We start from the raw sequence: 56,633 nt of genomic DNA on the forward strand, positions 1-56,633 counted from the left end.
AAACTCTCTGCCGCCACAGCGAGTGCGGCGCTGCTGCTGAGCTTTCTGCTCTTGAGTCCCGGGCTCTCTGTGGCGCTTGATTTTTCAAGTGACGACTTTTCAAGTGACGCCTTCTCCAGCGACGCGACAACGAAGCCTCTCGCGGCTGTGCGGCAGCCCGCGACGAAATCGTCGTCATCCATGGCGCGGCGCGCACATGTTGCCGCTGCGGTCCCGACGGCGGCTGGCGTGCATCGCCAAGCGCGGCCGTCTTCCTATGAAGATTCGCTCAGGCAGGCTCACACTCGAAGCTACGTACAGGAGACTCCTGCTTACCGCTTGACCGCCGGAACTTCTAGCTCGCAGGTTGGCTCACCCAACTGGGATTCTCCTGCACTGAGTGAGCCTTCGCCCGGCAACCGGCCTGCCACGCGGCCTACGGTCTCTGACTCGGTGACCAGGATTGTGCTTACGACCGTGGGCGGAATTGCGATCCATGAGCGTGAAGAGCGCAGCGAGCATGGTGGACACGGGCACGCGCGATAAGCAGAGGCGCTGAGTTCATCCTCACATTTACAATCCCTGAATGCGACTAGCCAACAAGGTGGCCATCGTTACCGGCGGCGGAAGCGGAATTGGCCGGGCCATTGCCGGGGCTTTTGTACGCGAAGGCGCGAAAGTGGTGATCGCCGGGCGCAACCAAGCCAAACTGGATCACGCCGCGAAAGAAATTGGGGCGGGATGTCTGGCAGTCGCAGCCGATGTGAGCAACCTGCAAGATCTGCAACGGCTGGTGCAAACCACGCTTGACCGTTTCCAGCACATTGACATTCTGGTGAATAACGCCGGAGTGCTGTTTGCCGGGACCGCGGAGTCGGTCACGGAAGACCAGTGGGAGCAGACGTTCAACGTGAACGTCCGCGGCGTGTGGCGGCTCTCGCGCGCGGTACTGCCGCATATGCGCGCAGCCGGCGGCGGAGCCATCATCAACATCGGCTCAGTGCTGAGCCTGCTGGGAGCGCGCAACCGCGTGGCGTACGCAGCGTCAAAAGGCGCGCTGCTGCAGATGACGCGCGCCATGGCCGTGGACCACGCCGCGGAAAAGATCCGCGTGAACTGCATTTGCCCGGCAACGGTGGAGACTGAAATGGTCGCTGCCGCCATGGACGCGGCTGCGCGCAAAGCGCGGCTGGCCATGCATCCCGATGGCCGCTTTGGACAGCCGGAAGAGGTGGCGGGACTCGCGGTGTTTCTGGCCAGCGATGAATCCACCTGGATCACCGGCGCTGCTTACACGGTGGATGGCGGATATTCGGCGTGGTAATCGAGGCCATAGATTTTTTGCAGAAGAGTCCTTCATGACAGAAACGTTCCTACAGCCTGCAAGTGCGGACAACAAAACGTTCGCGGCCGACCGCGAAACCATTTCGCAGGCCTACGCGCGCATACGGACCCACATTCGCCGCACGCCGGTCATTGAAGTTGCGGCGGAAGACTTTGGACTCAACATCGCCAGCCTGACCTTCAAGCTGGAGTTTCTGCAGCACACGGGATCATTCAAAGCGCGCGGCGCGATGAACAACCTCTTGTCGCGCAAAGTGCCGAAGGCCGGAGTTGTTGCTGCGTCCGGCGGAAACCATGGCGCGGCCGTGGCGTTTGCGGCGATGAAGTGCGGCGTCCCGGCCAGGATCTTTGTTCCCAGCGTTGCCTCATCGGCCAAGCAGGACCGAATTCGCAGCTACGGAGCCGACCTGGTTGTCGGCGGAGAACGCTACGCGGACGCGCTGGCCGCCAGCGAAGAGTGGGCCGCGCAATCGGGCGCCATGACCGTGCATGCCTACGATCAGGCAGAGACCCTGCAAGGCGCGGGGACGGTTGCGCTGGAGATGGAAGAGCAATGCCCGGCCACGAACACTCTGTTTGTCGCTGTGGGCGGTGGCGGGCTGCTGGGCGGCATCGCCGCGTGGTATCAGGGCCGGATCAAACTGGTTGGCGTGGAGCCGGAACTGGCGCCGACGCTGACTTACGCGCTGGAAGCCGGACGTCCGGTGGACGCGCCGGCCGGCGGCATTGCCGCGGATTCGCTAGCGCCCAAACGAGTTGGCGAACTCATGTTTCCCCTGGCACAAAAATACGTGAAGGAAGTTTTGCTGGTTTCCGATGCGGCCATCCAGCAAGCCCAGCAGAAACTCTGGGACGTGTTGCGCGTGGTAACCGAGCCGGGAGGCGCGGCGTCGTTCGCCGCGCTGCTGTCAGGGGTTTACAAGCCTGCGGCAGACGAAAAGATTTGCGTGCTGCTGTGCGGCGCAAATACCACGGCGGTGAAGTTCTAGCGGCGTGAAGCGCAGGGGCTAAAAGCCCAATGACTAGACCGCACTATCGGCACGGCTGAAGCCATGCCCTGATACCTCTGCCCCAGCATGCCAAAACCCAGCTTGCCGGGGGCCCCTGCAGTGGCTGAAGCCAGATGCAGTTCGTCGTAAAGATGCCGCTCGTCGTGAAGAAGATGAGCAAAATGCCCATCCTAAAAATAAACAGGGGCACGGTCTTCACCGTGCCCCTGTAGTCCAAACTGTTAATTCTTACGGTCGCGCTGGAGCTGCTTCTTCCTCCGGTGGCGGAGGCGGCGGCAACTCTTTCTCGATGGGCTTGCGCGGGAACATCTGGTCGCGCTGCGCGGCCATATACACGAACGACGCCACAATCACCGCAGCCTGCTTCAGGTCGTCCGGCTGGAGGCGGTCGTAAACGTCCATGTTGGAGTGGTGGGTGCGCGTTTCATATTCCAGAGGGTCTTGAATGAACTGGAATCCCGGGATGCCGACGGCGTCGAAAGAAAGATGGTCGGTACCGCCGGTGGTGCGCATGGTCAGCGTGTCCATTCCCAGATCGTGGAAGGGCTTCATCCAGGCTTCAAAGATCGGCTGGACGGCCGCGTTCTCCTGCATGAAGACGCCGCGAATCTTGCCGCTGCCGTTGTCCACGTTGAAGTAGGCGGACACCTTGGCCTGCTCCGGCTTCACCGTCACCGGACCGGCGTCGCGACGGATCACCGTGGGGTCGCCCTTGCGATCAGGGTCTTTGGATTCCGGACGCGAACCGAAATGCTGCGCCACATACCATTGCGATCCAAGCAGGCCTTGTTCTTCGCCGCTCCACAGGCCGATGCGGATGGTGCGCCGCGGCTTCACGCCCACGGCCTTGAGGATGCGCATGGCCTCCATCATCACGATGGTGCCCGCGCCGTTGTCGGTGGCGCCGGTGCCGGCGTGCCAGGAATCCAGATGCGCGCCCAGCATGACCAGTTCGTCTTTCTTGTCGGCGCCGGGAATTTCGGCGATGGTGTTGTTCTGGGTCATGGCGTCATCGTAGAAATTGTTTTTGACGTTGATCTCCAGCTCCACGTCTTTCTTCGCCGCCAGGATGCGGGCGATGCGGTCCCAGTGCTCGGTGGCCATGGTCAGCTGCGGCGTGCCGGCGGTCTGGCCCTGCTTGTACGACCCGCCCTGCTGCACAAACACCGTGCCGCCGTTGATGGCGCCGCGGCTGTGGTCAATCAGGGCCACGGGCTTTTCTTCGTCAAAGAATTTGTTGATCTGGCGCTGTATGCGGGCGCGCAATTGGAACTCGCGGAAGCGCGCGTCATTGCGGTCGCCGGGAATCTGGTATTGCTCTTCCTCAGTCAGCGTTTTTTCGTTGAAGCGCTGCGACAGCGGCTCGGTGGAGAGCTTGACTTCCGCGTCGTCGCCGATGAGGACGATCTTGCCGGCGAGCTTGCCTTTGTATTTTGCCAGGTCCTGCGGCGAGCGAATCACCACGCGGACCACCTGTGCGCGGACGGCGCCGTTGGTGCCCGGCGTCCAGGCCTTGGCGTAAGCCAGCAGCGGCGCGTGGTCGGGCGACACCATGTGCACGCTGGTAAACTCATTGGCCCAGCCCACGCCAAACGGCGTCCAGGCTTCCAGGTGGGCGTTGGACATGCCCAGCTCTTCCAGCTTGGCACGCGTCCAGTCATTGGCCTTGCGCATGTTGGGCGACCCGGTCAGGCGCGGGCCAATCTGCTCCATCAAGCCGGAGGCCAGTTCCATGATCTTGGAGTTGCGGAAGCCTTCGTAGCGGATCTTGTTGATCATGTCCAGGTCGGCTTTTTCGGTTTGGGCAAAGGCGCTGCTCAATGAGAATAGGAAGAAGAGCGCAAGAACGAAGGCGGCAAACCGCCGGGACGTTGTCATAGGTACTCCTTTTCTATCGCGCAGATGAGGGGAGAAGTCTAAATGGAGAGGGAAAGGCGGTCAAACCGCCAAAAGGGATGAAGGACAGCATAGGAGGGATTCTCTACCTCCTGGCATCGACCCCCTGGACTCGGAACATCAATCGGAACATCAATTAGTCTGCCAAGACGATCGGCTCGTCAAGAACGACCATATTGAGGGAGTCCGCATGACAAAGATCCAAACACGTTGCCAATATTTGCGACTTACGGTCGTCGGCGTCGGGTGGATTCGGCCAGCCAGTTACAACAGTGTGTCGTTCGAAAGGATCATTATCACGAGTGGCGAGGAGCTTGCTCTTCTCGTAATCGGCCACTTTGAGGTCCGCACGTGCATAGATTTTGCGACGTTTTGCAGTCAGAGTAAGCCGAGCCACAGACCAAATCTCGTTATCTACGAGCTGCGTGACATGAGCTGTTGACAGCTCCAGGTCGGGTGGAGGCTGGAACACGTTGGGCTTAGGCCGATACGCGGCGGGATTATTCTTGTTCGCAATGTTGTTCTTAGTGTAGATGAAGCGCGTGACAAGTTCAGCAGCTGTCAGTCTTCCCTTGAAGGTGCCGACCGCAGTGCCGGACTTATTGGCAAGTTTGCGCGTCGCGAACCAGCTCGTCAAGCGCGCGAAGAATGTTTGAAGGAATCTCATCATCGAGCCATTCAGTTCCGTGAGATGCACGCTTGCCCCTTAGCCAAGCGTAAGAGCATCTGCCGTTCGGATCTATTCTGATGGTCAGCGCCTTGCGATGGCCAAAGTCCCAATCTAGAGCGACCTCACCATCCTGATCCGCGCTGACCTCTGGTACGGGCGCAGTAGTCGGCAGAGCTTCCAAGAAGCGCTGAGCATTCGCGTAGGCGTCGGGGTCGAGCGCTTTAGCGCCGTAACCATTCCAGTCTGGCTCCGCTGCCTCAGCACGAATGGCCTTCAAATCAGTTATCGCGCATTCTGCTGCGTGGCTGACGGCAAGGCTAGTAAGCAAGTGCTTCCGGACCTCCTCGCTTAACTGTTGTAGCCGGCCAGCGGAATCACTGGCCGCACGAGATCCACGAGACTGAGGACGTATTATTAGGCCCATGCCACCGAAAATTTCTCCTGTCAGTATCATTCGTACATCTCCACGGCTTTTTCCGTAAGGGTTGCGAAGAAAATTTCGTTCTTCAGGTCGCGCAGCTTCTCAAACATCTCCGGCAGCAACGGATCAGTTGGTGCAACCGACAGATTCTCCTTAAAAGCATCGATATCGATAAGCAAGCCAATGGCGTCCTGTCCCATCAGCGGCTCCGACGCCTGCACAACAACAGCGGAGGTATTCCTTTCGGGATCGTCTACTGCTATTCGACATAGAAATTGCCGAAGATGCTGCGGACTGGGGGATGCTAGCGCCGGGGGTGCTGTCAAGTATTCGCCAAGCTCAGCCGGTACCGGTATCCGCAAACGATTAATATACCTCACCGCCACACGAATTACTTCTGGAGGCTGAGCCTTCGCCACGTAAAGCTGCCACAGGCGGGTCGCCTCAGCAAAAACCTCTCCCCAAGTCGTATAGCGCTCCAACTTGCTGAATGTAAATCCGTCAGTTCTAAACTGCGCCACCAAAGAGCCGGCGCGGTACTGCCAGCCCATTGCCGACGTGGTTGTCGTCGGCTCAATCGATTTGCCTTGTTCCATTCCGAACCGAGCTTCGACAGATTGCAGCAGCAGCGCCTTTGAGTACTGCGACCCAAGAGACGGCGTTAGACCGGCAAACGAGTCCGCAACAGTACCCTCCCGCTTCAGAACCCGGTAGTCAATCACTGCTTCAACAATGGGAGCGTTCGTAAGATGTGAGCGTCTCTTGGCCATCACTTGCGACCCGCCCGCGCAATCGCACGTGCAGACAGTTTTGGATGCTCTACAAACCCGTGAAGGACTTGTTCGATGAAGCGGCCTCCAACCTCGGCTGGGGTGCGTCCATAAATGCCGCGAGTTGCGAGCTGCTTCAATAATTCTACCGATTGAGTGGCCAATCGCACTTCGAAGCGGACGCTCGGAGACGTGTTTTCAGATCTTCCCATTTCTACCCGCTAATTATCGGGTATTAATTCAAGGATTGCAACAACTCTGCCATACGCTTGGTCGGGTGGCCACCCTTTCGCCCGGTGTCGGCGAAGGGGGAGGCAGGTGTGCATGCTGGCGGCTTCGTCGCCGAACTTGACAAAGCGAACAAAACACGATAATCTATGAGATGGTCTCAGCGACCTGAAGCACTATCTTTCTTTGACAACTGAATAAAGCAGCCGTAGAGATGAACATCCAGGCATTCTGTTAACCAAAGAGTAAAAAGAGCGTTTGAGAAGGCGGAAAAAATTGAACGCGTTTCGAGGACGAAACGAGGCTGGAAAAGGCTTTCGACCGTCCGGTGACCGCCTTGTCGAATTGCAGTTGGGCTTTTGTTTTCAACAAAACACCGATAGGGGGGTGGGGTCGGCGGAAAAGTTTACTCAAGGGTAAACCAGGAGAATCGGGACATCGGGACATCGGGGCATCGGAACATCGGGAAAGCGGCGCCAAGACCGCCGCCACTCCTCACCACAGCGGAGCCACTGGTTCCTCAAGGAATACCGGTCGCGGGCCGCCGGGATTGGAGAGGCTGATCACGCCCAGGAAAGGTTTGGCTTGGGGATCGTACATTACGGCGATGCGTCCGCCGCGACCGGACGATCCATCAGAGCCGTCTCTTCCGCTCATGCCGTCGCTGCCGCTGCGTCCGCTGGGCGAGCCACTGCCTCCGGAGCCGCCGCGGCCACCGCGTCCGCCCTTGCCGCCGGACCCGCCGGGGCCGCCCAGGGACTTTATCGTCAGGGAGCCTCCCTGGGGATCCACCAGGTAACGCCGGTCATGGCCGGGGGCGGACACCATCACCTGCAGCAGCGGATGGCTCCCGGCCCGGAGCGCCACACGCACCTGCACCGGCGGCCCGTCGCCGCCAGATCCGCCGTCAGAGCCGTCGCCGCCGTTGCTCCCGTCCCCGCCGTCGCCGCCGGCGGAAGGATGGTCAGGGTCGAAGGAGCCGGAGCTGCCGCTGGAGCCGTCCATGCCGTCACTGCCGTTGGAACCGCTGGAGCCGCTGCTGCCGGAGAAACTCGACACGTAGCTGTAGTCATAGCGCACGGGAATATCGAACTCCGCGTGCAGGTCAGGATGGCTGGGAACGGTGATGGCGACGTGCGGGACCTTGCCTTCGCTGATACGGGGGTCATGTGGCAGGGACACAACGCCTTTCTGGTTGGCCGCCGCGACAGTCGCCGTGACCTGGAGGTCCTTCCACAGGACCTTGCCGTGGCCTGCGCCTTCGGTCACCCAGGGCTTGCCGTCAGCTCCGGTGAAGGTCACCACCAGCGGAAGCTTCTCTCCCGGCGCGATGCCCGGGCCGCCCTGGGCCAGTCGGGTGTCCATGGCCGTGACCGGGATTTTTTCCAGGTAAACCCTGGTCCCCAGCTTGACTCGAATCGCGGTGCACCCGCCCAGTCCAAGCAAGCAGGCCAAAGCCATGCAGGCCGCCCATGTTCTGATCATCATGTTGCGCAAAGAAGCCAGTATCGTGCTGCTCATGGTTCCATCCCCGTGCCGATCGAAAGACCTGGAGTTAATCTCACGCTTAGTCGAATCACAACCTCTTGGTGTGGCGCGCTCTCTGAGGTCTTCTGCTGATGCGAACCCTCTACTGGCGAGCATGTTGTGGCGACAAGCTCCATTCGCAGGTTAAGTTCTGTGGGGAATTGTTGCGAACAGGGGCCACCGCATCCCGGGAAAATTGCGGCGCAGACGGAGGACAGAGTCGGCTATCCTGCCTGCTGTCCTTTGGACCTGTGCGCCGCGCGGATAAAGCGCACCAGGCTGATGCTGAAGCCGGACATCATCGCCAGCGCGGCCACCGGCAGGGCCGCTTTGTAGGTCAGCGTCATGTCGGGACGCGAGTGGCTCACGCCGCCGACGATCAGCAGCACGATGGCCAGAAACGCGACGGACAGAAAGAAGCAGATCACGCCGCTGACCAGGCCGATCGCCAGACTTAAGAAGAGTTTGCCCATGAAAAGGATGCGCGTCCGGGAGCGCCCCGGCCGCTACGTTAGAATAATAACGTGAGTCAGGCCTTGAATACGGAAATGCGCACGGCGCAGGAGATCATTCGCGCGTCGCAGGTGACCCAGGCGCCGAACGGCATCTGCTACGGCACCGCCGGCGAGGTCACGCTGCCCTCGAATGAGCTGGAGCGGATGATTGCGTCGGTGCCCCGCGCGGTGGCCGCGGCACTGCAGCGCAACGCGTTCTACTTTGTCCCGCTGGCCATTGCCGATGACGACAAGACGCTGGTGGCGGAGCGCTTTGATCCCGCGCTGGTGGACCGCGCCATTTGCCATCGCAACATTGACGCCGGGGATTCGCGCTACGTCTTTATTTCCACCCGGCTGCTGGAAGAACGCTTCTCCATCGCTTTCGAGTTCTACATCAACGTCGGCCACAATTTTGTGGACCACGCGGGAGTCTCACCCGAATTTGCCGAGTTGGTGTGGCAGCAGTCGGTGGCCAATGTCCGCGGGGAAACCAGCTTTGATGCGTTTGAGTACCGCAAGCTGGCCACAGCCAACGCTCCGAACCGCGTGGATGAAAAAGCCAAGTCCGAATACCTGGCCGCTGCATTCTCTGATGCCATTGCCGTTTACCTGCTTTCCCTGTGCCTGGACGTGGACTACTACGAGCTGCGCGAACGCGAGTATCCTCTGCTGGCCGCGCCGGCGCTGGCCGAGCGGTTGAAGAAGATCGCCGAGCTGTTTCCGCCGAACCCGGGCTTTGAGTTCAATATCTTCTATAAGCGCAGGAGCTAGGGCAAGAACCTCACTGCGGAGGCACGGAGAAGAGCTTGGGGCGTCTCAGAACGTGGGGGCACCGCGGAGGCGCGGAGGAACGGAGAAATCGCCGACATCGCCGTGGTCGCAACGCCATCGCCGTCATCGGTTAGAAGCAGCGTCTATTTCGAGCGATGAGGGTCCGATTCGCGCTGCTTCAGGCGCGTTAGAATCCAAGCGCGAAGAATTATCTCCGGCGGTTTGGAGCGAAGCGAGAATAATGCGGTTGGGAGCGAAGCGACAGAAAGAAATGAAGCGACAAAGATAATGATTGCTCATTTGCGTGGACGGTTAATCTCCAAGCATCCCAACCAGGCCATCGTCGAAGCCGGGGGCGTGGGCTATGACGTCCACATCACCGTCCCAACTTTTTCTGACCTTCCCGCACTGGGCGCCGAGGTCGCGCTGTTCATACACACCCACGTCCGCGAAGACGCGCTGACCCTATTCGGCTTTCTGCGGACGGAAGAAAAGCAGCTCTTCGAAAAGCTGATCAGCGTAAGCGGCATTGGCCCCAAATTGGCGGTGACCATCCTGAGCGGCATGCCGGCGGAAGCCATGGTGGCGGCGATCCGCGGGAACAACGTGGCGGCGCTCACGCGCATTCCGGGCATCGGCAAAAAGACCGCCGAGCGCATGGTGCTGGAGCTGCGCGACAAGCTGGAAGCTTTTGGCGTGCCGGCAGTCGCCACCACGGTCACTCCGGTGGAGGAAGACGTGGTCTCCGCTCTGGTCAACCTTGGCTACCAGCGCGCACTGGCTGAGCGAGCGCTGGCCAAGCTGGGGAGCACGTCGGGCGAATCTTTTGACGCGCTGTTCCGCAAAGCCATGGCCGCCCTGGCAAAGTAAGCTTGGCGTAGTCGTTGGGGAGAGAAGTTTGGCAGGACTACGCGTGGCAACCTAGGCAGGTCCGCCGAACGGGTCTCTTCAAAAACGATTCCGTATAGCGGGTTTTATACAAAAGACACCTACGGCAAAAGCCGTAGCCAGAGCGCAGCCAAACGGCGTTACACTACGCGTAATGAAACGCTTGATTCAAGTCGCGTTCTTTCTGGCATTGGCAGCGTTCCTGGCAAACGCCTCCGGCAAGAAGAAACCGCAGCAGGCATTTCAGACGATTCCCGACCAGGTTGCCGACATTAGCGCCGGTCAGGTGTCCACGGCCAAACAGCACTGCGAAAACTGGGCGCTGGCTGCGGGCCTGGAGACCATGCTCAGAACACAAGGCGTGGCCCTGGACCAGAAATTCTGGATCATGCGCCTGAACGGCGGCGAACTCTGCGTGAACACCCTTCCCTCCATGGACGCGCTGGCTGACGTGGTCAACCGGGAATTTGTTCTCAACGACGGCCGCCACGTGCAACTGGAACTGCGCTTCATGCCCGGGGCCCCGACCAACGTTGACTCGGTCATCGCCGGGCTGAAACAGCAAAAGATCTCACTGCTGATCTTCCACGGACATCCTTATTACCTCACCGGCGCCACGTACGACGAGCAGATCGGCCGCGAAGGCCTGCGCCGCTTCCTGATCAAAGAACTCCGCCTGGCCAACACCTTCGCCGGCGAACCGGGCATCACCTTCCAGCGCTACCGCGAGCAGAATGAAGAGATTGAAGGGATACTGACGGTGAGCGTGGTCTAACCCTAAGGCATTGCTTCGCACGCTTGTAATCAGCCGAGTTGCTCGTTTCCAAGAGTCCTCCACAAGTACCAACACGCGACTGACCGGAATGGACGCCATAATTCCCCAAGCACCTCAACATCAGCTGATGCACCGTAAACATTGACGATGGCGCGTTGGAGGCCAACGTCACCCAAAGGAAGCACGTCAGGCTCTCGAAGGACCATGATACGAAAGACCGAGAGTGTCCACGGACCGATGCCCTTGATACCAATAAGGGCATCTTCCCAAGACTGCCCTTGTTGCACCCTGGCGCGTATATCATCCGATCTTCGAGCAATGTTGACGCAGCACTCTGCTCGGCGCTCAGGAAGACCCAAGGAGCGCAGACTCGCGACATCTGGTACAAATGCGGACGACGGTTTAGTTAGATTCGGATGAGTGGACTTTGCGCGCTCTGCTATTCGACAAGCAACTTGCGTTGAGATTTGTTGTGCCATCACTATTCGAAGAAGACCCCAAATTGGGTCCTCGGTCGGCAGACAGGGCCATCGAGCAGTTTGAGAAGCAATCACCTGCCCTAATTTGCGATCGGCGGCTGATAGCGCGAACTCGGCTGTCTGGAGCCGGACTAGCGATTGAATTGCTTTTCTTTCTCGCAACGATCTGCCCACGTTGTGTTCTCATCCTGGTTTATTATCGTGCGGAGAATGCAGCGTTCCCAGTGATCATCCAAGGTTCCGATCGCTTCTTGTGAAGTTTGTGCCTTAGCTAATTCAGTAGCGAAGGCATCACATTCGAGGTAAGTTAGATCTCCTAACCGCTGTTTAATTTTGTTGTTCAGTTTTACGCCTAACTCCCCAAATTTCTTCTCAATGTCAACATTTTCTTCGATTCCCCAATCCTTCTTTTTCGTCTTTGCCTCATAGATCGGAGGCATAATTTGCACCACTCGATCAAATCGGCCTGGCCGCTGTATTGCGAGGTCAAATTGGCGAATATTGTTCGTGGCAATGATGAATACAAGAGTTGCTCGTTTATGAATGCTCGCAAGTTTTGGAAGCATCGCAGTTGTGAGCAACCGAGAGAATTGCTCAGCATCCGATGATCCCCTTTCCCGCACAAATTCATCGAACTCGTCGAATAGAACCACAACGCGCTCGGTTTCGGCAAGCATCCGGAAAATCGTATTGGCTTCGGCTTGGATCCCATCCATTCCGCTCCGGAGGAGGTGAGACGGGTCGATAGCAACAAGAGGCCAACCGAGGAAGTCGGCAATCTTTTTGGACAGTTCCGTTTTCGAAGTACCAGGTGGACCAAAGAAGATGGCGGAGATCGGTGTTCCCCTCTTGAATTTGCCACCGTTTGAGACCTTGTTAGATTCATCGGCCAGCGGTTTGACAAATTCTTCCCACAGGAAACCTGTCAGCGAGCGCTGTTTGCCGCGGACATTCACAACACTATCGAGGAAACCTTCTGCAAAACTAGCGTCATTCTTGGGCGTCGCTGCTTCAGGAAAAGGCAGATCTAAGTAATGAAACAGTTTGCGACGAACTGCCTCAGCTACTAAGCGATCAAGCATGTGGACGAAATGATAGACTGAAGCGGTGGCCCACGACTCTGGGAATTTCAATTGGGGGTGGTGCCCCGAAGTCCACGCTTGGACACCTTCTTTGACGCTATACGCGCTTTGGTATGCCGCCTCCACGGCGGCGTTGAGGTTTGGCAAATAATCTAGCAAAAGATTTTCTAGCCTTGGCTCCGATAGGAGTTGAGTAAGCATTTCATATTCATAGCAGTAGGCATTGCCGAACTTCTCGTAGTGAAAGAGAGGGCGGCTTAAAGGCCATGTTCCGTCTTGTCGTTGGCAATCAAAGAAGACCTTGAGCGCAGTGCGCTGGATAGCTGTTTCTTCCGGTGTGGTTTCAGAACGAGAAGTGACGGCTGTAACAAGCATCACTAAGTATGCGACCGCAAACGCGTCTGCCGTCTTGCTGTTGGCCTGAACTAGGCCGATCTGATACGGTAGTTCTGCGCGTCCCCAAGAGCTCACCGCCTTTTCGAGATCCTCTGTTAGCTTCGAACGGCTCTTTAAGGCACGTACGACGAGTTGGGTAAGATATGCACTCGGAGGATAGTTATGGATGGCTACGCCGCCCTTACCGTTCTCGACGGCAGTCTGAAGGATTTTTTCCATCTCTTCAACGCGAGCAGCTGTCTCTGGCCTCAGAGGATCATGAGAACCTTGCAACGCGGTAAGTGCTTCTAAAATCCAGGCAACTGTGAACGGATTATCGTCTGGAAGACCCGCACTGGTCTTTTTCGAAATGAGACCCTCAAGCAACGCTTGCGTTGCTGCTTTGCCAGCTTTCCATGAGCCCGTCGCGACCAATGAGAGCACACATGTAGCTGTACTCGAAACTGAAATTTTGTTTTTGCCTTTGTAATGTTGGTACCCCACATCATGCGCGAAGTACTCGAGGGACGCGACTTGATCCTCTTGAATTTCTTTCGTATGGAGTCGGAGCGATTCAAGTTTTTGGAAGGCGACTCTCATCTCCTCCCTTAGATCTTTGCCGCCAGTAAAGGGCATTGCTTTCTTTCTTACACGTTATTGTATGGAGATGGGCAGCGCTAACTTTTCTCGGACATCAGCCACGTATTCGTAAGCCCGCTGTGCCGGTTCCCCCGAGTTGCCAGGGCGCGTCAATGCAGCGCCGAGGCGCTCGAGGATATCGTGTGCCTCTGCGATCGATGCCCGGGGATTGATCAAAAGTCCCTCAGGACGCCGCGTCCTGGGAATAGCTGCGACTCTACGCAGGGCCTCCTTCAAAGAAGGAACAACAGCGACGTATTCGCGGAGGGTTAAATCGCTGGGCGCGCGGGTCGCGAAAATCGGGACACCGGCGCGTATGGCATACCCCAGCTCGAACGATGCTGACTGCCCGACATAGCCGTCCGGGCAAATCAACCAAAGGAAGTCAGACGCTGCTACCGAATCCAAGTGCCGATCCTGGACGAGACGAACCGACCGGACCGGGTCGCTGGCCACGAACAAGAACTCGCCCTGCGCGGCGACGATGCGCGGATCGGCCGGGGAGAGCACACGAATGGAGCGTGCCGCCAACTCTTCAACTGCCGAGGTTATTGCATGCATATGGCGATGGAAGCTACCGGATACGGTGACGGCCATTTTCCGAGTGTTTTGGGCGAATTGTGAGTTCATTTCTCGCCTCCCCAAACAGGGATGGTCGGGGGTGGGAACCAGGTTGGTTAATACAACCGATAGTTTACACCATCGGCCAATAACCACAATCGTGGTTTTTGCCCTTCCGTAATAACAACAATAGTTGACTTTATCCTCCTAAGTCAATGAAAATGTCACACCGTCAAGGCCAAATAACAACAATATAGTGGTTATGGATTGGAAGCAAAAATTAGGCGAACAGATTCGACGCGCCAGGGCGCGCCAGGGCATGACCCAGCACGAACTCAGGGCGGCCCTCAAAGAAGCTGATTTCGAGCTTAGCGTGAACAGCATTGGACACTATGAAAGAGGGGAAAGAGCACCCGGCATCGATGACCTGCGGAAAATTGCATTCGCTCTAAAGGCCGATCGATTTGAGATCGATGAGAACCTCCGAATAGAATTCAGCAAAAACGGCAAGGCGCGTCCCGAAATAGTACCTCAGCAGCTAACCCTGGCTTTCGACGACAAGGGTGGAGTTACTGTCAGAATCGAATCAGCCAGAGAAGGATTGATCATCAAGAAGAATACTGCCTGAGATTCCGGTCCTACTTCGCCAACCTTATTACTTCCCAATACAAAAACTGCTGAAGATCAGATTCAGAATGTCGTCTGTCGTGGTCTCGCCGGTGATGGCGTCGAGCGGACGCAGCGCGCCGTAAAGATCCAGCATGATCATCTCGTGCGGGGTCTTGCTGTCGACGGCAACGCGGGCTGCTTCCAGGCTGGCGATGGATTCTTCCACCAGACGCTGGTGGCGGATATTGGTAAGGAAGCCGGTTTCCTGCTCACCGCCGGAGTGGCCGGAGACCTGGGCGAGAATCTCCGCGCGCAGAGCGTCAATGCCCTCACCGGTAAGCGCTGACGTGGGGAAAATCTTGCGCGCGCTGAGCTGCCAGGACCACGCCCCGGGCAAATCACTCTTATTGGCGACAGCCACCGCGCGCCGGCCCTCGCAAACGCGGAGCAGGTCGTGGTCGCCCGCGGCAAGGGGCTGCGTGCTGTCCAGGACCACCAGCACCATGTCGGCTTCGCTGAGGGCTTCGTAAGACTTGCGAATGCCGATGCTCTCGGCTTCGTCGCTCGATTGGCGGATGCCGGCGGTGTCCACCAGTTTGATGGGTATGCCGCCGAGTGCCACGGTTTCGGTGACCAGGTCTCGCGTGGTGCCGGGCGTGGCGGTCACGATGGCGCGCTCGCGCTCCACCAGCCGGTTGAACAAACTGGATTTACCCACGTTGGGGCGGCCGACAATGGCCAGCGTGAGCCCTTCATGCACCAGCTTGCCGTAAGCGAAACTGGCGCGGAGCTGCTCCAGCGGCGATTCGATGGCGTTGATGCGCTGGCGGATTTCCTCTGACGGAAGCACGGCCACGTCGTCTTCCGCAAAGTCAATGCCCGCTTCCATCACGGCGATCAGGTCCACCAGCCGCTTCTTCACCGGCTGCAGACGCTTGGACAGCGCGCCTTCGAGCTGCTGGGCGGCGACTTTGGCCTGGTAGAGGGTTTGCGATTCAATCAAATCGCGGACAGCCTCGGCTTGCGTGAGGTCAATGCGGCCGTTGAGGAAGGCGCGCATGGTGAACTCGCCGGGTTCGGCCAGGCGGGCGCCGCGGGCGGTGGCCAGCTCCACGATGTATCGCAGAACCACCGGCGCGCCGTGCGCGGAGATTTCAACCACGTCATCAGCGGTATAAGAATGAGGTTTGGCGAAGAAGGTGACCACGGCTTCGTCCACGCGTTCGCCGTTATCGGGCTCAATCAGTTCGCAGAATGAAGCGTGGCCGGCTGCGAGCTCATGCTTCAAACGCAACATGCCTTCGGCGATGGGCCGCGCTTGCGGGCCGGAGAGACGCACCACGCCGATGCCGCCGCGTCCGGGCGGCGTGGCTATCGCGACGATGGTGTCATCCAAGTTCATTCAGCTCATCGCCGGTGATTGTCCTGGCGGGCCCATTGTTCTTCCAAGCGTTCGTGCAAATGGTCAACTTTGCGGCTCAGCGACGCGACTTCCAACTCAGCTTTGAGATTCACTTGATAGTCCAAATCAGCCTGGAGGCGGTCCTTGGCCGCCTGCCGGTTCTGCGACATCATGATGACCGGGGCCTGGATGGCGGCGGTCATGGAGAGAAACAGGTTGAGCAGGATAAACGGATAAGGATCAAAGTGGTCGCGAAACAGCGCTGCGGTGTTGATGACCACCCAAACCAGCATGATGACGCCGAAAATAATGATGAACGTCCAGGAGCCGCCGAAGCTGGCAACTTTGTCCGCCACGCGCACACCCAGGGTCATACGCTCTTCTTCTTCCACGTTCACGTTGCGGGAAACCTGTGTGCGGAGCAGCTCGTCGGTAACGCGCAGGCGGCGGCCCACCACGGTGAGCAGGTCTATGGCGGCGTGGGGATGCTGATTGATGAACTCCAGCAGCCGCTCGCGATGCATGGTAAGGACCTGGGTGGGCTCCTTGGCGACGGCCGTGGCCGAGCGCGGACCGCCATCCAGGAAAGAAAGTTCGCCTACGACTTCGCCGTGCTCGTTTTCCGCCAGGACGATCTTCTGGCCGTCTGAGCCGAGGAGGGAGACTTCCACGCGGCCGGTGCGCAGGATGAAGATTTCGCCGCCGGGATCGCCAAAGTCAAACAAGGTGGCGCCTTCGGGGAAGTCGCGGCAGTCCATCATCTGGGCCAGGGCTGCGCGTTCTTCGTCGTCCATCAGTTCGAAAATGGGGACTTCGCCGATCATGTTTACGTCGGTGGACATAGGTTTGCTCCGAGCTGTTGCGTCCAAACGAATTTGTGTGCCGCCCCTACGGGGCTCGGCATGTTGGGCGTAGCCTACCCAGGCCTCCCGGCCTGGGCTAACTCATTCCGCGCCTACGGCGCTGAAGCTGTGGACATACAAGTCATCGCGCTTCCGTGGCGCGGCTTCTCTGGGATTCTAAACTGAACGGAACGCCTATCGCCGACGCATGGGATTGGGCTTGGGGGGCTTGTAGTCTTTGGGATAAAGCACAACGAAGCGGCGTCCGCCCTCGCCGTCGCTTTGCGTGGTCAAGGACTGGTGGTCGCGGAAGGCCAAGTGGATCAAACGGCGTTCACGCGACGACATGGGAGCAAAAGAATAGGGGACGCCGGTGCGCAGTACTTTTTCCGCCGCCACGTCGGCGGCCATTTTCAGTTCTTGTTGGCGGGCCGCACGGTAGCCTTTGCAGTCAAAGGAAATTTTGCCGTGCTCTTCGCCATGCAGATGCAGCGCCTCATGGACCACGGTCTCAAAGGAACGCAGCAGTTCACCACCGCGTTCCAGCACCAAGTCACTGTCCGGTCCGGCAAATTCCACCAGGATCTCCGGCGACTCCAGGCCTTCCATGGCCGGAGGGTTGACGGTGATGCGGTACTTCAGGCGGAACGCGCCGGAAGCGATGATGTTCTTCAACAGAGCGTCAATCTTTTTCGCCGCTGCGATCTTGTCTTGAAGCATGAACAGTCTTCCCTACAGCAAATTTGTGCCGGCATGTTGAGGCCGGCTTTTCTCAAGCCCATCCCAGGAACGTCATCGCTTGCGCGTGGCCCGTCGTTCCATGCCCTTGCGCACCTGCTGGCCCAGCTCAGACCGGTTAATCAAGGTCTGCTGGACGTATCCCAGCAGGTTGCTGATGGCCCAGTACACGCACAAGCCCGAGGCCAGGAACCAGCTGATGTAGCCCAGCATCAGGGGCCCCATCACGTTCAAAATCTTCTGCTGCGCCGGATCCATGCCGGCCTGGGGCATGGTTTTTTGCGTCAAGAACATGGTGATGACAATGATAATCGGCAACAAGTGAATGGGATCAGGAGCAGAAAGATCGGTGATCCAGAGCCAGCCGGCCTGGCGCAGCTCCGTGGCATTGCCCAGCATGGAGTAAAACGCAATCAGAAACGGCATCTGCAGCAACATGGGGAAGCAGCCGCCGATGGGGTTGACGCCTTCGCGCTTATACAACTCTGACATTTCCTTCTGCATGTCAGCGCGACGCGGGTCGGTCATGCTGTAGCGCTTGTATTTCTCCTGGATGGATTTCATCTGCGGCTGGATCTTCTGCATCTTCAGCTGCGACTTCATGCCGGAAATACGCAGCGGCAGCAGGACCATGGTGATGACCACGGTCAGGAAGGCGATGGCCCAGCCCCAGTTGGGGACCCAATGTTCGTGCGTCCAGCGGAGCCACAGGAAGAGCGGGCGGGCGATGAAACCGAACATGCCGAAATCCATGATGCCGCGCAGGTCCGCGCCGCCAATCTGGGCCTGCGTGCTTTCCAGCGCGTCCAGCTCTTTGGGCCCGACGTAAAGTCGGGTGCGCGTCAGCCCGGTGACGTTGCCAAAGGCCAGGCCCAGAACGGAGACCTTGTCTTTGCCCTCGCCCGGGCTCGCGGGATTTTTGGGGATCTCAATAGGATTGTTCAGGGTGATGATCACCGTGTCTTTGGCCGAATCGGGCATGAACACCGCGGCGAAGTACTGGTCCACCGTGGCCGCCCATTCGAAAGGTCCGTTGATGGTGTCTCCGCCGACCACCCATTTCTTGCTGCCGATGAGAGAAAACCCGGAGGTTGCGGCCTTGCGTTCAATGGCGCCGTCTTTGCGCCAGTCAATGAAACCGGCCGCCCCAAACGAAGCAGGCGTTACCTGGTCGCCCAGCCCGCCCGGCCACTGCGGAAAGGCCTGGACTCTCTGGCCGCGGTTCAAAACTTCAGTCTCAATGCTGACGGCATACCCGCCGTCGGTGCGGAAGACTTTGCGGGCCACGACGTCGCCGTCAGAGAATTCAAAGACCAGCGGTTCATGCGCGTCCACGCGGCCGGTTACGCTGGCCTGAAACATCGCCTGGTTGAGTTTCTTTTCCAATTCTTTGTCGTAGCTGAAGAAAGAGAGTGGAAGTCCCAGCTGCTGGGCAGCTACCGCATTCACCAAATTGATCGGCTTGTCTTTTTCACCCTTGTACTTGTAGTTTCCTGCAACGGGCTTGCCACCACGGTCCTTGTGCGTCTCAATCAACTCCCACGATTTCACCATGGCGCCGCGATTGGTAAAGGTAATCCGGTAGAAGTCATTCTCCAGCACGCTTTCGGTTTCCGCCTCCGCCATCTTGACGGGAGCTTTGGGCGCGCCGGCGGTTGCAGCCGTGGCCTGCGTAGCCGACGCCGCCGGGGTGGCGGAGCTAGCCGCGGCAGCCGGACTTCCCGTTGGCTGCTGCTGGCTCTGCTGCGGTCCGGCTGGTTGCGACTTGGGGGCTTGCGGTTTGGGCAGGAAGTATTGCAGAGCGATGATCAGGCCAAACACCATTACGAAGGCCAGCATCATCTTTTTCTCTGAGCCAGGATCAGTTTGAGGATTGCGATATTCGGTCAAAGGGTTGATCTCAATTCTTTGTTGGGGGCGTCATTCTTGTTCACCGGATTTTTGGGCACCGGGTCATAACCCCCGCGCACGAAAGGATTACAGCGCAGCAGGCGCCAGAAGGCCATGGCCGATCCCCGCAAAATTCCGTAGCGCGTTACGGCCTCAGCGGCATACTCTGAGCACGTGGGCACATAGCGGCAACTGGCCGGGAGAAACGGCGAGATCAGGCGCTTGTACAGCTTCAGCAAAACTTCCGGCCATGTTCGGGGCGTATTCATCTTTTCCCCACTCATCGGGTCCGGCCTTTCTGCAGAGCGGCAAACAACTGGGCAATCTCCGCGTCCAGCCGCGCGAACTCCAGTACCAGGACGGACTTGCGCGGATGCAGCACCACGTCCAGGGGGCGGTCAAGCTCCTGCAGGTGGCGTTGCACTGCGGCGCGCATGCGTCTCCGGATTCGGTTACGGTCCACGGCTCCTCCCAGAGCTTTGCTTACGGTAAACCCCACGCGGGGACTGGCGCCGGCCGCTTCATGGCCACCGCGCTCCCGGTAAAACGCCGCCACATTGCCCGAAAAGTGTTTCTTCCCCCGTTGGTACACAGCCTGAAAATCCGCGTGCTTCAGCAGCCGCGAGCCTCGGGGAAACTTTCGCAAAGATGGGTTCTGAAGATGGCTCACGGCAGGACACAACATTTGCACGCCGGCCCGGCGAGAGCTACTCGCGGAAGCCGGGTTTCACGGAAACGCGCTTCCGGCCTTTGGCGCGACGGCGCGACAGCACGGCACGTCCGCTCTTTGTTTTCATTCGTGTGCGAAAACCGTGCGTCTTGGAACGGTGGCGACGGTTAGGTTGAAACGTGCGCTTGGGCATTGATTACGGCGCTCCTGCTTTTAAGAGAAATTGGTGGCGCGGGTCAAACAAAAAGTATAAAGGAACCAGGGCCTTCTCCGCTACCCGGCCGGGCGGAGCCGCCACCGGGACCGCCGAAGCTCGGCCAGGCACACTCCGGGCGTGATCTGATCATCTGGCGAGAGCCTCTGCGAGTGAAAAAATCTGCGGGTGCAGCTGGTTTGCACCACGCTCGCGACAACTTTTGATCGCTCAAAGAAAATTGTGCTCACTGCTTGCAGCAGTTGCGAACTTTTTATAAAAAAATCTTCGCGCTTCGCTCCATGAGCGAACGTTCATGCTAGTATGCCGGGCAGTCAAAAAAAAGTTTTGGCGACAACTCGGCATTCAACGGCTCTGTATCGCCCATGCAGCGCAACTGGTCTTAAAAAGTTCTAAACAACGGGCCCTGGCCGGCTCGCAATAGGAAACAATTCAGGCATGTCATCATCTACTGCGACCGTCACCGCAACAGCGAACCCGTGGCTGCGAATCCTATCTGCGCTGGAAAAGAAAATCAGCCGGCACTCGTTCGATACCTGGCTCAAGCCAACGCGCTTCAGCCACACCAGCGGAGACGTGATCTGGGTGCGGGTACCGAGTCCAGAGTTTCGTCACCTGGGAGAGAAGTTCGGCGACATTATCCAGGAAGCCATGGAAATGCTGGCCCCGGAGTATCAGGACGTAAAATTCATTACCGCCGAGGAAGACCCCACGGCCCCGCCGGTGCGTCGCGACGGAGGCTTTGCTCCCGTCTCTGTTCCCAGCGGTCCCGGGGGCAACACGGGCAAGCAGCAGCGCTTTGACTGGGATTCAGCGGCGCAGCTGAACCCGAAATACACCTTTGACGCGTTTGTCATCGGAGCCGGCAACCAATTCGCTCACGCCGCGGCGCAGGCCGTGGCCGAACGGCCGTCCAAAGCCTACAACCCGCTGTTCTTGTATGGCGGCGTGGGAATGGGCAAGACCCACCTGATGCAGGCCATTGGCGCCGAGGTGAAGCGCCGCCAGCCCCAGGCGTCCATCTGCTATCTCTCGAGCGAAAAGTTCACCAACGAGATGATCAATTCGCTGCGCTATGACCGGATGATCACCTTCCGCGACAAGTTCCGCAACGTTGACGTCCTGCTGATTGACGACATCCAGTTTCTGGCGCAGAAAGAGCGCACGCAGGAAGAGTTCTTCCACACCTTCAATGCGCTGCATGAATCCATGAAGCAGATCGTGATTGCCAGCGACCGTCCGCCGAAAGAGTTGGCCGAAGTCGAAGACCGGCTGCGCTCCCGCTTTGAGTGGGGCCTGATCGCTGACATCCAGCCGCCGGACCTGGAAACCAAAGTCGCCATCCTGCAAAAGAAGGCCGAGTCAGAGCGGGTGACGCTGGCGACGGACCTGGCGCTGTACATCGCGTCCAATGTGCGCACCAACGTGCGCGAACTGGAAGGCGCGTTGATCCGCTTGATCGCCTACTGCTCGCTCACTGGAGCGGAGGTCAGCCTGGTGACCGCGCAGCAGGTGCTCAAGAACTTTATTGATTCCCAGGCGCGCAAGATCACCATTGACGCCATCCAAAAGTCCGTGGCGGAGCAGTTTGGCCTGCGGGTAACAGAGATCAAGGCCAAGAGCAATTCCCGGGCGATTGTTTTTCCCCGGCAGATTGCCATGTACCTGGCCAAGCAGATGACGGAAGCGTCGCTGCCGGAGATTGGGCGGCAGTTTGGCGGGAAACACCATACAACCGTAATGCACTCCATTGCCAAGATCGAAGACCAACGCCAGTCCGACAAAGACCTGGTGCGGCTGCTCAACAAGTTGACGGAGATCTTGAATAACTAGCCGGCCAAAGAATGCCGAAGGCAGCCGGCATCTGGGTTTCCCACCATGCGACAACGTTTTCCGTGTGCATGGCCTGTGAGTACGATGTGGAAAGCGTGGAAGACCCGGCGCCGAGGCTATCAAACAGCCCTTTCTTGCAGTACGATGCTCAGTCCAGGGTTTAGAATTGCAGACGGCAGAATGGCGGCAAAGACCTGTGAGAAAGATATTTGTTCCGGATTCCCACTTTTCCAGAGGCAACTGCTACTACTGCTGTATATATTTGTCTTTTGAAGTAGAGTAGGAACCGATAATAATAGGGGGCTAGGAGATTATGCCTTCCGCCGCGGCAATAGAGGTGGGCACCACGATGGAAATCAGCATCAGCAAATCTGATTTGCTCAAAGAGCTTACGGTCACCCAGGGCGTGGTGGAGCGTAAGACCACCATTCCGATTCTGTCCAATTTTTTATTTGAGGCCTCAGCCGACAAGCTTTCGATTACAGCTACGGACCTGGATCTGAGCTTGCGCACCGCGTGTCCGGCCAAGGTGAAGAAGGAAGGCTCGTGCACCGTTCCGGCACGCAAACTTTACGATTACGTAAAGCTGCTGGGCGATGGTGAGATCAGCATCAAGCTGCTGGAAAATCACTGGGTGCAGATTCGCAGCGGGCGCTCCAACACCAAAATGGTGGGTATGGCGCGGGCCAATTTCCCCGCGCTGCCGGCGTTTCCCACCGAGTCCGCGATTCAACTGCCCGCCCAGGTCCTGCGAAACCTGATTGCCAAGACGATCTTCGCCATTTCCAACGAAGAATCGCGTTACACGCTGAATGGCGCGCTGCTGGTGCTGAAGCCGGATGCCATCATTATGGTGGCGACGGACGGGCATCGCCTGGCGCACATTGAGCACAGCAATTCGAAGATCGCGGTGAGCGGGGAGATGAAGATCCTGGTCCCCAAAAAAGCCATGGCCGAGTTGAGCACGCTGCTGAATTCCACGGACGCGCCCAGCGTGGACTTCGCCAAAGATGAGTCAACCCTTTTCTTCCGCGTCGGCGGGCGCCTGCTGACGTCGCGCCAGCTTACCGGGCAGTTTCCCAACTACGAAGCGGTTCTGCCGCGAGACAACAACAAGTCGGTCGCCGTCCACTGCGACGAACTCTCCGCGGCCATCCAGCGCGTGGCCCAGTTCGCCGACGAGCGCTCCAGCGCCATCCGGCTGCGGGTGGAAAAGAATGAGCTGAAGATATCCTCCTCCAACACTGAGACCGGCGAGTCAGAAGACACCCTGGAAACCTCGTTCACCGGCGATCCCATGATGATCGGTTTCAACTCGCAGTATCTGCTGGAATTCCTTAAAGTGGTGGGAACGGGCGACGTGCGTTTTGAGTTCAAGGACTCCCAATCCGCCGGCCAGTTGCGGCCGGATGAAGCCCCGGACAGCGAATACAAGTACCGTTACATCGTGATGCCCATGCGCATCTGAGACTTTCTTCAAAGCAAAAAACTAAAGGCCGGACAAGAAGTCCGGCCTTTGTGTTCCTGGAGGCTGCTGAAAGTTTAGTGAACCATCTTGCGGGCCATCACCCGCGCCACGGTGCGTTCCACGCCGGGCAGGAAGGACTCAGCAGAGGCCGCGCTGGCGTTGAGCTCGCCATAGCCGTAGCTGATAAGCGCCTCATTCCAACGCTGCAGAATCAGGCGGCTGGGCGAGTCGGGAACAATCTTGCGGCTGCGGGCCGGCGACATAAAGACCGTGGACCAGAAGGCGAAAACGCCGATCAAAACCAGAACATAAGAAGCTTCGATCTGAGACGCCTGCGCCGGGAAAAGTTGCGGGAGGTAAGAAGCAAGCAAGTCGGCTGCGGCGGTGAGACCCAAGCCCATTCCGATTGCCATAGAGGTGCTGCGCCAAGAGAAGTTGAGGCGACGTTCCAACAAGACCAAGAGCATCAACATGCCGCACTGCATCAAGTGAACGCAGCGATCAAGAAGTTCTACGCACATGAAGATGCCCCTAGGACGCGGTCCAGCCGTAAAGAGCGCGGTCAGGAGAGCTGCGAGAAGCAAGAAGAGCGCCGCCCAGCCAAAAAGCATCTTTCCCAAATCGATCACTGCCGAATAGGGCTTGAAAACATTAACAAAAACCTCATAGAGCACCCCGAACCCGATGAGCATCATTACGGTACTGGCACTCCAGTAGACCGCGAAGTACTGCTTAAATGCGAAGGAGTAGGTCGCAGTCACCACAATGGTGCTGAATGCCGTAAAAGCCATAAAGCTGAAGAAGAGTGGGAAAGTCTTGTTCAGCTTGCGCTTCAGCATGAACACGAGTATCGCGCCTTCCAGGACAACGAGGAAAGCGTTCAGGATGGCCTGCACCGATGACAGTGGCATGTGTTGGTACCTCCAAGGAAGGCGGAAGCATACTACCGCTAAACGCCCATAACAAGCGTCCCTGGTGGCACCAAAGTTCAATTAACTAGTATGTTACTAAAGCCTTATTACTTCTTCGGACCTTCGAAACAACTAGTCTTTTTAAATCATGAACTTGTCTAGCGCACCATCATGGGTGGCTGCGTGGGCACGGGCGTAGAAGTTGGAGCATGCATAGTGACTGTTCCGGCAAAGCATGCAACTGCGCCACACAGCAGCAGGGCGATCAGGGAGGAACGAAGCAACGCTTTCATGGGGAGGTCTCCTTGGGTGGTTCTAAATTTTCTTGTAAGTCTTGGTGGTGGTTGCGCCTCTCAGCGCGTGAGAAGTATACAAATCGCATGAGGTTTTTCAAATGGTATTTAGTACAGTTTCCGTTTTCGTAAACCACCCCAAAATCGATTGGCGGAATGGCCCATTCACCAGTCATGCTACGGTACACTGCTGGGTGCGAGGATGCCGATAACATATTGAATGTAAGTAACTTATATTGCTCGGGCCTTAACGAAACAGGATTAGGACAAAGCTAGGTCGCGGAGTCCCCGCCCAAGGGGGCCGGGCCTTAGAGGTCCTAAGGTGGATTAAGTAGCCAGAAAAGACGAAAATCCCCCGAAATGAGAACGCTTTCAGGTTCGGCCATGGCTGACTAAGCCTTCCCGCGATTTTGGTAAGAGTGGTCGCGGGGAACGAGCTTGTGGGAGGAGCAGCTCCTGGCGTCCAAGAGTTCGCGCACAAGCCTGTTGACGTCTTGATCGGTCCTCCACGGCGTTCTCGGGGAGAGGCGCTGGCGTACCCGCAAGAAGGGTTTGCTGTGGTACAATTGAGGGTGCGCACACGTAGCCAATAAGCTGTTAGGTTTCAGCAACTTGGGACAGTTTAGCCGACCTGAAACCGGGGCCTCGGCGGGGCCAGCAGGTGCGCGCACCAGATGAGGAGAATACGTGGCCTCGAAAGAAGCGGAAGTGCCAGCAAGCAAATCCATGGCAGAGCAAAATAAAAGCAAAAAGAGCAGCGGGAACGGCAACGGTGATTACACTGCCGAGGACATCAAGGTTTTAGGCGGGATGGAAGCCGTGCGCTTGCGTCCGGCCATGTATATCGGCTCCAACGGCGTGATGGGTCTGCACCACCTGGTCTACGAAGTCGTGGACAACTCGGTGGACGAGGCGCTGGCCAAGTACGCGACCAAAATTGACGTGACCATCCACATTGATAATTCCATCACCGTGGTGGACGATGGCCGCGGCATTCCCGTGGATGACATGGTGATTGACGGCGAAAAAGTTCCCGCGGCCCAGGTGGTCCTGACCAAACTGCACGCCGGCGGCAAATTCGACACGTCCAATTACAAAGTCTCCGGCGGACTGCACGGCGTGGGCGTTTCCGTGGTCAACGCGCTGAGCCACCAGTTTGACCTGGAGATATGGCGCGACGGCAACGTGTGGGAACAGACGTATTCCAAAGGCGAGCCGCAGACCAAGTTCAAAAAGACCGGCAACACCAAGAAGCGCGGGACCAAGATCCACTTTCTGCCGGACAAGCAGATCTTTACCACCACGGAATACAACTACGACACGCTGGCGCAGCGGCTGCGCGAACTGGCCTTCCTGAACAAAGGCCTGCTCATCACGCTCACGGACGAGCGCCAGACCGACGCGAAGACCGGCGAAGCCAAGAGCCAGGAGTTCAAGTACACCGGCGGCATCGCGGAGTTCATCAAGCACCTGAACCGGGGCAAATCGGTGCTGCACGACAAGCCGATCTACATGGAAGCCGAGCGCGAAGGCGTGGCCATGGAAATCGCGCTGCAATACAACGACGGCTACTCAGAAACCGTCTTCAGCTTTGCCAACAACATCAACACCGTGGACGGAGGCTCGCATCTTTCCGGCTTCCGCACCTCGCTGACGCGCACCATCAACTACGCCGGGCAGCAACTGGGCCTGTTCAAGGACGTAAAAGAAAACCTGACGGGCGACGACGTCCGCGAAGGCCTGGTGGCGGTGGTGAGCGTGAAGCTGCCGCAGCCGCAGTTTGAAGGGCAGACCAAGGGCAAGCTGAATTCCGACATCGCCGGCGTGGTGCAGGCGTTTGTCAACGAGCGGCTGGGCGGGTTCTTTGAACAGAACCAAACCGTCGCGCGCAAGATCATCAACAAAGCCATCGAGGCCGCACGGGCGCGCGAGGCAGCCCGCAAAGCGCGCGATCTTACGCGTCGCAAAGGCGCCCTGGATGGCGGCGGCCTGCCGGGAAAACTGGCGGACTGCTCAGAGAAGGACCCGAACCGTTGCGAACTGTTCCTGGTGGAAGGCGAATCGGCCGGCGGCACCGCCAAGCAGGGCCGCGATCGGCGTTTCCAGGCGATCTTGCCGCTGAAAGGCAAAATTCTCAACGTGGAGAAGGCCCGCTACGACAAGATGCTGAGCCACGAAGAGATCCGGGCGATGATCACCGCGCTGGGAACGGGCATCGGCAAAGAGGATTTTGATGTGGCCCGGCTGCGCTACAGCAAAGTGATTCTGATGACCGACGCTGACGTGGACGGATCGCACATACGCACGCTGCTGTTGACGTTCTTCTTCCGCCACATGAATGAGCTGGTCAAGCGCGGCAATGTGTACATCGCCCAGCCGCCGCTGTACGGCATCAAGAAAGGCAAGACGCAGCAGTACATCAAGGACGACCGCGAATTCGTGCGGGTGATGGTGCGCCGCGCGGCCGAGGGCATGGTGGTCCGCTATGGCGAGGGCGCGGCCAAGCTGGAAGGCGCGGTCCTGGCCAAGTTTATGACCACGCTGAACGAGTACCTGAGCTTCTTCGGCAACGTGGACAAGCGCCTGCGCAACGAGAAGATCACCGAGCTTATGCCGCGCGTGGGCCTGGCCGCCCGGGTCGACTTTGAAGGCGACAAGAAGAACCCGCCGAAGAAAATTGAGAAGCTGGAAAAAGAGCTCAACAAGCTGGCCAAGAGCGAGCAACTGAAGAAGGTCGGGACGTATTTCGACGACGAGCACAACCTGTGGGGTGTGCAGTTCACCGACTCACAGGGGGCCGAGCGGCAGATCCACTGGGCCCTGGCTTCCACTCCCGAATATCGGCAGATGATGGCCAAGTTCAAGCAGATTGAGCAATACATGGAGCCGCCGTTCGTGGTGGAGCTCTCAGGCAAGGGCGGCAGTGTGGACGTGGCGTCCGACCTGAGCAGCGCCGAGCGCGAAGACCTGGAAAAAGCCGCGAAGAAGTCTTCGAAAGCCGCAGTCCGCCGCACCAAGACCGAAGCGGAAACGGTGGAGAAACAGACGGCGCGCGAGCTGTTCGACTACGTCCTGGCGGAAGGCAAGAAAGAATACAGCGTACAGCGCTACAAAGGCCTGGGCGAGATGAGCTCCGAACAGCTTTGGCAGACCACCATGGACCCGGAGCGCCGCACCCTGCTGTTGGTGAAGGCCGAAGACATTGAAGCCTGCGAATCCATCTTTACCACGCTGATGGGAGAAGACGTGGAAGCGCGGCGCAAATTCATTGAAGAGAACGCGCTGGATGTGAAGAACCTGGATATTTAGATTTCGAGGCAATATGAGTTCTAGGCAGGTCGGGAAACGGCCTGCCTTTTTTCTTTGGCAAACTGCGGACGCAGAGCGCATTCTATGTCCAGCAAATGTGTGTTTTTTGCTGGGAAAGAGAGAAACCATGAGTTCTTTCAGCCTTAGCCGGATTCTTCCGTTGAAAAGCCCAACGCTGTGGAAGGGCGTGGCGTTAGGTGTAGGGATATTTGTGTTGGCGCTGGCCGTGCTGATTCCCAGCCTTACCAGATCTCGAGGGGCTGCTAAGATCAGCGGTTTTTACAGTATGGCACGCATGGCTGGCGGGGGCGGCGGCGGGAGCGAGCCCGAGACCGTGCAGGCTGACGGTCCGAAGATCGTCTACAAGGCGGAATTAGAGCTGCGGGTAACCAGTTGCGCCGAGACCCTGAAGAAGATTGAAGCTCTGTCGGCTGCGGAGTCGGGATTTGTGGAATCTTCGTCCCTTGAAGAAACTTCCGCTCAAGTAACATTGCGCGTTCCCAGCGCGCGGCTCGACGCAGTACGAGGCAAGCTGCGCGATCTGGCAATCCGCGTCCGGCAAGACGGCTTAACTGCAGCCGATGTTTCCAAGCAATACATTGACCGCGAAGCCGGCTTGCGCAACCTCCGCGCGCAAGAGCAACAATTTCTTGACATCATGAAGAAAGCGCGGACGGTGGCGGACGTCCTGGCCGTGACCAAGGAGCTTTCCCGGGTTCGCGGTGAGATTGAGCGCGAAGACGCCGAATTTCGACGTCTTAAAGGCCAGATTGACATGGCGCAAATCGACGTCCATCTGACATCGGAAGCCATTGCAGCGCGCTGGGCGCCGGGAGCAAGCGCCAAGTCAGCCGTCAATGATCTCGCGCAGTCTCTTGCCAGTTTAGGCGACTTTCTGATCTGGCTGGTAATCAATCTGCCGCTCATCGCACTTTGGGCGGTGACAGTATTCGTGTTGGTGGCCGTGAGCTGGTACGTACTGCGCAGAGCGGCACGATTGATGCGCTGGATTTTCGGCAAGAAAGCGTCTACCACCGCGGCTAAGCCGAGTGCTTAGTGTTTTACAGGCGGTGTTATTTTATGCACTTGGTGCCTCTGATTCCGGCAGGCTCACCACCGCCAGCTTCGCGGCCGGTGGTCTCCGGTTCAGCGCCAGAAACAGCACCGTCATCACCGTCAGCAGAAGCAATGTAAGCGCGCTGCCTTCCGGGCCCACGCTGCCCCCACTCAGCCAATCGGGGCCGGTCGCGTGTGGATTCAACAGATGTCCGGGGGCCTGGAAGCCGCTGTCATTGACGCCGAAGAAGAACGATTGTCCCCAATCCCAGCCGGCGTGAGCGCCCACGGCCAGCCAGAGATTGCCGGTGCGCCACAAAGTGGCCGCGGCGAACAGTCCGAAGGCCACCACTCCGACGATGCCTATGCGCGTTTCACCTTTGTTGCCAAAGTGCGCAAAGGCAAAAAGAACCGACAGGATGATGGCGGCGGGCCAGAAGCCAATGCCTTCGGCGAGAGTATGGAAGCCATAGCCGCGGAAGAGGAATTCCTCGAACAGGCCCACCATCAAGAAGGTGAATCCCCAAAGAGCGGCCCAGATAAGAATTTGACGGCCGTGCAGCATGATGTTTCCGAAATAGAAAACATGCAGCGCGCGCATGACCAGCAACAAGACGGAGAGAGGAAGAAATCCCCAGAAGACGTAGCCGCTGAGGAAGCGGGAAACGGCCGTTCGCCGCAGCGGCAAGCCGTAAGCGCCCACGCTGCGGCGCTCAATCCGGCTCATGATCCAGGCAAGGAGGAGCAGCACCAGGAATGCAACCAGGTCGAAGAGGCCCAAGACCACCGGGAACATATACCCGGAAGGCTGTTGCGCGCCGGGTCCGGGGCCCACCCTTCGTGAAATCATCCCGGCTGCGGAGACTACGAGCGCCAGCATGGCTACATAGATCAGGAGCCGCCAGCCGGCGCGGAGCCCGCGGTTGTTAAGAAAGACGAAATTCATATCGTCAAAGAAAGTGCGGGGAGGTTGTAGCTGCTCCATGGCCGCGAGGGTCCTCCTGAGCAAATGAGAACTTTATCAGAACCCGTGTGTAAGCCGATGAGTCGCGCAGTTCGGGGCTGGTATTCCGGGGTCACAAAATTGATGAGACGTTGAGGGCGAAGCCTCCTTGCGTGCTTCGCCCGCTGCCACAGGGCCTCGTCAGTGTCTTGAGGAATTCGACTCGTGGGCGGGTTGGAGCGCAGCGACAAAATGTTGATGACAGGTTGAGGGCGAAGCCGGCTTGCGTGCTTCGCCCGCTGCAAAAGGGCCTCTACAGTATGTTCAGGAATCGGACACGCGAGCGGGTTGGAGCGTAGCGACAAAATTGATGATACAAATTACAGTTCATGTTTCAGATCCTAAGAGAGTTCAAGATTGGCCGGCCGCAGATTGTGGCCGGGCTGATGCTGCTGGCGTTTCTGGCGCAGGGATTGTGGGTGGCCGGCAGCCGCAAACTCTCTGATCTGGAGTACCAGTACATCGCTTCAGGGTTTCCGCAGAAGCCGCGGCAGACGTACCGGGTGACGTCGCCGATGACGGGTTACGCGGCAGCGTTTCCCGTGCGTGTGATCAATGCTGTGAGGCCCATCGTCCCGGACAAGCTGGGTTCCGCTCTGGCCATTCCGCGGCCATGGCTGCTGCGGCTTCCTTTTTTGATTTTTGGGACGTGGCTGGGCGGCGCCTTGTGGTGGGTAGCGCGACGCTTGTTTGACGACGCCGGCGGCTACATGACGCTGGCGCTGTATTGTTCGTCGCCGGCCATGATCATGGCCAGCAGCAACATTGGCCCGGAGATCATTCTGGCGTGGAGCAGCTTTGGCCTGATCTACACCGCGATTGGAGTCGCCCACACGCTGTACGCTCCGGTGCGCAAATGGATTCCACGGACGATCATTCTGGGATTGGCCATCGGTGTGTCGATGGCCACGGCCTTGTGGTCGTTTACTTTGGTGCTGCTGGCGCTGGGCTTCATGCTCTATCTGGCGCCGGGACGGCGCAAGGCGGTGCTGGCGGTGGTCGCCAGCGCTTCGGCGATCGGCGTGGCCGTGGCCGTGGCAGCGTCTATTGTTTGGCTGAGCGGAAGCACCGGCTGGGCGTCACGCAGTCTGCTCACGCCGCACCTCTCCTGGGAGCTGGTTTACAACCTGAAGTTCGTGTTTGTAGATGGCTACATGCTCAGTGGCAGCGGGCTGCGCGATGGACTGAGCGTCGGCGACATCAATAGCTACTTGTTTGTACTGTTGTTCATCGCCGCGCTGACTACCTATGGTAGCTGGAAGCGGGCGCGCTACTTTGGAAATACCTTCCCGCTGGTTGCAGCCTTTGCCGTGGTGCTGGTGTTTGCTCTGGTGCCGGCGATTCACATATGGGAAGCGGTTTTAGGGTTAAGTTTTGTTTTTTTATTCATCGGCGGGATCGCCGCGGACGTGCTGGAAAGCGCGTCCGGAAGCCGACTAACTTCAATTCTTACCGCAGGATTTGCGTTGCGGGCCGTTCTGGGAGTAGTCGCACTGGGCCGCTGGATCCAGGCCAGCCCGCGATAACTCTCTGGACACCCGGAGTATCATAATGGTTGTAGCTGGCAGGTAATCTTATGATCACTTTGCGCACTTCGTCCTGCTTGAAAGCGTGGACTCTAGTTGTTCTTCCTGTATTCCTGGCGCTGGCTGTGCCGGCGCGTCCACAGACGTTCAGCCGCGGCGTACCGGCTTCGGTGAGTTCGCCGGAGCCTGATGGACGTCAGCATGGAATTCCGGCCAGCGTGGTATCGCCCAACGCCCCGGGCGTGAATGCGCAAGGCCGTCCGGTCTTCCACCAGCGCGGGCCGCTGCGCCGCTTCGGTCCGCGGGAACCGCGGCACAACGTGTTGGTGCCGCTCCCAATTTTCTATCCGGTGTACGTGGATGGCAGCTACCAGGTGGCCGACCCATACGTTCCAGCGCAGCCTGACGCCAGAGCTGCGGATGCTGCGGAGAGCGAGCCCTCCCGGGACAGGAGCACCGCGCGGGAGGATGAGTTACGCCAAGCCTATCTGCAAGGCGCGCGTGAAGCAATGGCCCAGGAGCAAGAAGCCGCCAGAAACAGCCACCGCAGTGTTGCGTCTTCCGCTTCCGATGACCCGCCTCGCCGCAAACGGGCACAAGACGAAGCCGTGAGCGCTCCGCCGAAAGAAGATAATTCACCGTCCGCGGTCTTCATCTTCAAAGACGGACACAAACTGGAAACGCGCAACTTCGCGATTATGGGCACCACGCTCTATGACCTCTCCAGCAGCACGGTGAAGAAAGTATCACTGGTCGATCTGAACAAAGACGCCACGATCAAAGAGAATGACGATCGCGGGATACAGATCAAGTTGCCATAGCTGTCGCTTCGCTCCAAACCGCTCGCGAGTTTGGAGCCGGAATACATTTTCAAGCATCTGACGCGACGCGGCTCAGCGCGCAAGTCGGCGTTCCCACCCCAGCACACGAAAGCGACGCGAGCTGGAAATCCCGGCCTCGCCGCTACGAAGATTGAGCGCATTGTTGTATCGCAGAATCCTTCCGCGTTTCTCCTCTTTTGGTTCCACCTGTGTGATATAATCATCTGTATTCTTCTGGCAGATAACCACTTGTAAATGCAAGCATTTAGCGGAAATCTCGGCGGCGGAAACAAGGTCGCCAAGCCAGCTTGCGGTGTGCCTGAAACAACGCGCCAGAAGTGAATAAAAATCTATGGCAGACGATCAAAATCCCCAATTGCCTTTGACTCCTCCGGGTGGCGACGGCCCCACCAACGGCGGCAACGTGCAGCCCATCAACATTGAAGACGAGATGCGGCGTTCGTATCTCGACTACTCCATGTCGGTGATCATCGGGCGCGCGCTACCGGACGTGCGCGATGGCCTCAAGCCGGTGCATCGTCGCGTGCTGTACACCATGCAGGACATGGGTCTGCAGTACAACAAGAAGCACACCAAGTGCGCGAAGGTCGTCGGCCAGACCATGGGCCAGTACCATCCGCACGGCGACACGGCCATCTATGACACGCTGGTCCGCATGGCGCAGAGTTTTTCGCTGCGCTACCCGCTGGTGGACGGCCAGGGCAACTTCGGTTCGGTGGACGGCGATCCTCCGGCAGCCATGCGTTACACCGAATCCCGGCTCACCCGCCTGGCCGGCGCGCTGATGGAAGACATTGACAAAGAGACGGTGGACTTCGTCCCGAACTATGACGACACCACGGTGGAGCCCAGCGTGTTGCCGACGCGCATTCCCAATCTTCTGGTGAACGGATCGAACGGCATCGCCGTGGGCATGGCGACCAACATTCCTCCGCACAACCTTACGGAGATCGTCAACGCGGCCATTCTGCTCATCAACGAGCCCGCCACCAAGCTGAAAGAGATACTCAAGATCGTAAAAGGTCCGGACTTCCCCACCGGCGCGTACATTTACGGCCGCAGCGGGATTGAAGCGGCGTACACCAACGGCCGCGGACGCTTCATCATGCGCGCCAAAGCCGGCGTTGAAGACATGGCCCAGGGCCGCAAGTCCATCGTGATCACGGAAATTCCCTACCAGGTGAACAAGTCCGTGCTGATCAAGCGCATTGCCGAGCTGGTGAACGACAAGATCATTGACGACATCAGCGACGTGCGCGACGAATCGGACCGCGACGGCATGCGCATCGTCATCGAACTGAAGCGCGGCGCGGAAGAGCAGATCATCCTGAACAAGCTCTACAAACACACCCAGATGCAGGAAAGCTTCAGCATGATCTTCCTGGCCGTGGTGAACGGCCAGCCCAAGGAAATGGGACTGGTCCAGGCGATTCAGCACTTCATTGACCACCGCATTGACGTGGTGCGCCGCCGCACCGTGTACCTGCTGGAAAAAGCCCGCGAGCGCGAACACATCCTGGAAGGCTACAAGATGGCGCTGGACAACCTGGACGCGGTGATCAAGCTGATCCGCGGGTCCGGGTCGCGCGCGGAAGCCAAAGACGCCTTGCTGGCCGCCAAGTACAAGATCGTGGACAAGCAGATGCGCGAGCGCATTGGCGGCGCGGAAGGCCGTTTGAGCGCCAAGCAGGCTGACGCCATTCTTGAACTGCAGCTCTATCGCCTCACCCGCCTCTCCACCGACGAAATTCTCAAAGAGTTGGAAGAAATTCGCATCAAGATTGCCGAGTACGAAAGCATTCTTGCTTCGGACAAAAAGCTGCGCGGCGTAATTGTGAAAGAGCTGGAAGAAGTCCGCGAGCAGTTTGGCGACGAACGCCGCACCGAGATCACCGACGAATCCACGGAGATCACGCTGGAAGACCTCATCGTGGACGAGCAAGTGGTCGTCACTATGTCGCACAGCGGGTACCTCAAGCGCACCGCGCTCTCCACCTATCGCCAGCAGCGCCGCGGAGGCACGGGCCGCACCGGCATGAAGACCCGCGACGAAGATTTCGTCGAGTACCTGTTCATCGCGTCCACGCATTCCTATCTGCTGATCTTCACCAACACCGGCCGCGTGTACTGGCTCAAGGTGTATGAGATTCCGGACGTGGGCGCCGCCGGCAAAGGCAAACACATTGGCAACCTGGTGGCCTTGCAGCCGGGTGAAAACGTGCGCACCCTGCTGGAGGTCCGCAACCTGGAAGACGAAAACAACTTTGTCTTCTTTGCCACGCGCAAGGGCACGGTGAAGAAAACTCCGGTGAAAGATTTCTCCAACGTGATGTCGCGCGGGATCATCGCCATCGGCATTGAGAAGGACGACGAACTCGTGGCTGCGCGCCTCACCGACGGGCAGCAGATCATCTTCCTGGCGTCGCATGAAGGCCAGGCCATCCGCTTTGACGAAGAAGACGTGCGTCCCATGGGCCGCCCGGCGTACGGCGTCCGCGGGATGGACCTGGACAAGGGCGACTACATCGTGGGCACGGCCGTAACGCCCAAAGCCGAAGCGCAGAAGATGATCAACGCCAAGGCCGCGAAACCCGGCGATAAGCCTAAGAACGGCAAGGGTGAAGGCAAAGCCGGACCAGGCGAAGCTGAAGTTGAAGCCAAGCCGCTGCCGAACCTGATCCTCAGCGTGACCGAACAAGGCTACGGCAAGCGGACACCGGTGGAGGAGTACCGCTTGCAGTCGCGTGGCGGCAAAGGCGTGATCAACGTGAAGACCACGGCGCGCAACGGCAACGTGGCAGCCATCATGCTGGTGGACGAAACCTCAGAGGTCATGGTGATCAGCCAGTTCGGCAAAATCCTGCGGACAGACACCAAACAGATCCGCGAAGCCGGCCGGTCAACCCAGGGCGTTCGCCTGCTGCATTTGGAGGAAGGGGACAAAGTGGCCTCCGCCGCAGTGATCCAGGAGAAGGAAGAGGAAGAGCCGGGGTTGCTGCAGTAGGAGGTCAGCCGATATGGATTCGCCTTCCGAGTATCCGACGTTTTATGTGGACGATTCCATCACGGAAATCGGCGGCAAGAAGCATGTAATCTTGGCCGCGATCACCTTCCCCGACGAGGATCAGGCCCTTACTGAATGGCTTTCGCAAAAGAGCGCGTTCGGGCTGCCTGCTTACCAGGAAGTGAAATGGGGTAGTAAGTCTGTGAGTATTGAAAAACGACGTGAATTTGTTCCAATACTCAACAAAGGTACAGGAATCGTCGTAATCTATGAGGGCAACCAACAAGCGGCCGCTTTAAAACTGATGGAACAAATCTGGTCTTACTCCGAGCAAGAGAAAAAGAAGGGGTTCAAGGTCCGTTTCGATAAAGGCATTGTTCAGGACTGGCCAGAGCTGCGAAAAATTGCGGCGTCTTATTTCTCTCCTTGTGTTGGGCTTAGCGATCACGATTCTGCTGGAGAGCAACTGGTGCAATGCGCTGACTTCTTGGCAGGCTCGGTAAAGTTAAAAATTGATTTTGGGCGCGGCGTGCGAGACCAAAACCAGAAGATCGATGACCCAGAAATTGGCAGTACGGAGATTGGTTTCTTTTTCTTTGCCGCCCTACGGTACTGCTTGTGGGGAGAAGTGAAGGACTACGGGGACGGGATCGAGACATTCATGCCGTTAAAGCACACGCGCAATAAGGGACTAGTCGTCGTTTCTTCTATAGCGAACGAAGTGTTGGAAAGTGCCACAGCACTTCTTGATGGTGATTACATGGGCTGCATCCACTAAAGGCGCAACTAAGTAGCCAACCCCTTCAGGCCGGATACAATCTCAGTCCCCTGCCAACATCGCGCGGTTACCCGCTGGTAACAATTCTGTTACGGCTTCAACTTCGCGTTCGATCTGGTCCTCTGTCACTCGGGATTCGATAATCACCGGGACGTTGTCGGGAATGAGGTGGGTGACTTTCTGGAAGGCCAGGACGGCGCTCAGACTCAGGGGATCGTGCCTGCTCTGGCTGTTGACTTCGCTGATGTGAATGAGTCGCAGGCGGCCGCGGAACTGGCGGAGAATGGTCCCGGCTTCCGCCATGGAGGGATCAACCTGGCGGGCATGGCCAATGTCGAAGCAAAGGCAAGCGTGCGGCAACTGTTCAAAAAGGCCAGCAAGCTCATGGGCGTAGCGGCCGATGGGTTTGCGCTTGTCCATGTTTTCCAATTTGATAGAGGTGTCTAAGCGCGCCCATAGCTCAAAATTAGTGATGGCGTCTGGGTGAACGACCACGCTCCACCCGCGTCTTACGACAGCGCCAAGCAGTTCCACGGCACGGGGTTCAAATTGAGGATCTATTTTGCTGGGAGCATGGAAGGAAACCGTCCTGAATTGCCCCAGGTCAAGCGAGTCAAGCTCAGCAACCAGCGGCTCTAATTCCGCTTCCCGCAAAGCGGACAGTTCCACTGCATCGCAGGGTTTGTTTAGCAGCATACGCAGGGCTGAACGGAAATCTCCCAGAGCGAGAGCCCCGGTAGAAAAACCTATATGCCTCATCAGAAGACCCCATATTTCTGAATTAGCTGGCACAACTCCTCGTTTTCGTGGAAGAAGAACTTATCAAGTCCGGCCTGAAAGGTATGACCAACGTCACGCATTTGTTGAAAGACTTTATCATCCTTCGAAGCTTCGAACGAAAGTTTTTTCAGAGCGCCGCGGCGATTCACATCGTTAAGGCATTCGAGGAAGATGTCATACGAATCCAAGAGATTACAAACGGTTTTGTCGGATATTGAGTAGCGAAGCAAGGCGTCTGCAAGAATCTCCAAAGGCGTTTTATTCATGTACGAGCTGACGTGCTCAATGAGAACGTCAGCACATTTCTCAGGGACATCTCGAACCGCCGGGCTGGGCTTGGATTGGCAACTGAAGCAGACCAGGAGCCCGGAAGAGAAGATCAATTTGCGAGACATACGCAACTTCACGTTGCGCAATCCCCATCCCGCGCCGGCCCGCTCACGCTGTTTGCTGGCAAAATCCACAGCGATTGTTCTCCAATAGCGAACGATGTCATTGAGCAAGAAGCGTGGAACCCGGAAATGCGTCTTGTCGGGGCTGAATAGATCTGCATCGCGGTCAAAATATCGTTCAAGAATGACGCGTATGACCCGGTCGTAGGCGTCCCGGACACCGATAGGGCGCGATTCAAGAAGCAAAAGGAGCCGGCGTGTCATATTTGAATTCGTGTCATTCTCGCCGCCGATCCAGTGGACCAGTTCGTGACTGAAGATGGGATTCCCGAAGATGCCGGTTGGTCCTGGCAATTCTCCTAGCTTTTCTCTCTCGAAAGTAGAAGCGATGCTTTGAGCGACATTCAAGTGCTGGGGATCTGCTTGTCCATCGAGCAAATAGCCCCAATCGAGATCGCTCTCCTGTGTCCATTCCTCGCGGGCCAACGATCCAAAAACAACCACGCTCGCATCGCTGGAGACAAGTTTGTGCCTGGTTGCTTCGAGAACTGTCTTAATCTGTTCGCGCTTTGCAATAGCGGCGACTCTTGCAGCTCGAATATGGGGCCACTCTTTGTTGAGCTTCTTGCTCAAGAGATCAATTGAGGATTGACCCGCGACGGTCTCGGTCATGCACCAATTATCACATCTTCGAGGAGTCTTGCAGGAGAGCAAGGTGATTGTGAATTTCGGACATGCGCCAAGAGCAGGCAGTGGGTCGTGAAAGACATGTACCATGCCTGTGTACTACTTCGTGCTTTATTCACCATTAAAATTCAGCTAGTATGAAGTCGCGCCAGCGTGCGCAGGGTTCTTTGAAAACCTAGCAGTCAGCACTCAGCAATCAGCCAAAGCAGGGCGCTTTCTGAAAGAGCGGCTTCGACCGAGCTGAAACCGTCCGGTGACCGTTCGGTGACCGACCGATGACCGACCGATGACTGGCCGGTTGAATGCACTGTGCCTTTTGTTTGCAACAAAATGCAGGTTAAGGGGGGTGGGGGTGCGAAACGCACCCATCGCCGTGATCGCCGACATCGCGCGTGATCGCCGTGATCGGAAAACCACTAGCACGGAGGACACTGAGGTCAGCCGAGAATCGGAGGCGATGTTTTTGCCTCTTTTCCCCTGACCTTGTAATCTTATATATCTCTCGCGGGACGCCTGACTTTGTAAGAGTCTGTAGATCGCCGAGAGCACGGCCGAGCTAAGGCCTGCTCTTGCAAACCAGCCAGCTTGAAAAGCGCCTGGTCGCATACACGATCGCCGCAAGCGTGTTCGTCGTTGGCGGTTTTTGGAATAAAGCCGGCGGTTGCTTGCAAAAGACCAAAACAAGGAAGGTGGAGAGATGAACATCTATTCGGACATAACCAAGACCATCGGACGCACGCCCCTGGTGCGCCTGAACAAGCTGACGGCCGGCATGGGAGCCACCGTCCTGGCCAAGCTGGAGTACTTCAATCCCAACGCCAGCGTGAAAGACCGCATTGGCGTGAGCATGCTGGAAGAAGCCGAGAAAGCCGGCAGGATTTCTCCCGGCAAGACCGTGCTGATTGAGCCCACCAGCGGCAACACCGGCATTGGCCTGGCGTTTGCCGCGGCCGCCAAAGGCTACCGGCTGATCCTGGTGATGCCGGAAACCATGAGCATGGAGCGGCGCGTGGTGCTGCTGGCGTTTGGCGCCGAGCTGATCCTCACGCCCGGCCCGAAGGGCATGAAGGGCGCCATCTCCAAGGCCAATGAGCTGCTGGCGTCCACGCCCAACGGCATCATCCTGCAGCAGTTTGCCAATCCGGCCAATGTGAAGATCCATCGCGAAACCACCGGTCCGGAAATCTGGAACGACACGGACGGCAAGGCCGACATCCTGATCTCCGGCGTGGGCACCGGCGGCACGCTGACCGGCGTGGCCGAGTATATCAAGCCCAAGAAACCCAGCTTCAAGGTGGTGGCGGTGGAGCCGGCGGAGTCTCCGGTGCTCTCCGGCGGCAAGCCCGGCCCGCACAAGATACAAGGCATTGGCGGAGGGTTTATCCCGCAGATTCTGCGCACCGACCTGATCGACGAAGTCATGACCGCGACGCTGGACGAGTCGCTGGAGACGGCACGACGCATGGCGAAGGAAGAAGGCATCTTCATCGGAATTTCCGGCGGAGCCGCCGTGGCCCAGGCGCTGAAGCAGGCCGCGCGTCCGGAAAACGCAGGCAAGCTGATTGTGGTGATTGTCCCCGGGTTTGGCGAGCGCTACCTGAGCACCATCTTGTTTGAAGGCCTGCGCGACGAAGCCAGCAAGCTTCCCACCGTGGATGCCGACGTGGACAAGTATTTTGCGATGAAGTAAGGCCGCGGCGCATACGACGAGCGAGATTCGTCTGTGAGGAAAAGAGTGAGACGTAGCGGTGCTACGTCTCTACGCTAAGGGGATCGCGAGCCAGCGAGCGCCGTTCAAGCGGCAGGTGAAGTAGGAAGATTGCAGTGAGCGAGGAGTTGTTGCCGGCTCCTCGCTTTTGTGTTTTTGGTGGCTGCGGACCGGGGCAGAGGTAATTTTGTAGTACATTGAATTTTCTGTGCATGCGATGAAAAGAATCTGTGTGTTCTGCGGCTCGGCCAAGGGAGCGCGTCCGGGGTACGAGGAGGCGGCGGTGCGGCTGGGCCACCTGATGGCGGAGCGCGGCCTAGACCTGGTCTATGGCGGAGGCAGCATCGGCCTGATGCGGGTGATCGCTGACGCGGTGATGGCCAAAGGCGGCAAAGTCATCGGCGTGATTCCCGATTCGCTGCTGCAGCGCGAGGTGGGCCATCGCGGCGTGACCGAGCTGCGCGTGGTGGACACCATGCACCAGCGCAAAGCGCTGATGGCCGACCTGTCAGACGCGTACATCGCGCTGCCCGGCGGCTACGGCACGTTGGAAGAGTTTTGCGAAGTGGTCACCTGGTCGCAACTGGGAATCCAGCAGAAGCCTTGCGGGCTGCTCAACGTGGAGAAATTCTGGGACGGCCTGTTGGAATTTCTGGACCACGCCGTGCGCGAAGATTTTGTGCGCAAGGAAAATCGCGGGCTGGTGCTGGTGGCCACCACCGCGGAAGAAATGCTGGAGAAGTTGAGCGCGTGGTCGCCGCCAACGCATATCGAAAAATGGATGGGCGTGGAGAAGCGGTGATCGTGTGTCGCCCCGCCGGGGCTCGGGTCGTTTCGTTGGCTACCCAGGACTTCCGTCCTGGGCTAACTCATCCCGCGCCTACGGCGCTTGAGTTGCGATAGGTTCAAAGGGTGTTATCCGACCCAAGCATTTGCAGCTCTTAGTCAACGCGGGTCGAGAGGTTAGGTTCAAGGGAATGATATGCGCATGATCACCGCGCTGGGTTTCTTTGCCGGAACGCTGACTACCATTTCTTTTATTCCTCAGGTGTACAAGACCTGGCGGACGCGGCGTTGCGATGATTTGTCCTGGGGCATGCTGGTGCTTTTTGGCGGAGGCATCAGCTCCTGGCTGGTTTATGGCTTGATCCTGCGTGAGATGCCGATCATCGCGGCCAACGCGGTCACGCTGGCTTTGATTCTGGCGATTGCGTCCATGAAGTTTGCCTTCCGCCGCTGAAGATGAGCACCACATGAAATTCAAAATCATCCCGGGACGGTTCGCCATCTGCCAGCTTCCCGCCGGTTCGGCGGTGCCTGCGTGGGCGACGGCGACGCCTGGAGCCTTTGCTTCGGTCACCGCCACGCTGGAAGAGCTTTCCATCGTGTGCGAGGAATCCGCAGCACCGGAAGGCATCAAGTCGCAAAAGGGCTTTGTTTGCCTCCAGCTCGAAGGCCCATTTCCGCTGGATTCCGTGGGAATTCTGCGGGAGTTTCTGGAGCCGCTGTCAGCCGCGGGCGTGCCGATCTTTGCTATCTCAACCTTTAATACAGACTTTGTTCTCGTGCCTGAAGCAAAGAAGGCCCTGGCGCTCAACGCCTTGCAGCAAGCCGGGCACGATTTGCTGACATGAACGACTACACTGAAGCCTGAGTATCGCAAGACGAACTAAACTGACTGGTTCTGTGACAGTACCCCACGTTGTACTTCTATTTTCGGTGGCATTAATCGCCGGCGCGCTGAACTCGGTGGCCGGCGGAGGCAGCTTTCTCTCGTTTCCGGCGCTGATGTTCACCGGCGTCACGTCCACCATCGCCAACGCCACCAATACCACGGCGCTGTGGCCGGGGACCGTGGCTTCCACTGGCGCTTACCGCAAGGCCGTGGGCTGGGAGCTGACCAAGCGCATGGCGCCGTTGATGGTAAGCACCGTGGTGGGGAGCCTGGTCGGCGCCGAGTTGTTGATGAAGACCCACCCCGCAACCTTTGACCGCATCGTTCCCTGGCTGCTGCTGACGGGAACGCTGTTCTTCAATTTTCGCGGCGCGCTCACGGGATGGGCGAATCGTCGCCACGAGCAGCACGGTCCTTCGCTGGCCAAGGTAGCGTGCGTCACGCTGGCGCAGGGGCTGCTGGGCATCTACGTCGGCTACTTTGGCGCGGGCGTGGGAATCCTTATGCTGCCTTTGCTGGCGCTGATGGGCGTGGAAGATATTCACGCCATGAGCGGACTGCGGACGGGCCTGGTCACCTGCGGCAACACGGTGGCGATTGTGGTGTTCATCGCGGCGCACGCCGTCTTGTGGCCGCAAACGCTGGTCATGACGGCCGGCGCCATCCTGGGTGGTTATGGCGGAGCCCACTACGCGCAGAGGTTGAAGCCGCAGACCGTGGGATATGTGGTCCTGGTGATCGGCTACGGCATGGCGACGTACTTTTTCTGGAAGGCGTACCTGCGATAACCAAGGCTGTTGTCGGGATGGCGAGCGAGTTGAGACGCTGGCGACAGGCCACAGACCGGCAAATTGGAGTAGACTTCTGCCGCTGCAAGGCAAGGGACATGCATTCAGTGAAGAGTCAGCACGAAAATGAATCAACTTAGGTGGATCTTCAGAAATGACCGCGGATGGCGCGCCGGATGGCGCTTTTCGCTCTTTATAGTCATCTACCTGGCCGGGGGCAACGTTCTTGACCCCATTCTTGCCCGAATTCATTTTCCTAACCGGGCCTTCACGTGGTCTAGCATGCTGCTCAATTACCTGCTGGACTTTGTCTATTTAGCGGTAATTGCCTGGCTGATGTCGCGTATTCAGCGCGAGCGCTTCTCGTCGTACGGCTTGCCGCTCGTTCCCAATGCCGCGCGGCTTCTGGGAAAGGGCATGGTTTGGGGGTTCATCCCTTCCGCCTTGATTCTGGTTCCAATCTATCTTGCTGGTGGATGTACGTTTCATGGTTTGGCGCTGCATGGCCGCGAACTGGCCTCTTACGCCGTAGCCTGGGGATTCGCGATGCTTGCCCTGGGCTTTGGCGAGGAGTTCTTATTTCGTGGCTACGCACTCAAAACGCTGGCGGAAGGCATTGGTTTCTGGCCGGCTGCAATCGCCCTTTCCTCTGTCTTCGGTCTCGTCCATCTGATCCTTAAGCCGCACGAGAACTGGACTGACACGGTCAGCGTAGCTTTCTACGGGATTTTCTGGTGCCTTACGCTGCGTCGCACCGGTAGCCTCTGGTTCGCCGTTGGTTTTCACGCCGCCTCCGACTATGCGGACATGATCGTCTTCGCCGAACCCAACTCCGGCAACGATGGCCAACCGATTACCGGGCACCTTCTCGATATCCAATTTCATGGCCCCGACTGGTTGACTGGCGGCCCCCGGGGCACTGAGGCCAGCTTGTTGGTCTTTGTTGTTCTTGCCGGACTGTTCTATTTTTTCAACAAAGCATACCCGGCCAGAAATCTCGAATCGCAAAGGTCCGAAGGAGCGGACACTGCGTCTGAGCCCGCCCACCAGCCTGAATAAGTTCTCTGCGGCAATGAGCTAATCATGATCATGCCGCCGGCGGGCGAAAGAGTACCATCAAGTTGAGGATTACTCATGTGGGGCGCTTATTGACCATTCCCCACCTATCACGTTAGAATTACAGGGTTTGCCAGAAGTTTCAGTTCCTGCCTGTGTGCGCATGGCTCGAGCAAACCGGTAGCACTCAGCAATCATTTCAAGTTTACGTTAAGTCCTTTCCCGCCAATAGCTTGGAAAGTGACGCCTGGAGAACAAGTTATGTACGCCGTGATTCGCGCCGGTGGGAAACAGTATCGCGTAGCCCCCGGAGACATAGTAAAGATTGAGAAGCTGCCCGCCGGTGACGGCGACACCGTGGAGTTCAACGATATTCTTGCCGTGTCCGGCAAGGAAGGCAGCATTGGACCGGGCGAAGGCGCAAAGGTCAGCGGCGAAGTGATGGAGTCCGGCCGTAATGACAAGATCCTGGTCTTCCATTTCAAGCGCAAGAAGCAGTACAAGAAGATCTACGGCCATCGCCAGGCCTTCACCGCGGTGAGAATCACCGAGATTGCTTTCGACGGGCAAAAGTTCAGCGCGCCTGAGTTGCCGAAGAAAGCCAAGAAGGCCAAGCCTGAAGGCGAAGCCGGCGCGGCTCCTGCCAAGTCCGCAGCCAAGAAGGGCGCAGGCAAGAGCAAGCCCAAGGCGGCCAAGAAGAGCGCGGCGAAGAAAGCCGCCAAGGGCAAGAAGAAGTAAATCAGCAAATAGCAGTTGGCAACTAGCAAATAGCTCAGCTAAAGCGGGAATATCGCTGGCCGGTTTTGCCAATTGCTAATCGCCAAAGAATAAGGAATCTGTTATGGCACATAAAAAAGGTTTAGGCAGTTCAAGAAACGGGCGCGATTCCAACGCGCAGCGCCTGGGCGTAAAAGCCTTTGGCGGACAACTGGTCCCCGGCGGGACGATCATCGTCCGGCAGCGCGGGACACCGATCAAGCCCGGCGCCAACGTGGGCCGCGGCAAAGACGATACGCTCTTCGCCAAGGTCACGGGCACCATCAAGTTCGTGGACAAGGGCTCCGGCGGGCGTTACGTGCTCGTGGAGCCGGCCGAGACTGCCAAGGCGTAAGCCTGCCCGGTCAACAAAGCAAAAGGGAAGCTCGTCAGCCGCATATTCGTTCGTAAAACAAGGAGAACACCTCAATGGGCAAAAGATTGATTGCTAGAATTCTGATCGCGGTCTGCATGCTGGGCATGGTCGGCAGCCTGAGCTATGCTCAAGCCGCCAAGGGCAAAACCGAAGCCAAGAAAACAGAAGCCAAGAAAGCCGCGGAGAAAGCTCCGCTGGTGGACATCAACTCAGCCAGCAAGGAACAGTTAGGCGCTCTGCCGGGCATCGGCGACGTTTATTCGCAGAAGATCATTGATGGCCGTCCGTACAAGGTCAAGACTGATCTGACCCGCAAGAAAATCATTCCGGCCGCCACCTACAAGAAGATTGCCGCCTTGATCATTGCCAAACAGGCGGATGACGGCAAGAAGGCCCCGGCTGCGGCCCCGAAAAAGAAGAAATAAGCAGCGCCGCACAAAGCTTTTCGCGCCGGTAGTTTTTTCTGAGCTGCCGGCGTTTTGTTTTGCCTATAATTCTTCGGTCAACAATCCATATATTCCGGAAATATGGAGAGAAATATGCCCGACGCCCCGCCAGCAGCCGCAGGCCATGAACCGCTGATCCGCAATATCTCTGACACCGCACTCTGGGTGGCCGTCTATCGCGCGTGGGAAAGCGAACGGCCGGACGCCATCTTCAAAGACCCGCTGGCGCGCCGTCTGGCCGGAGAGCGCGGCGAGCAGATCGCGCAATCAACGGAGTTCGGCCAGAAGGTTTCATGGCCGTACGTCGCGCGCACGTATCGTTTTGACCAACTGGTCGCTCAAGCCGTGCAGCAGGGCGCGGACTTGGTGATAAACCTGGCGGCCGGGCTGGACACGCGTCCGTATCGCATGGCGTTGCCGCCGCAACTGCAATGGGTGGAAGTGGACCTGCCCGCGATCACCGACTATAAGGAACAAATTCTGGCCGGAGAAAAACCGGGTTGCGCGCTGACGCGCGTCCGCCTGGATTTGTCCGACGTTGCCGCACGCCGCGCGCTGTTTGCCGATCTGGGACAGCGCGCCAAGAAGGCGCTGGTCGTCACCGAAGGCCTGATGGCTTACTTCTCTCGCGACGAGGTCACCGCCTTCGCTCACGATCTGGCGGCGCAGCCGTCATTTCAGCACTGGGCGCTGGACATGGCCTCACCCGGCCTTTTGAAAATGTTGCAGAAAGAATTGGGGGAGTCGCTGGGCAAGGCGGGTTCGCCGCTTAAGCTTGCGCCGGAAGAAGGTCCGGGCTTCTTTACCACATGTGGATGGGAGCCGGTTGAGGTGTATTCCATGTTAAAGACCGCCGCTCATCTGAAGCGGCTCTCGTTTGGAATGCACCTGCTGGCGCTGCTGCCAGATTCCAATGGCCGCCAAGGGGCGCGTCCGTGGGGCGGAGTTTGCCTGCTGAAGAGGAAGTAAAAGGGTTTGCTGGCCGCGGGGTGGCACAGCGTTCAAAGAAATTCATAAGGAGAAAAGCATCATGCCGAACAAAGTCAAAGCCCAACCTGACGGATATCACGCAATCACGCCATACCTGGTGATCAAGGGCGCTGCGGCGGCGATTGAGTTTTACAAGAAGGCCTTTGGCGCGACGGAGTTGGTGCGCATGCCCCAGCCCGATGGCCGCGTGGGCCACGCGGAATTGAAGATCGGCGATTCCGTGGTGATGATGGCTGACGAGTTCCCAGAGATGGACACCGTCGGTCCGCAGACGCTGGGCAATTCTCCGGTCGGCCTGCTGCTCTACGTGGACGACGCGGACGCAGTGTTTGCCAAAGTCGTGGCCCTGGGCGCGAAAGTCAAGAAGCCGATGGCTGACCAGTTCTACGGCGACCGCAACGGCACTCTGGAAGATCCCTTCGGCCACAAGTGGACGATTGGGATGCATGTGGAAGATGTGTCGCCGGAGGAGATCAAGCGCCGCATGGCGGCGATGGCCAAGTAATTCCCTCAGACAACTCCGGCTCACCAAGGCTCGCCGTCGCGGTTCGGGATGACACGTCGTGGAAACCCGCGCTGCCGCGAATCCGCGCTGCCGCCTGTACAATCAAATAGACAAGCATGTTCATTGATGAAGCAATTATCCGCATCAAAGCCGGTGACGGCGGCAACGGCTGCATGGCCTTCCGCCGGGAGAAGTTCGTCCCGCGTGGCGGGCCCAGCGGCGGCGACGGCGGCCGCGGCGGCGACATCGTCATGGAGTCGAGCCAGCGCCACAACACCCTGATCCATTTCCGCTTCAATCCTGAGCACAAGGCCGAGCGCGGACGCCACGGTGAGGGCTCCAACTGCAGCGGGCGCGAAGGCGAGAGCAAGATACTCAAGGTCCCGGTGGGGACCATTGTTTACGACCACAACACGGGCGAGAAGCTCTACGATTTTTCGCAGCCCGACGAACGGCTGATCGTGGCCCACGGCGGGCGCGGCGGACGCGGCAACCAGCATTTTGCCACCAGCACGCACCAGGCGCCGCGCGAGCACGAATTGGGCTTCCCCGGTGAAGAGCGTGTGCTGCGGCTGGAGCTGAAGCTGCTGGCGGACGCAGCGCTGGTCGGCTACCCCAACGTGGGCAAGTCCACGCTGATTTCGCGTCTCTCGGCGGCGCGGCCCAAGATCGCCGACTATCCTTTTACAACTTTGCAGCCGAACCTGGGCGTGGTCACCATCGGCGATCCGCCGCATGAAGACAGCTACGTGGTCGCCGATATTCCCGGCCTGATTGAAGGCGCGCACAAAGGAACGGGACTCGGCATACAGTTTCTTCGCCACATTGAGCGGACGCGCGTGCTGGCCCACATGATTGACGTGTCCGACTCCAGCGGGCGGCCGGATCCGGTGAAAGACTTCAACGTGATCATGGGCGAACTGGCCAGCTTTGGCGCCGGCCTGGAAAAGAAGCCGATGATCGTGGTGGCGTCAAAGATTGACGCCGTGAACCCCGGCAAGCTCGCCGGCCTGCGCAAACACTGCAAGAAACTCAAGCTTGATCTTTACGAAATCTCAGCCGTTACCGGCAAAGGCGTGAATGAGTTGAAGTACGGTCTGGGCAGGCGCGTCGCGGAAATTCGCGCCGGCAAGTATGTGCCGCGCAAGGCGGTGCGGAAAGCGGTGAGGAAGTCGGTCCGAAAGAAAGTCTCTGCGCCGGCGTCGCGAAGAATCCGCAAAGCGCCCAAAGCGCAAGGCGGAGCGCGTATTCCCAAGCGCGCGGCTTTTAAGAGCAGAAAGAAGACTAGAGCGGCATCATGAAGGTGGCATTCTTTGGCGGGACGTTTGATCCGGTGCATCGCGGGCACCTGGCGGTGGCGCGCGCAGCGGCGGACAGGTTCGGCCTGGACCGCATATACTTTGCGCCTGCGGACATTCCTCCGCACAAGCAGAAGCGCCGGCTCACCGATTTTCAGCATCGTTTTGCCATGCTGGCCCTGGCCACCGCTGACGACCCGCGCTTCGTCCCTTCCCTGCTGGACGCCAACATTGGCCAGCCAAATTACTCCATCTTCACCGTCCGGCGATTGAAGAGCACACTGAAGAAGACGGACAAGCTGTACTTCCTGATCGGCATGGACGCCTTCAAAGACATCGCCACCTGGCGGCAACCGGAAGACCTGCTGGCCGAATGTGACTTCATCGTGGCCAGCCGGCCGGGGTTTGCTCTGAACCATGTATACCGGGCGCTGCCACAGAGTCTGCAGCCATCGCCTGCAATGCAGCGCAGCTTGCACGGACCGCGAGGCGGCCATGGAATTGGCAGGGCCCAAGAGAATGGCCACGTCGCTCTGCCCGGGGTGATGGTGCATTTGCTACCTGATCTGCATGAGCGAGTTTCTTCCACGCAGATTCGCGCGGCAGCCCGTAAGTCAGTGAAGCAGCTCAGCCGCCTCGTCCCTGCGCCGGTTGCGGAATATATAAGGAAGGAGCGGCTGTACGTTTCTCAGAACGCCGCTCAGAACGCCGCGACTGAAAAAGAAGCCGGACATCCGGGCAAAGTGCTATCTTTGAATCGGGGTGCGCCGCTGAATCAGGACGCGCCGCGCGGCCGGAGAAGTTGAAGCCCCAGAATCCAATCCAGCGCGGAAAAGAACACATCTTAGAGGTCAGAACGGAGTCTTACGAACGGATGAGTCAAGAGACCAGGCAGGAAGTAGCCCGTGCGGTAAGCGCGGTTGAAAGCAAGAAGGGCGAAGACGTTGTGATCCTGGAAATGGACCGCAACTCCGGCGCGTTTACTGATTATTTTGTGCTGTGCTCGGGCGCGAATCCGCGCCAGATCCAGTCCATTGCGGACGAAGTGCAAAAAGAGCTGAGCCAGGCGGGCGACCGCCCCACCAGCATTGAAGGCTACAACCAGGCCGAATGGGTCTTGCTGGACTACGTAAATTTTGTGGTGCACATCTTCTCTGAGCGGGCGCGCAAGTTCTACGACCTGGAGCGGCTGTGGAAGTCGGCAAAGAAGCTGAGGCCGGCAGACCTGCTGAAGAAGAGAGAACCGGAGAAGCCGGCGGCGAAGATCAAGAAGCCGGCTGGCAAGAAGACTGCTGCGAAGCGCCCGGCCAAGAAGACAGCAAAGAAGAGGCCCGCGTCGCGGCCACGCCCGGCCTCGCGAGCGAAAGCCAAAGCAAAGCCTGCCAAACGCAAACGCTAGCAGAGGGGATTTCACCCTAAGCATTTACAATCACACACGTGAAGCTGCAGATTGCCTGGATCGGCAAAACCAAAGAACCCGCGTTTCGCGCGCTGACGGAGGAATACTTGAAGCGCATTTCGCGCTACCTGAGCGCCGAGTCGCACGAAATGGCCAGCGAAGCCGCGCTGTTTGAGCTGACGGAAGAAAAAAGCGGGCGCACCAAGCCGGTGCTGATACTGCTGGACGCCCGGGGCCGCCAGTTCACCTCGGAAGAATTCGCCGAACTGCTGCGCGACCAGCAGGACCGCGGCACGCAGAACCTGTTCTTCGCCGTGGGCCCGGCCAACGGCTTTAGCGACAAAGCGCGCGCTTCGGCGGACCTGGCGCTGTCCTTCGGCAAGATGACGCTGGCGCATGAGCTGGCACGGATCGTCCTGCTGGAGCAAATCTACCGGGCATTTACAATCTTAAAGGGCCATCCGTATCACACGGGGCACTGAAAAGAAGCCACTAGCAGCTAGTCGCTAGCAGCTAGCCAAAAGCTGAGAACCAAGATCAGGGCGCAAAGGCCAACAGCCAAGAGCCAATCATGACTGACGTACATCGCGGGCTCATCATCGTGAACACCGGTCCCGGCAAGGGCAAGACCACTGCCGCCATGGGGACGGGGCTGCGCGCGGTCGGCAACGGGATGAAGGTCCTGATGCTGCAGTTCCTGAAAGGCTCATGGCATTACGGCGAGCTGGACGCCGTGAAGGCTTTTGGCGACAACTTTGTCATGAAGCAGATGGGCCGGGGATTTGTGAAGGTGGGGGGCGCGGAGACCGACCCGGAGGACGTCCGCATGGTGGAGCAAGCCTGGGCGGAAGCCAGCGAAGCCATCCTCTCCGGCAAATGGGACCTGGTGATTCTGGACGAGATCAACTACGCCATCAGCTACGGGATGCTCGATCCGGCCAAGGTGGTGGAGACCCTCAGGCGTAAACCTGAGCAGGTACATGTAATCTTGACGGGGCGCAACGCGCATCCGACAATTGTTGACCTGGCCGATACGGTCACGGAGATGAAGCAGGTCAAGCATGCCTACGAAAAAGGCGTGCTGGCCCAGCGCGGCATTGAGTATTAGGAAGGGGTCCAAGCGTGTCATGGTTTAAGCGAGAGTCGGGTGAGATACAGGCGTCTGAAGAAAAGCGCGTTCGCACTGAAGGCCTGTGGGTAAAGTGCGAGGGCTGCCGGCAGATCATCTGGAAAAAAGAGCTGGAAGACAATTTCAACGTCTGCCCCAAGTGCGAATATCACTTCCGCATTGATGCCGCCACGCGGATCATGCTGCTGCTGGATGAAGACACGATCGAGACCTTCGACGAGAACCTGGCTTCCACCGATCCGCTGAATTTTACTGACACGCGTCCATACAAGGCCCGCCTGGTGAAGAGCAAAGCCCAGACCGGCTTGAATGACGCCATCATCAACGCCAAAGGCGCCATGAACGGCCGTCCGGTGATCGTGACTTCAATGGAGTACGCGTTTATCGGCGGCAGCATGGGAGCGGTGGTGGGCGAAGCCATTACCCGGGCCATTGAGCGGGCGTGCAATGAGCGCAAGCCCATCATCGTGGTGTCGGCGTCGGGAGGCGCGCGCATGATGGAAGGCGTGGTCAGCCTGATGCAGATGGCCAAGATATCCGCTGCGCTGGCGAAACTGGATTCAGCCCGCGTGCCGTACATCGCCGTGTTGACTGATCCCACCACCGGCGGCGTGACCGCTTCGTACGCCATGCTGGGCGATATGAACATCGCCGAGCCAGGAGCGCTGATCGGTTTCGCCGGGCCGCGCGTCATCGAACAGACCATCCGGCAGAAGTTGCCGGAAGGCTTCCAGACCGCGGAATTCCTGCTGCAGCACGGCATGCTGGACGCGGTCATCCATCGCAAGGACCTAAAGGCCTATATCTCCCGCGCGCTTGATTTCATGACGCCAAAGGCGGCGTAAGCCGTGGCCGTGGGTTATGAATCCGCCGTTGCCAGACTTCTTGAGCTGGGCCATGAGCTCACTTCCTCGCGCAAGTTTGAACTAGAGCACATGCGGACGCTGGTCCGCGAGCTGGGCAATCCGCAGCGCCGCCTGCCTTGCGTGCTCATTGCCGGCACCAACGGAAAAGGCTCCACGGCGGCGACTCTGGCCAGCATCGCGCAGGCCGCGGGTTATCGCACCGGGCTCTACACTTCGCCGCATCTGGTAAAGATCAACGAACGCATCCAGGTAAACCAGGAAGCCATCAGCGACGCGGAGTTCGCGATGATCTACGAGCGCGTGGACCAAGCCGCGGCGTCCCTGGTGGCGCGCGGCGAGCTGCCGTGGTATCCCAGCTTTTTTGAGATGCTCACCGCCATCATGTTTGAATATTTCCCCAGCGCGGGCGTGGAACTGGCGGTGCTGGAAGTGGGCATGGGCGGCCGCCTGGATGCCACCAACATTGTTGATCCGTGCATTTCCGTCATTACCGACATTGATTTTGACCACCAGAAGTTTCTGGGCAACACGTTGCCGGAGATCGCCAGGGAAAAAGCGGGCATCCTGCGGCCCGGGGGAACGGCGGTCCTGCTGCCGCAACATCCCCAGGTGAATGACGCGCTGGGGCGGGCGATCATGGACCTTAACGCCGTCCCAGTCAGCGCGGTGAAAAACATGCCGTCTCTGACTCCTGCTGCCGGCAAGCTCAACGGAGATGAAGCGCAGGCTGCGCCGTTAGGGCGCAACCGTTTTCCTCTAGAGGTGCTGGGGCAAGAGATCATCGTGGATTTTCCTTTGCCGGGAAGACACCAGTTGCGCAACCTGGCACTGGCCATTACCGCGACGGAAGAGCTGAACAAATGCGGCTTCAAGATTCTGCCGCAGCATATTGAACTAGGTGTGCGAAACACGCGCTGGCCGGGACGATTCCAGATCATTCCCGCCGAAGCCGGCACTCCTGAGGCCGTGCTGGACGTCGCCCACAATCCTGCGGGCGCATGGGCGCTGCGTTCCGCGCTTTCCACTTTCTACGAAGACCGAGCTCTGACGCTGGTCTTTGGCGCCATGCGGGACAAAGCCATCGCGGAGATTGCCGGCATTCTCTTTCCCCTGGCCGAACGGGTGATTGCCACGCGAGCCGACAACCCGCGCGCCGCGTCGCCGGAGCAAATTGCGGAGATCGCGCAGCACACGGGAACGGAAGTCCTGACGGCGGAAACCGTAAGCGGTGCGCTGGATCGGGCGCGACACCTGGCCGGTCCGCAAGGCGTGGTGGTAATTACCGGTTCCATTTACATTGTAGGAGCAGCTTTGGGCCTGCTGGCGCAGGCGCCGGTTCGGAGCGCGTGACGTGGCGGAAACGACTCAAGCCGAATTTGAACAAGCTGGTGAGCCGGGAGGCGTTCGCCATTTCCTGTCACGCTTGCGTTCGTACTTCATTCTGGATCCATTGATCTGGCTGTACACCATTGTCCTGGGCAGCATGTCGCTGGTGTTGTCACTGTTTGATCCCTCGGGGCGAATTCAGCACAATATTGCGCGCGTGTGGGCGCGGGCCATCATTTGGACCATCGGCGTGCCGGTCACCGTGGAAGGCATGGAGAAGATAGACATCACCAAGTCGCACGTGTACGTGGTGAACCATCTCTCCGCCGTGGACGTCCCGGTGCTGTATACCTACCTGCCATTTCAATTTCGCATCCTGGCCAAGAAAGAATTGTTTCGCTATCCGTTTATGGGATGGCATCTGAAGAGGTCCGGGCAGATTCCGGTGGTGCTGGAGAATCCCAAGGCGTCCATCAGGAGCCTGCATCAGGCGGTGATAGCCATCAAGAAAAACATGCCGCTGATGATTTTTCCCGAAGGCGGCCGCTCGCCCGATGGCCATCTGCAGGCGTTCATGGGCGGGGCGTTTTATGCGGCCATCAAGGCCCAGGTGGACGTGGTGCCCGTTGTCCTGGTGGGCACGTATGAGATTCTCAGGATGAATACCTGGCACATCAAGCCGCGTCCGGTGCGGATGATTGTGGCCGACCCGATTCCCACCCAGGGGCTTAAGGCTCGCGATGTGGACGCCGTGGCGAGCAAGGCCCGGGCGGCGATCGCCGACATCTATTACCGATATTCGCCTTTGGGCAGCCCCGCGAACGGAACCGCAGAAGCCAAGAACCAAGACGGTAATAGTGGAACGTAAAGGTCAGGATCAGTCTGGAATGGCGGCGTGGAAACCCAAACTCGAACCAAAAAGGCCGCGAATCGCTATTCCCGAGCCTTGTTCCTACGACCAGGAATATAGCGGGCGAGCGCTGCCTCCGTATGTGCGTGCGGTGGAAGCCTGCGGCGGCGTGGCCGTGGTGCTGCCTCTGGGACTGCCGCCGGAAGAGCTGGCCAAGCGCATCAGCCGGTGTTCCGGAGTTCTGTTGCCGGGCAGCAAGGCTGATATTGATCCCCAGAAATACAACGCCGAGCCCCACGCCAAGACGGCGCCGTCCGATCCGCTGCGCGATGCCGCCGACGAGCTTCTTTTGCAAGACGCCTACAACCTGCACAAGCCGATTTTCGGCGTTTGTTACGGTCTGCAGGCGCTCAACGTGTGGCGGTCAGGCACGCTGGTGCAGCACATCGAGACAAAGGTAAACCATGAAGCGAAGCGTGAAGCACAGTTCGCCCACCAGGTGATGATTGAACCAGGTTCACTGTTGGAAAAGGAAATTGGGGACGTTGGTCCGCAGGGAATTCCGGTGAACTCCAGCCACCATCAAGCGGCCGACGTTGTGGGCGATGGCTTGCGCGTTGTGGCCCGCAGCGCCGACGACCAAATCATTGAAGCCGTGGAAGGCATCATGCCGGACCACTACGTTCTGGCGGTGCAGTGGCATCCGGAGCGCAGCTTTGAGCAAGACCGTTGGTCGCGGCGGTTGTTTGAGTCGCTGGTCCGTGAAGCAGGGGCGTGGCGCAAACCCGCGCAGGCAGCGGTGGCGGAACGCGAGTAAGAATTTCGCGGACCACTTGGGTTGTGCTCAGTGAACGCGCTCTCGTAGGGTAATTCCATGTCGCAACAAGGAAAGCCACAAGAAAAAACGCCGCAAACGGGAATCACTCTGTCGCTCGGCGAGCGCGTGGCCGTCGTGACCGGTGGTTCACGCGGGATTGGCGCGGCCATTGTGCGCATGTTCGCCCAGGCCGGCGGACGCGTGGTCTTCAGCTATCAAAAAGCCAAAAGCGAAGCCGAGCGCCTGGCGAAAGAGTGCGGTGGCGATAAGCGCTGCGTCGCCGTGCAGGCCGAGCTTTCGTCCAGCCACTCTTCGGCGGCGTTGGTCAAAGCCGCGGTGGAACATTTTGGCCGAGTGGATATCATTGTCGGCAACCACGGCGTCTGGCCGCCGCAGGATGTCGCGGTGGACAAGATGTCGGACGAGCAATGGCGGTCCACGCTGGCCATCAATTTGGAAAGCATTTTTGGTCTGGTTAAACACGGTGTCGGCCAGATGAAGAAGCAGGGCGGAGGAGGACACGTGGTCCTCATCAGCTCTACCGCCGGCCAGCGCGGCGAAGCCTTCCACTGCGACTACGCAGCCAGCAAGGGCGCGATGATTAGCATGGTCAAGGGCCTCTCCACGGAGCTGGCGCGCGACGGCATCTACGTGAACTGCGTGGCGCCGGGATGGGTTGAAACCGACATGGCCGCGCCGGCTCTGCATCACCCGGAGACCAGCAAGCGGGTGTTTGCCACCATTCCGCTGGGCCGGGCGGGCAGGCCTGAAGAAATCGCCGCTACGGTATTATTCTTGTGCACCGCCCACGCCGGATTTATCACCGGGGAGATTCTGAACGTAAACGGCGGGGCTGTGCTGGTGGGTTGAAGCCGGGCAGTAAAAGCGGGCGTTTCCGGCATCCAAACATAACAAGAAAAAACCAATGAGAATACTTGCCCTTCTGCTTCTGTGCTTGTCCAGCGCCATCGGCCAGCAAACGCCTCCCGCCAACACCGGGGCCGCCGCCCAGAGCAATGACCAGAAAGCGCGCGCGGCCATCGCCCAGATGATTGAAGCCATGGGCGGGCAGGCCTACCTCAACGTGCAAGATTCTTACAGTGAAGGACGCTACGGCCGGTTCCACAATGAGGCCCAGGTGGGCGGCGCCAAGTACTATCGCTACACCCGCTGGCCGGACGCCGACCGTTGGGAACTCACGGAGCAGCGCGACTACGTGCAGCTCTACGTCGGCGACAAATTCTACGACGTGACTTATAAGGGATACACGGAAGGCAATCCAGCGAAGGACGACGGCCTTCGCCAGGCCCTGGTCCGCCGCCATTACACGCTGGACCATGTTTTGCGCGAGTGGATCAATCAGCCCGGCACCATTCTTCTGCACCAGGGGCTGACCCTGGCGGAAAGCAAGATGGCCGAGAAGGTCACGGTCATTAACTCCAACAACGAAGCCGTAACCATCATGATTTCTCAGGACACCCATCTGCCGATCAAGAAGGTCTTCACCATTCGGGACCCCCAATACAAGGAACTCGATGAAGAAGCCGAGATTTACGACAACTGGAAAATGGTCCAGGGCGTGAACACTCCTTACAGTACGCTGGCCACCCACAACGGGCAGGTGCTTCGGCAGCAATACATCCTGACCATCAGTTACAACACCAATCCCCCACCCTCTTACTTCACCCCGGTGCTGATCAAGCACACGGATGATAAGGACAAAGACAAGCGCAAGAGAAAGTAGTATCCGGCCCACGATCTGTTGTAAAAAAACAACAGTCTGCGTTTGCGCCTGAAGTGTAAACTCTTCATACAGAATCACTTGCCATTTGAACAAACAGTTCGAACGCCGGTAGAGTGTCGCGGAGTGGGCTTGCACAGCGGGGCCCCGGTGCGGCTGCGCATCGCTCCCGCCGCGGTGGGGACCGGCATTGTTTTCCGCCGCGTTGATCTGGACAACTTTGAGATTGCAGCCATCGGGCGCAACGTGGCCAAGGTGAGCTACGCCACCAGCCTGCAGAAACAGGGAGTGCTGATCTCCACCACGGAGCACCTGCTCTCCGCCTGCATGGGGATCGGGCTGGACAACGCGATTGTGGAACTGGACAACCTGGAAGTCCCCATCCTGGACGGCAGCGCGCGGCCCTTCATTGATTTGATTTTGCAGGCAGGTTTGAAGCAGCAGCGAAAGAAGCGCAGCTACCTGCGGATCTTGCGCGAAGTGGAAGTGCGCGAGGGCAACAAATTTATCGCCGCATATCCTGCGGCGGGCTATTCGGTCGCGTACAAGATCCAGTTCGCTCCGCCCATCGGCCAGCAATCCTTTGAGATTGATCTTTCCCGCGATCTGTACAGCCAAGAGTTGGCGTCGGCGCGGACGTTTGGATTCCTGCGCGAAGAACAGGCGATGCGCAACATGGGATTGATTCGCGGCGCCACGGAAGAAAACGTGATCGTGCTGACGGACGCCGGCGTGAAGAACGGGCCGC

At 58.5% G+C, this 56,633-nt stretch carries 58 protein-coding genes (2 of these 58 only partly in view); 39 read left to right on the forward strand and 19 right to left on the reverse strand.

Annotated elements, in window-relative coordinates:
* The 3 genes in view from LAO20_12385 to LAO20_12395 are tightly spaced (at most 40 nt apart) and all read left to right on the forward strand, a layout consistent with a single transcriptional unit that may run on beyond the window.
* On the forward strand, positions 1-525 hold the end of the coding sequence (locus LAO20_12385; GenBank protein ID MBZ5532222.1) for a M56 family metallopeptidase. 1,008 nt of this gene lie to the left of the window's left edge; only the last 525 of its 1,533 coding nucleotides appear in the window; the start codon falls outside the window, past its left edge; the stop codon is at positions 523-525.
* A gap of 40 nt (positions 526-565) precedes the next feature.
* On the forward strand, positions 566-1,303 hold the full coding sequence (locus tag LAO20_12390; GenBank protein MBZ5532223.1) for an SDR family oxidoreductase: 738 nt from the start codon (positions 566-568) through the stop codon (positions 1,301-1,303).
* A 34-nt stretch (positions 1,304-1,337) separates the two neighbouring features.
* Positions 1,338-2,312, forward strand: coding sequence for a threonine/serine dehydratase (locus LAO20_12395; protein MBZ5532224.1), 975 nt, complete (start codon positions 1,338-1,340; stop codon positions 2,310-2,312).
* A gap of 249 nt (positions 2,313-2,561) precedes the next feature.
* On the opposite strand, the gene LAO20_12400 is transcribed toward LAO20_12395, so the two are convergent.
* The 5 genes from LAO20_12400 to LAO20_12420 form a co-directional block, all read right to left on the reverse strand.
* Positions 2,562-4,211, reverse strand: coding sequence for a M20/M25/M40 family metallo-hydrolase (locus LAO20_12400; GenBank protein MBZ5532225.1), 1,650 nt, complete (start codon positions 4,209-4,211; stop codon positions 2,562-2,564).
* A 154-nt stretch (positions 4,212-4,365) separates the two neighbouring features.
* On the reverse strand, positions 4,366-4,926 hold the full coding sequence (locus tag LAO20_12405; GenBank protein ID MBZ5532226.1) for a hypothetical protein: 561 nt from the start codon (positions 4,924-4,926) through the stop codon (positions 4,366-4,368).
* Positions 4,927-5,349: 423 nt separating this feature from the next.
* A complete protein-coding gene (locus LAO20_12410) occupies positions 5,350-6,090 on the reverse strand; it encodes a TIGR04255 family protein (GenBank protein ID MBZ5532227.1) in 741 nt (246 codons plus the stop codon).
* A gap of 723 nt (positions 6,091-6,813) precedes the next feature.
* The gene (locus LAO20_12415) at positions 6,814-7,839 is read right to left on the reverse strand and encodes a hypothetical protein (protein ID MBZ5532228.1); all 1,026 of its coding nucleotides are present in this window, start codon (positions 7,837-7,839) and stop codon (positions 6,814-6,816) included.
* 230 nt (positions 7,840-8,069) lie between these two features.
* Positions 8,070-8,318, reverse strand: coding sequence for a hypothetical protein (locus LAO20_12420; protein MBZ5532229.1), 249 nt, complete (start codon positions 8,316-8,318; stop codon positions 8,070-8,072).
* A 75-nt stretch (positions 8,319-8,393) separates the two neighbouring features.
* Between LAO20_12420 and LAO20_12425 the strand changes: the two genes are divergently transcribed.
* The 3 genes from LAO20_12425 (at position 8,394) to LAO20_12435 (ending at position 10,776) form a co-directional block, all read left to right on the forward strand.
* The gene (locus LAO20_12425) at positions 8,394-9,113 is read left to right on the forward strand and encodes a hypothetical protein (GenBank protein MBZ5532230.1); all 720 of its coding nucleotides are present in this window, start codon (positions 8,394-8,396) and stop codon (positions 9,111-9,113) included.
* A gap of 288 nt (positions 9,114-9,401) precedes the next feature.
* Complete coding sequence (gene ruvA / locus LAO20_12430) at positions 9,402-9,983, forward strand: Holliday junction branch migration protein RuvA (protein MBZ5532231.1); 582 nt, start codon at positions 9,402-9,404, stop codon at positions 9,981-9,983.
* Between the two features lie 172 nt (positions 9,984-10,155).
* On the forward strand, positions 10,156-10,776 hold the full coding sequence (locus tag LAO20_12435) for a hypothetical protein (protein MBZ5532232.1): 621 nt from the start codon (positions 10,156-10,158) through the stop codon (positions 10,774-10,776).
* 29 nt (positions 10,777-10,805) lie between these two features.
* Here the strand turns inward: LAO20_12435 and LAO20_12440 are convergent, their stop codons facing one another.
* The 3 genes from LAO20_12440 to LAO20_12450 form a co-directional block, all read right to left on the reverse strand.
* Complete coding sequence (locus LAO20_12440; protein MBZ5532233.1) at positions 10,806-11,255, reverse strand: hypothetical protein; 450 nt, start codon at positions 11,253-11,255, stop codon at positions 10,806-10,808.
* A gap of 131 nt (positions 11,256-11,386) precedes the next feature.
* Entirely contained in the window at positions 11,387-13,348 is a 1,962-nt protein-coding gene (locus LAO20_12445; protein ID MBZ5532234.1) for an ATP-binding protein, read from the reverse strand.
* 18 nt (positions 13,349-13,366) lie between these two features.
* Positions 13,367-13,981, reverse strand: a complete 615-nt coding sequence (locus LAO20_12450; GenBank protein MBZ5532235.1) for a hypothetical protein — start codon at positions 13,979-13,981, stop codon at positions 13,367-13,369.
* Positions 13,982-14,174: 193 nt separating this feature from the next.
* Here LAO20_12450 and LAO20_12455 point away from each other — a divergent pair, with 193 nt between their 5' ends.
* On the forward strand, positions 14,175-14,540 hold the full coding sequence (locus LAO20_12455; protein ID MBZ5532236.1) for a helix-turn-helix domain-containing protein: 366 nt from the start codon (positions 14,175-14,177) through the stop codon (positions 14,538-14,540).
* Positions 14,541-14,567: 27 nt separating this feature from the next.
* On the opposite strand, the gene mnmE is transcribed toward LAO20_12455, so the two are convergent.
* The 7 genes from mnmE to rpmH form a co-directional block, all read right to left on the reverse strand.
* A complete protein-coding gene (gene mnmE / locus LAO20_12460) occupies positions 14,568-15,923 on the reverse strand; it encodes a tRNA uridine-5-carboxymethylaminomethyl(34) synthesis GTPase MnmE (GenBank protein ID MBZ5532237.1) in 1,356 nt (451 codons plus the stop codon).
* Between the two features lie 5 nt (positions 15,924-15,928).
* Positions 15,929-16,765: a DUF1003 domain-containing protein gene (locus LAO20_12465; GenBank protein MBZ5532238.1), complete on the reverse strand. Its 837-nt coding sequence runs from the start codon at positions 16,763-16,765 to the stop codon at positions 15,929-15,931.
* A 195-nt stretch (positions 16,766-16,960) separates the two neighbouring features.
* Complete coding sequence (locus LAO20_12470; protein ID MBZ5532239.1) at positions 16,961-17,485, reverse strand: single-stranded DNA-binding protein; 525 nt, start codon at positions 17,483-17,485, stop codon at positions 16,961-16,963.
* 72 nt (positions 17,486-17,557) lie between these two features.
* Positions 17,558-19,345, reverse strand: coding sequence for a membrane protein insertase YidC (gene yidC / locus LAO20_12475; GenBank protein ID MBZ5532240.1), 1,788 nt, complete (start codon positions 19,343-19,345; stop codon positions 17,558-17,560).
* Between the two features lie 44 nt (positions 19,346-19,389).
* A complete protein-coding gene (gene yidD / locus LAO20_12480) occupies positions 19,390-19,662 on the reverse strand; it encodes a membrane protein insertion efficiency factor YidD (GenBank protein ID MBZ5532241.1) in 273 nt (90 codons plus the stop codon).
* Between the two features lie 11 nt (positions 19,663-19,673).
* The gene (rnpA, locus tag LAO20_12485) at positions 19,674-20,078 is read right to left on the reverse strand and encodes a ribonuclease P protein component (protein ID MBZ5532242.1); all 405 of its coding nucleotides are present in this window, start codon (positions 20,076-20,078) and stop codon (positions 19,674-19,676) included.
* A 22-nt stretch (positions 20,079-20,100) separates the two neighbouring features.
* Positions 20,101-20,256: a 50S ribosomal protein L34 gene (gene rpmH, locus LAO20_12490; protein MBZ5532243.1), complete on the reverse strand. Its 156-nt coding sequence runs from the start codon at positions 20,254-20,256 to the stop codon at positions 20,101-20,103.
* A 459-nt stretch (positions 20,257-20,715) separates the two neighbouring features.
* Here rpmH and dnaA point away from each other — a divergent pair, with 459 nt between their 5' ends.
* The gene (gene dnaA, locus LAO20_12495) at positions 20,716-22,110 is read left to right on the forward strand and encodes a chromosomal replication initiator protein DnaA (GenBank protein ID MBZ5532244.1); all 1,395 of its coding nucleotides are present in this window, start codon (positions 20,716-20,718) and stop codon (positions 22,108-22,110) included.
* 349 nt (positions 22,111-22,459) lie between these two features.
* Positions 22,460-23,578, forward strand: coding sequence for a DNA polymerase III subunit beta (gene dnaN / locus LAO20_12500; GenBank protein ID MBZ5532245.1), 1,119 nt, complete (start codon positions 22,460-22,462; stop codon positions 23,576-23,578).
* Positions 23,579-23,652: 74 nt separating this feature from the next.
* Here dnaN and LAO20_12505 read toward each other — a convergent pair whose 3' ends face one another.
* Positions 23,653-24,489 (reverse strand): hypothetical protein, encoded by an 837-nt coding sequence (locus tag LAO20_12505; protein MBZ5532246.1) that lies wholly within the window; start codon positions 24,487-24,489, stop codon positions 23,653-23,655.
* A gap of 1,019 nt (positions 24,490-25,508) precedes the next feature.
* On the opposite strand from LAO20_12505, the gene gyrB reads away from it, so the two are divergent.
* Positions 25,509-28,091, forward strand: coding sequence for a DNA topoisomerase (ATP-hydrolyzing) subunit B (gyrB, locus tag LAO20_12510; protein MBZ5532247.1), 2,583 nt, complete (start codon positions 25,509-25,511; stop codon positions 28,089-28,091).
* Positions 28,092-28,218: 127 nt separating this feature from the next.
* Positions 28,219-29,148 (forward strand): DUF4349 domain-containing protein, encoded by a 930-nt coding sequence (locus LAO20_12515; GenBank protein MBZ5532248.1) that lies wholly within the window; start codon positions 28,219-28,221, stop codon positions 29,146-29,148.
* Positions 29,149-29,169: 21 nt separating this feature from the next.
* Here the strand turns inward: LAO20_12515 and LAO20_12520 are convergent, their stop codons facing one another.
* Positions 29,170-30,132, reverse strand: coding sequence for a CPBP family intramembrane metalloprotease (locus tag LAO20_12520; GenBank protein MBZ5532249.1), 963 nt, complete (start codon positions 30,130-30,132; stop codon positions 29,170-29,172).
* Between the two features lie 347 nt (positions 30,133-30,479).
* On the opposite strand from LAO20_12520, the gene LAO20_12525 reads away from it, so the two are divergent.
* The 4 genes from LAO20_12525 (at position 30,480) to LAO20_12540 (ending at position 36,300) form a co-directional block, all read left to right on the forward strand.
* A complete protein-coding gene (locus LAO20_12525) occupies positions 30,480-31,676 on the forward strand; it encodes a hypothetical protein (protein ID MBZ5532250.1) in 1,197 nt (398 codons plus the stop codon).
* 50 nt (positions 31,677-31,726) lie between these two features.
* The gene (locus tag LAO20_12530; protein MBZ5532251.1) at positions 31,727-32,497 is read left to right on the forward strand and encodes a hypothetical protein; all 771 of its coding nucleotides are present in this window, start codon (positions 31,727-31,729) and stop codon (positions 32,495-32,497) included.
* A 352-nt stretch (positions 32,498-32,849) separates the two neighbouring features.
* Positions 32,850-35,522 (forward strand): DNA gyrase subunit A, encoded by a 2,673-nt coding sequence (gene gyrA / locus LAO20_12535; GenBank protein ID MBZ5532252.1) that lies wholly within the window; start codon positions 32,850-32,852, stop codon positions 35,520-35,522.
* Between the two features lie 13 nt (positions 35,523-35,535).
* On the forward strand, positions 35,536-36,300 hold the full coding sequence (locus LAO20_12540; GenBank protein MBZ5532253.1) for a DUF3800 domain-containing protein: 765 nt from the start codon (positions 35,536-35,538) through the stop codon (positions 36,298-36,300).
* 42 nt (positions 36,301-36,342) lie between these two features.
* On the opposite strand, the gene LAO20_12545 is transcribed toward LAO20_12540, so the two are convergent.
* Complete coding sequence (locus tag LAO20_12545) at positions 36,343-36,720, reverse strand: hypothetical protein (GenBank protein ID MBZ5532254.1); 378 nt, start codon at positions 36,718-36,720, stop codon at positions 36,343-36,345.
* A 63-nt stretch (positions 36,721-36,783) separates the two neighbouring features.
* Here LAO20_12545 and LAO20_12550 point away from each other — a divergent pair, with 63 nt between their 5' ends.
* Positions 36,784-36,939, forward strand: coding sequence for a hypothetical protein (locus LAO20_12550; protein ID MBZ5532255.1), 156 nt, complete (start codon positions 36,784-36,786; stop codon positions 36,937-36,939).
* A gap of 119 nt (positions 36,940-37,058) precedes the next feature.
* Here the strand turns inward: LAO20_12550 and LAO20_12555 are convergent, their stop codons facing one another.
* Positions 37,059-38,144: a nucleotidyltransferase domain-containing protein gene (locus tag LAO20_12555; GenBank protein MBZ5532256.1), complete on the reverse strand. Its 1,086-nt coding sequence runs from the start codon at positions 38,142-38,144 to the stop codon at positions 37,059-37,061.
* Positions 38,145-38,856: 712 nt separating this feature from the next.
* Between LAO20_12555 and cysK the strand changes: the two genes are divergently transcribed.
* The 23 genes from cysK to lpxC all read left to right on the forward strand — a co-directional run.
* Positions 38,857-39,849, forward strand: a complete 993-nt coding sequence (gene cysK, locus LAO20_12560) for a cysteine synthase A (GenBank protein ID MBZ5532257.1) — start codon at positions 38,857-38,859, stop codon at positions 39,847-39,849.
* Between the two features lie 235 nt (positions 39,850-40,084).
* Complete coding sequence (locus LAO20_12565) at positions 40,085-40,669, forward strand: TIGR00730 family Rossman fold protein (GenBank protein MBZ5532258.1); 585 nt, start codon at positions 40,085-40,087, stop codon at positions 40,667-40,669.
* A 180-nt stretch (positions 40,670-40,849) separates the two neighbouring features.
* Positions 40,850-41,107 carry a SemiSWEET transporter gene (locus LAO20_12570; protein ID MBZ5532259.1) on the forward strand — a complete coding sequence of 86 codons (258 nt, stop codon included), beginning with the start codon at positions 40,850-40,852 and terminating at the stop codon, positions 41,105-41,107.
* A gap of 13 nt (positions 41,108-41,120) precedes the next feature.
* Positions 41,121-41,501, forward strand: coding sequence for an ACT domain-containing protein (locus tag LAO20_12575; GenBank protein MBZ5532260.1), 381 nt, complete (start codon positions 41,121-41,123; stop codon positions 41,499-41,501).
* An 85-nt stretch (positions 41,502-41,586) separates the two neighbouring features.
* The gene (locus LAO20_12580; GenBank protein ID MBZ5532261.1) at positions 41,587-42,330 is read left to right on the forward strand and encodes a sulfite exporter TauE/SafE family protein; all 744 of its coding nucleotides are present in this window, start codon (positions 41,587-41,589) and stop codon (positions 42,328-42,330) included.
* A gap of 282 nt (positions 42,331-42,612) precedes the next feature.
* On the forward strand, positions 42,613-43,389 hold the full coding sequence (locus LAO20_12585) for a CPBP family intramembrane metalloprotease (GenBank protein ID MBZ5532262.1): 777 nt from the start codon (positions 42,613-42,615) through the stop codon (positions 43,387-43,389).
* A 258-nt stretch (positions 43,390-43,647) separates the two neighbouring features.
* Positions 43,648-44,124, forward strand: coding sequence for a 50S ribosomal protein L21 (rplU, locus tag LAO20_12590; GenBank protein MBZ5532263.1), 477 nt, complete (start codon positions 43,648-43,650; stop codon positions 44,122-44,124).
* Positions 44,125-44,227: 103 nt separating this feature from the next.
* Complete coding sequence (gene rpmA, locus LAO20_12595) at positions 44,228-44,497, forward strand: 50S ribosomal protein L27 (protein ID MBZ5532264.1); 270 nt, start codon at positions 44,228-44,230, stop codon at positions 44,495-44,497.
* A 74-nt stretch (positions 44,498-44,571) separates the two neighbouring features.
* The gene (locus tag LAO20_12600) at positions 44,572-44,943 is read left to right on the forward strand and encodes a helix-hairpin-helix domain-containing protein (GenBank protein MBZ5532265.1); all 372 of its coding nucleotides are present in this window, start codon (positions 44,572-44,574) and stop codon (positions 44,941-44,943) included.
* Positions 44,944-45,057: 114 nt separating this feature from the next.
* Complete coding sequence (locus LAO20_12605; protein MBZ5532266.1) at positions 45,058-45,933, forward strand: SAM-dependent methyltransferase; 876 nt, start codon at positions 45,058-45,060, stop codon at positions 45,931-45,933.
* 61 nt (positions 45,934-45,994) lie between these two features.
* Complete coding sequence (locus tag LAO20_12610; GenBank protein MBZ5532267.1) at positions 45,995-46,459, forward strand: VOC family protein; 465 nt, start codon at positions 45,995-45,997, stop codon at positions 46,457-46,459.
* A 116-nt stretch (positions 46,460-46,575) separates the two neighbouring features.
* Entirely contained in the window at positions 46,576-47,760 is a 1,185-nt protein-coding gene (obgE, locus tag LAO20_12615) for a GTPase ObgE (protein ID MBZ5532268.1), read from the forward strand.
* Positions 47,757-48,563 carry a nicotinate-nucleotide adenylyltransferase gene (gene nadD, locus LAO20_12620; GenBank protein ID MBZ5532269.1) on the forward strand — a complete coding sequence of 269 codons (807 nt, stop codon included), beginning with the start codon at positions 47,757-47,759 and terminating at the stop codon, positions 48,561-48,563. Before obgE ends, nadD begins: the two co-directional genes overlap by 4 nt.
* Positions 48,564-48,631: 68 nt before the next feature.
* Positions 48,632-49,156 (forward strand): ribosome silencing factor, encoded by a 525-nt coding sequence (rsfS, locus tag LAO20_12625; GenBank protein MBZ5532270.1) that lies wholly within the window; start codon positions 48,632-48,634, stop codon positions 49,154-49,156.
* A gap of 38 nt (positions 49,157-49,194) precedes the next feature.
* Positions 49,195-49,638, forward strand: coding sequence for a 23S rRNA (pseudouridine(1915)-N(3))-methyltransferase RlmH (locus tag LAO20_12630; GenBank protein MBZ5532271.1), 444 nt, complete (start codon positions 49,195-49,197; stop codon positions 49,636-49,638).
* An 89-nt stretch (positions 49,639-49,727) separates the two neighbouring features.
* Complete coding sequence (cobO, locus tag LAO20_12635) at positions 49,728-50,264, forward strand: cob(I)yrinic acid a,c-diamide adenosyltransferase (protein MBZ5532272.1); 537 nt, start codon at positions 49,728-49,730, stop codon at positions 50,262-50,264.
* A gap of 14 nt (positions 50,265-50,278) precedes the next feature.
* Positions 50,279-51,130, forward strand: coding sequence for an acetyl-CoA carboxylase, carboxyltransferase subunit beta (gene accD / locus LAO20_12640; protein MBZ5532273.1), 852 nt, complete (start codon positions 50,279-50,281; stop codon positions 51,128-51,130).
* Between the two features lie 9 nt (positions 51,131-51,139).
* Positions 51,140-52,501 carry a bifunctional folylpolyglutamate synthase/dihydrofolate synthase gene (locus LAO20_12645; GenBank protein MBZ5532274.1) on the forward strand — a complete coding sequence of 454 codons (1,362 nt, stop codon included), beginning with the start codon at positions 51,140-51,142 and terminating at the stop codon, positions 52,499-52,501.
* A gap of 1 nt (position 52,502) precedes the next feature.
* A complete protein-coding gene (locus tag LAO20_12650) occupies positions 52,503-53,345 on the forward strand; it encodes a 1-acyl-sn-glycerol-3-phosphate acyltransferase (protein MBZ5532275.1) in 843 nt (280 codons plus the stop codon).
* 19 nt (positions 53,346-53,364) lie between these two features.
* On the forward strand, positions 53,365-54,144 hold the full coding sequence (locus LAO20_12655) for a gamma-glutamyl-gamma-aminobutyrate hydrolase family protein (GenBank protein MBZ5532276.1): 780 nt from the start codon (positions 53,365-53,367) through the stop codon (positions 54,142-54,144).
* A 57-nt stretch (positions 54,145-54,201) separates the two neighbouring features.
* Complete coding sequence (locus tag LAO20_12660; GenBank protein MBZ5532277.1) at positions 54,202-55,014, forward strand: SDR family oxidoreductase; 813 nt, start codon at positions 54,202-54,204, stop codon at positions 55,012-55,014.
* Positions 55,015-55,069: 55 nt separating this feature from the next.
* Positions 55,070-55,888 (forward strand): hypothetical protein, encoded by an 819-nt coding sequence (locus LAO20_12665; protein MBZ5532278.1) that lies wholly within the window; start codon positions 55,070-55,072, stop codon positions 55,886-55,888.
* A gap of 78 nt (positions 55,889-55,966) precedes the next feature.
* Positions 55,967-56,633: the 5' portion of a UDP-3-O-acyl-N-acetylglucosamine deacetylase gene (gene lpxC, locus LAO20_12670; protein ID MBZ5532279.1), read on the forward strand. 239 nt of this gene lie beyond the right edge of the window; the window shows 667 of its 906 coding nt (coding positions 1-667); it begins with the start codon at positions 55,967-55,969; its stop codon lies off the right edge, out of view.

It is taken from the genome of Terriglobia bacterium (assembly GCA_020072815.1).
GTDB lineage: Bacteria > Acidobacteriota > Terriglobia > Terriglobales > Acidobacteriaceae > Angelobacter.

Coding starts and splice junctions, on each gene's coding strand:
- LAO20_12660 (MBZ5532277.1), top strand. CDS start 54,202: ATGTCGCAACAAGGAAAGCCACAAGAAAAAACGCCGCAAACGGGAATC.
- LAO20_12585 (MBZ5532262.1), top strand. CDS start 42,613: ATGCTGCTCAATTACCTGCTGGACTTTGTCTATTTAGCGGTAATTGCC.
- LAO20_12665 (MBZ5532278.1), top strand. CDS start 55,070: ATGAGAATACTTGCCCTTCTGCTTCTGTGCTTGTCCAGCGCCATCGGC.
- rsfS (MBZ5532270.1), top strand. CDS start 48,632: ATGAGTCAAGAGACCAGGCAGGAAGTAGCCCGTGCGGTAAGCGCGGTT.
- LAO20_12445 (MBZ5532234.1), bottom strand. CDS start 13,348: ATGCCCTTTACTGGCGGCAAAGATCTAAGGGAGGAGATGAGAGTCGCC.
- LAO20_12600 (MBZ5532265.1), top strand. CDS start 44,572: ATGGGCAAAAGATTGATTGCTAGAATTCTGATCGCGGTCTGCATGCTG.
- gyrB (MBZ5532247.1), top strand. CDS start 25,509: ATGGCAGAGCAAAATAAAAGCAAAAAGAGCAGCGGGAACGGCAACGGT.
- rpmH (MBZ5532243.1), bottom strand. CDS start 20,256: ATGCCCAAGCGCACGTTTCAACCTAACCGTCGCCACCGTTCCAAGACG.
- LAO20_12605 (MBZ5532266.1), top strand. CDS start 45,058: ATGCCCGACGCCCCGCCAGCAGCCGCAGGCCATGAACCGCTGATCCGC.
- LAO20_12520 (MBZ5532249.1), bottom strand. CDS start 30,132: ATGGAGCAGCTACAACCTCCCCGCACTTTCTTTGACGATATGAATTTC.
- rnpA (MBZ5532242.1), bottom strand. CDS start 20,078: ATGTTGTGTCCTGCCGTGAGCCATCTTCAGAACCCATCTTTGCGAAAG.
- LAO20_12450 (MBZ5532235.1), bottom strand. CDS start 13,981: ATGAACTCACAATTCGCCCAAAACACTCGGAAAATGGCCGTCACCGTA.
- yidD (MBZ5532241.1), bottom strand. CDS start 19,662: ATGAATACGCCCCGAACATGGCCGGAAGTTTTGCTGAAGCTGTACAAG.
- LAO20_12440 (MBZ5532233.1), bottom strand. CDS start 11,255: ATGGCACAACAAATCTCAACGCAAGTTGCTTGTCGAATAGCAGAGCGC.
- gyrA (MBZ5532252.1), top strand. CDS start 32,850: ATGGCAGACGATCAAAATCCCCAATTGCCTTTGACTCCTCCGGGTGGC.
- LAO20_12465 (MBZ5532238.1), bottom strand. CDS start 16,765: ATGTCCACCGACGTAAACATGATCGGCGAAGTCCCCATTTTCGAACTG.
- cobO (MBZ5532272.1), top strand. CDS start 49,728: ATGACTGACGTACATCGCGGGCTCATCATCGTGAACACCGGTCCCGGC.
- dnaA (MBZ5532244.1), top strand. CDS start 20,716: ATGTCATCATCTACTGCGACCGTCACCGCAACAGCGAACCCGTGGCTG.
- LAO20_12515 (MBZ5532248.1), top strand. CDS start 28,219: ATGAGTTCTTTCAGCCTTAGCCGGATTCTTCCGTTGAAAAGCCCAACG.
- rplU (MBZ5532263.1), top strand. CDS start 43,648: ATGTACGCCGTGATTCGCGCCGGTGGGAAACAGTATCGCGTAGCCCCC.
- LAO20_12410 (MBZ5532227.1), bottom strand. CDS start 6,090: ATGGCCAAGAGACGCTCACATCTTACGAACGCTCCCATTGTTGAAGCA.
- ruvA (MBZ5532231.1), top strand. CDS start 9,402: ATGATTGCTCATTTGCGTGGACGGTTAATCTCCAAGCATCCCAACCAG.
- LAO20_12545 (MBZ5532254.1), bottom strand. CDS start 36,720: ATGGACAAGCGCAAACCCATCGGCCGCTACGCCCATGAGCTTGCTGGC.
- LAO20_12525 (MBZ5532250.1), top strand. CDS start 30,480: ATGTTTCAGATCCTAAGAGAGTTCAAGATTGGCCGGCCGCAGATTGTG.
- LAO20_12655 (MBZ5532276.1), top strand. CDS start 53,365: ATGGCGGCGTGGAAACCCAAACTCGAACCAAAAAGGCCGCGAATCGCT.
- obgE (MBZ5532268.1), top strand. CDS start 46,576: ATGTTCATTGATGAAGCAATTATCCGCATCAAAGCCGGTGACGGCGGC.
- LAO20_12400 (MBZ5532225.1), bottom strand. CDS start 4,211: ATGACAACGTCCCGGCGGTTTGCCGCCTTCGTTCTTGCGCTCTTCTTC.
- LAO20_12420 (MBZ5532229.1), bottom strand. CDS start 8,318: ATGGGCAAACTCTTCTTAAGTCTGGCGATCGGCCTGGTCAGCGGCGTG.
- LAO20_12530 (MBZ5532251.1), top strand. CDS start 31,727: ATGATCACTTTGCGCACTTCGTCCTGCTTGAAAGCGTGGACTCTAGTT.
- nadD (MBZ5532269.1), top strand. CDS start 47,757: ATGAAGGTGGCATTCTTTGGCGGGACGTTTGATCCGGTGCATCGCGGG.
- mnmE (MBZ5532237.1), bottom strand. CDS start 15,923: ATGAACTTGGATGACACCATCGTCGCGATAGCCACGCCGCCCGGACGC.
- LAO20_12555 (MBZ5532256.1), bottom strand. CDS start 38,144: ATGACCGAGACCGTCGCGGGTCAATCCTCAATTGATCTCTTGAGCAAG.
- rpmA (MBZ5532264.1), top strand. CDS start 44,228: ATGGCACATAAAAAAGGTTTAGGCAGTTCAAGAAACGGGCGCGATTCC.
- LAO20_12570 (MBZ5532259.1), top strand. CDS start 40,850: ATGCGCATGATCACCGCGCTGGGTTTCTTTGCCGGAACGCTGACTACC.
- LAO20_12390 (MBZ5532223.1), top strand. CDS start 566: ATGCGACTAGCCAACAAGGTGGCCATCGTTACCGGCGGCGGAAGCGGA.
- LAO20_12540 (MBZ5532253.1), top strand. CDS start 35,536: ATGGATTCGCCTTCCGAGTATCCGACGTTTTATGTGGACGATTCCATC.
- LAO20_12610 (MBZ5532267.1), top strand. CDS start 45,995: ATGCCGAACAAAGTCAAAGCCCAACCTGACGGATATCACGCAATCACG.
- yidC (MBZ5532240.1), bottom strand. CDS start 19,345: ATGATGCTGGCCTTCGTAATGGTGTTTGGCCTGATCATCGCTCTGCAA.
- cysK (MBZ5532257.1), top strand. CDS start 38,857: ATGAACATCTATTCGGACATAACCAAGACCATCGGACGCACGCCCCTG.
- dnaN (MBZ5532245.1), top strand. CDS start 22,460: ATGGAAATCAGCATCAGCAAATCTGATTTGCTCAAAGAGCTTACGGTC.
- LAO20_12435 (MBZ5532232.1), top strand. CDS start 10,156: ATGAAACGCTTGATTCAAGTCGCGTTCTTTCTGGCATTGGCAGCGTTC.
- LAO20_12415 (MBZ5532228.1), bottom strand. CDS start 7,839: ATGAGCAGCACGATACTGGCTTCTTTGCGCAACATGATGATCAGAACA.
- LAO20_12455 (MBZ5532236.1), top strand. CDS start 14,175: ATGGATTGGAAGCAAAAATTAGGCGAACAGATTCGACGCGCCAGGGCG.
- LAO20_12505 (MBZ5532246.1), bottom strand. CDS start 24,489: ATGCCACTGTCATCGGTGCAGGCCATCCTGAACGCTTTCCTCGTTGTC.
- LAO20_12575 (MBZ5532260.1), top strand. CDS start 41,121: ATGAAATTCAAAATCATCCCGGGACGGTTCGCCATCTGCCAGCTTCCC.
- LAO20_12470 (MBZ5532239.1), bottom strand. CDS start 17,485: ATGCTTCAAGACAAGATCGCAGCGGCGAAAAAGATTGACGCTCTGTTG.
- LAO20_12425 (MBZ5532230.1), top strand. CDS start 8,394: ATGCGCACGGCGCAGGAGATCATTCGCGCGTCGCAGGTGACCCAGGCG.
- LAO20_12395 (MBZ5532224.1), top strand. CDS start 1,338: ATGACAGAAACGTTCCTACAGCCTGCAAGTGCGGACAACAAAACGTTC.
- LAO20_12565 (MBZ5532258.1), top strand. CDS start 40,085: ATGAAAAGAATCTGTGTGTTCTGCGGCTCGGCCAAGGGAGCGCGTCCG.